48 protein-coding genes (1 of these 48 running past the window's edge) are annotated in these 57671 nt (G+C 62.1%); 19 read left to right on the top strand and 29 right to left on the bottom strand.

Annotation, left to right across the window (positions count from 1 at the left end):
• Positions 1-189: 189 nt before the first annotated feature.
• The 7 genes from LIY45_RS22420 to LIY45_RS22450 are packed head-to-tail and all read right to left on the bottom strand — an operon-like array spanning position 190 to position 9156.
• Positions 190-1590: an LLM class flavin-dependent oxidoreductase gene (locus LIY45_RS22420; protein WP_008431781.1), complete on the bottom strand. Its 1401-nt coding sequence runs from the start codon at positions 1588-1590 to the stop codon at positions 190-192.
• A 37-nt stretch (positions 1591-1627) separates the two neighbouring features.
• Entirely contained in the window at positions 1628-3286 is a 1659-nt protein-coding gene (locus LIY45_RS22425; protein ID WP_226477640.1) for an ABC transporter ATP-binding protein, read from the bottom strand.
• A complete protein-coding gene (locus LIY45_RS22430; RefSeq protein WP_226477641.1) occupies positions 3283-4146 on the bottom strand; it encodes an ABC transporter permease in 864 nt (287 codons plus the stop codon). Before LIY45_RS22430 ends, LIY45_RS22425 begins: the two co-directional genes overlap by 4 nt.
• A gap of 15 nt (positions 4147-4161) precedes the next feature.
• Positions 4162-5214, bottom strand: coding sequence for an NADP(H)-dependent aldo-keto reductase (locus LIY45_RS22435; RefSeq protein WP_226477642.1), 1053 nt, complete (start codon positions 5212-5214; stop codon positions 4162-4164).
• 32 nt (positions 5215-5246) lie between these two features.
• Positions 5247-6500 carry an acyl-CoA dehydrogenase family protein gene (locus tag LIY45_RS22440; RefSeq protein WP_226477643.1) on the bottom strand — a complete coding sequence of 418 codons (1254 nt, stop codon included), beginning with the start codon at positions 6498-6500 and terminating at the stop codon, positions 5247-5249.
• 23 nt (positions 6501-6523) lie between these two features.
• Entirely contained in the window at positions 6524-7456 is a 933-nt protein-coding gene (locus tag LIY45_RS22445; protein ID WP_226477644.1) for an ABC transporter permease, read from the bottom strand.
• Positions 7453-9156, bottom strand: a complete 1704-nt coding sequence (locus LIY45_RS22450) for an ABC transporter substrate-binding protein (RefSeq protein WP_226477645.1) — start codon at positions 9154-9156, stop codon at positions 7453-7455. Before LIY45_RS22450 ends, LIY45_RS22445 begins: the two co-directional genes overlap by 4 nt.
• Positions 9157-9590: 434 nt before the next feature.
• Here LIY45_RS22450 and LIY45_RS22455 point away from each other — a divergent pair, with 434 nt between their 5' ends.
• The gene (locus LIY45_RS22455) at positions 9591-11741 is read left to right on the top strand and encodes a TonB-dependent receptor (RefSeq protein WP_226477646.1); all 2151 of its coding nucleotides are present in this window, start codon (positions 9591-9593) and stop codon (positions 11739-11741) included.
• A 144-nt stretch (positions 11742-11885) separates the two neighbouring features.
• Here LIY45_RS22455 and LIY45_RS22460 read toward each other — a convergent pair whose 3' ends face one another.
• Complete coding sequence (locus tag LIY45_RS22460) at positions 11886-12821, bottom strand: helix-turn-helix domain-containing protein (protein ID WP_226477698.1); 936 nt, start codon at positions 12819-12821, stop codon at positions 11886-11888.
• A 360-nt stretch (positions 12822-13181) separates the two neighbouring features.
• On the opposite strand from LIY45_RS22460, the gene LIY45_RS22465 reads away from it, so the two are divergent.
• The 10 genes from LIY45_RS22465 (at position 13182) to LIY45_RS22515 (ending at position 23381) form a co-directional block, all read left to right on the top strand.
• Complete coding sequence (locus LIY45_RS22465; protein ID WP_177325534.1) at positions 13182-13343, top strand: hypothetical protein; 162 nt, start codon at positions 13182-13184, stop codon at positions 13341-13343.
• 42 nt (positions 13344-13385) lie between these two features.
• Positions 13386-14444 carry a phenylacetaldoxime dehydratase family protein gene (locus LIY45_RS22470; RefSeq protein WP_226477647.1) on the top strand — a complete coding sequence of 353 codons (1059 nt, stop codon included), beginning with the start codon at positions 13386-13388 and terminating at the stop codon, positions 14442-14444.
• A gap of 83 nt (positions 14445-14527) precedes the next feature.
• Entirely contained in the window at positions 14528-15394 is an 867-nt protein-coding gene (locus tag LIY45_RS22475; protein WP_226477648.1) for a transporter, read from the top strand.
• A gap of 189 nt (positions 15395-15583) precedes the next feature.
• Positions 15584-17098, top strand: a complete 1515-nt coding sequence (locus tag LIY45_RS22480; RefSeq protein WP_226477649.1) for an amidase — start codon at positions 15584-15586, stop codon at positions 17096-17098.
• An 85-nt stretch (positions 17099-17183) separates the two neighbouring features.
• Positions 17184-17777, top strand: a complete 594-nt coding sequence (gene nthA / locus LIY45_RS22485) for a nitrile hydratase subunit alpha (RefSeq protein ID WP_017478886.1) — start codon at positions 17184-17186, stop codon at positions 17775-17777.
• Positions 17778-17818: 41 nt separating this feature from the next.
• Entirely contained in the window at positions 17819-18481 is a 663-nt protein-coding gene (gene nthB, locus LIY45_RS22490; RefSeq protein ID WP_226477650.1) for a nitrile hydratase subunit beta, read from the top strand.
• Entirely contained in the window at positions 18478-19728 is a 1251-nt protein-coding gene (locus LIY45_RS22495) for a GTP-binding protein (protein ID WP_226477651.1), read from the top strand. The genes nthB and LIY45_RS22495 overlap by 4 nt, the downstream gene beginning before the upstream one ends.
• A gap of 28 nt (positions 19729-19756) precedes the next feature.
• A complete protein-coding gene (locus LIY45_RS22500) occupies positions 19757-21049 on the top strand; it encodes a PAS domain-containing protein (protein WP_275948716.1) in 1293 nt (430 codons plus the stop codon).
• A 69-nt stretch (positions 21050-21118) separates the two neighbouring features.
• The gene (locus tag LIY45_RS22510; protein WP_226477652.1) at positions 21119-22759 is read left to right on the top strand and encodes an AMP-binding protein; all 1641 of its coding nucleotides are present in this window, start codon (positions 21119-21121) and stop codon (positions 22757-22759) included.
• Between the two features lie 55 nt (positions 22760-22814).
• On the top strand, positions 22815-23381 hold the full coding sequence (locus tag LIY45_RS22515; RefSeq protein WP_226477653.1) for a TetR/AcrR family transcriptional regulator: 567 nt from the start codon (positions 22815-22817) through the stop codon (positions 23379-23381).
• A gap of 31 nt (positions 23382-23412) precedes the next feature.
• Here the strand turns inward: LIY45_RS22515 and LIY45_RS22520 are convergent, their stop codons facing one another.
• On the bottom strand, positions 23413-23895 hold the full coding sequence (locus tag LIY45_RS22520; RefSeq protein ID WP_017478880.1) for an Lrp/AsnC family transcriptional regulator: 483 nt from the start codon (positions 23893-23895) through the stop codon (positions 23413-23415).
• Between the two features lie 183 nt (positions 23896-24078).
• Between LIY45_RS22520 and LIY45_RS22525 the strand changes: the two genes are divergently transcribed.
• Together LIY45_RS22525 and LIY45_RS22530 are read left to right on the top strand one after the other, a co-directional pair.
• The gene (locus tag LIY45_RS22525) at positions 24079-25119 is read left to right on the top strand and encodes a zinc-dependent alcohol dehydrogenase family protein (RefSeq protein ID WP_226477654.1); all 1041 of its coding nucleotides are present in this window, start codon (positions 24079-24081) and stop codon (positions 25117-25119) included.
• A 167-nt stretch (positions 25120-25286) separates the two neighbouring features.
• Entirely contained in the window at positions 25287-26822 is a 1536-nt protein-coding gene (locus LIY45_RS22530; RefSeq protein ID WP_226477655.1) for a diguanylate cyclase, read from the top strand.
• A gap of 45 nt (positions 26823-26867) precedes the next feature.
• On the opposite strand, the gene LIY45_RS22535 is transcribed toward LIY45_RS22530, so the two are convergent.
• The 4 genes from LIY45_RS22535 to LIY45_RS22550 form a co-directional block, all read right to left on the bottom strand.
• A complete protein-coding gene (locus LIY45_RS22535) occupies positions 26868-27569 on the bottom strand; it encodes a VacJ family lipoprotein (RefSeq protein ID WP_026078160.1) in 702 nt (233 codons plus the stop codon).
• 86 nt (positions 27570-27655) lie between these two features.
• The gene (locus LIY45_RS22540; RefSeq protein ID WP_017478876.1) at positions 27656-29050 is read right to left on the bottom strand and encodes an efflux transporter outer membrane subunit; all 1395 of its coding nucleotides are present in this window, start codon (positions 29048-29050) and stop codon (positions 27656-27658) included.
• Complete coding sequence (locus tag LIY45_RS22545) at positions 29047-32181, bottom strand: efflux RND transporter permease subunit (protein ID WP_226477656.1); 3135 nt, start codon at positions 32179-32181, stop codon at positions 29047-29049. Before LIY45_RS22545 ends, LIY45_RS22540 begins: the two co-directional genes overlap by 4 nt.
• Positions 32182-32183: 2 nt before the next feature.
• Positions 32184-33368 carry an efflux RND transporter periplasmic adaptor subunit gene (locus LIY45_RS22550; protein ID WP_226477657.1) on the bottom strand — a complete coding sequence of 395 codons (1185 nt, stop codon included), beginning with the start codon at positions 33366-33368 and terminating at the stop codon, positions 32184-32186.
• Between the two features lie 144 nt (positions 33369-33512).
• Here LIY45_RS22550 and baeS point away from each other — a divergent pair, with 144 nt between their 5' ends.
• Positions 33513-34898, top strand: a complete 1386-nt coding sequence (gene baeS, locus LIY45_RS22555) for a sensor histidine kinase efflux regulator BaeS (protein ID WP_226477658.1) — start codon at positions 33513-33515, stop codon at positions 34896-34898.
• A 4-nt stretch (positions 34899-34902) separates the two neighbouring features.
• Positions 34903-35586 (top strand): response regulator, encoded by a 684-nt coding sequence (locus LIY45_RS22560; protein ID WP_226477659.1) that lies wholly within the window; start codon positions 34903-34905, stop codon positions 35584-35586.
• A gap of 81 nt (positions 35587-35667) precedes the next feature.
• Here the strand turns inward: LIY45_RS22560 and LIY45_RS22565 are convergent, their stop codons facing one another.
• From LIY45_RS22565 to gabT, 3 genes are read right to left on the bottom strand one after another with little or no spacing between them, the layout of a single operon-like run.
• Entirely contained in the window at positions 35668-36156 is a 489-nt protein-coding gene (locus LIY45_RS22565; protein WP_010449292.1) for an Lrp/AsnC family transcriptional regulator, read from the bottom strand.
• 45 nt (positions 36157-36201) lie between these two features.
• Positions 36202-36846 carry a 2-haloalkanoic acid dehalogenase gene (locus LIY45_RS22570; protein ID WP_226477660.1) on the bottom strand — a complete coding sequence of 215 codons (645 nt, stop codon included), beginning with the start codon at positions 36844-36846 and terminating at the stop codon, positions 36202-36204.
• 48 nt (positions 36847-36894) lie between these two features.
• Complete coding sequence (gabT, locus tag LIY45_RS22575; protein WP_226477661.1) at positions 36895-38187, bottom strand: 4-aminobutyrate--2-oxoglutarate transaminase; 1293 nt, start codon at positions 38185-38187, stop codon at positions 36895-36897.
• A 193-nt stretch (positions 38188-38380) separates the two neighbouring features.
• Between gabT and LIY45_RS22580 the strand changes: the two genes are divergently transcribed.
• Positions 38381-39307 carry a glyoxylate/hydroxypyruvate reductase A gene (locus LIY45_RS22580; RefSeq protein ID WP_226477662.1) on the top strand — a complete coding sequence of 309 codons (927 nt, stop codon included), beginning with the start codon at positions 38381-38383 and terminating at the stop codon, positions 39305-39307.
• 654 nt (positions 39308-39961) lie between these two features.
• Here the strand turns inward: LIY45_RS22580 and LIY45_RS22585 are convergent.
• The 12 genes from LIY45_RS22585 to LIY45_RS22640 all read right to left on the bottom strand — a co-directional run bounded on the left by LIY45_RS22585 (position 39962) and on the right by LIY45_RS22640 (position 53999).
• Positions 39962-41047, bottom strand: coding sequence for a tartrate dehydrogenase (locus tag LIY45_RS22585; protein ID WP_017478868.1), 1086 nt, complete (start codon positions 41045-41047; stop codon positions 39962-39964).
• 20 nt (positions 41048-41067) lie between these two features.
• Positions 41068-42528 (bottom strand): NAD-dependent succinate-semialdehyde dehydrogenase, encoded by a 1461-nt coding sequence (locus LIY45_RS22590; RefSeq protein WP_226477663.1) that lies wholly within the window; start codon positions 42526-42528, stop codon positions 41068-41070.
• Between the two features lie 117 nt (positions 42529-42645).
• Positions 42646-43803: an acetylornithine deacetylase gene (argE, locus tag LIY45_RS22595; protein WP_020480191.1), complete on the bottom strand. Its 1158-nt coding sequence runs from the start codon at positions 43801-43803 to the stop codon at positions 42646-42648.
• Positions 43800-44954, bottom strand: coding sequence for an FAD-binding oxidoreductase (locus tag LIY45_RS22600; RefSeq protein WP_226477664.1), 1155 nt, complete (start codon positions 44952-44954; stop codon positions 43800-43802). Before LIY45_RS22600 ends, argE begins: the two co-directional genes overlap by 4 nt.
• Complete coding sequence (locus LIY45_RS22605; RefSeq protein WP_017478863.1) at positions 44951-46330, bottom strand: FAD-dependent oxidoreductase; 1380 nt, start codon at positions 46328-46330, stop codon at positions 44951-44953. The genes LIY45_RS22600 and LIY45_RS22605 overlap by 4 nt, the downstream gene beginning before the upstream one ends.
• The gene (locus LIY45_RS22610; RefSeq protein ID WP_017478862.1) at positions 46312-46620 is read right to left on the bottom strand and encodes a (2Fe-2S)-binding protein; all 309 of its coding nucleotides are present in this window, start codon (positions 46618-46620) and stop codon (positions 46312-46314) included. The genes LIY45_RS22605 and LIY45_RS22610 overlap by 19 nt, the downstream gene beginning before the upstream one ends.
• Positions 46617-48458 carry an ABC transporter ATP-binding protein gene (locus LIY45_RS22615; protein ID WP_226477665.1) on the bottom strand — a complete coding sequence of 614 codons (1842 nt, stop codon included), beginning with the start codon at positions 48456-48458 and terminating at the stop codon, positions 46617-46619. Before LIY45_RS22615 ends, LIY45_RS22610 begins: the two co-directional genes overlap by 4 nt.
• Position 48459: 1 nt before the next feature.
• Positions 48460-49335 (bottom strand): ABC transporter permease, encoded by an 876-nt coding sequence (locus LIY45_RS22620; protein WP_017478860.1) that lies wholly within the window; start codon positions 49333-49335, stop codon positions 48460-48462.
• Positions 49332-50288, bottom strand: a complete 957-nt coding sequence (locus LIY45_RS22625) for an ABC transporter permease (protein WP_017478859.1) — start codon at positions 50286-50288, stop codon at positions 49332-49334. The genes LIY45_RS22620 and LIY45_RS22625 overlap by 4 nt, the downstream gene beginning before the upstream one ends.
• A gap of 13 nt (positions 50289-50301) precedes the next feature.
• On the bottom strand, positions 50302-51939 hold the full coding sequence (locus LIY45_RS22630) for an ABC transporter substrate-binding protein (protein ID WP_017478858.1): 1638 nt from the start codon (positions 51937-51939) through the stop codon (positions 50302-50304).
• 95 nt (positions 51940-52034) lie between these two features.
• Positions 52035-53309, bottom strand: coding sequence for an FAD-binding oxidoreductase (locus LIY45_RS22635; RefSeq protein ID WP_017478857.1), 1275 nt, complete (start codon positions 53307-53309; stop codon positions 52035-52037).
• Positions 53310-53330: 21 nt separating this feature from the next.
• Complete coding sequence (locus tag LIY45_RS22640; RefSeq protein WP_017478856.1) at positions 53331-53999, bottom strand: haloacid dehalogenase type II; 669 nt, start codon at positions 53997-53999, stop codon at positions 53331-53333.
• 499 nt (positions 54000-54498) lie between these two features.
• Here LIY45_RS22640 and LIY45_RS22645 point away from each other — a divergent pair, with 499 nt between their 5' ends.
• On the top strand, positions 54499-55350 hold the full coding sequence (locus LIY45_RS22645) for a GNAT family N-acetyltransferase (protein ID WP_226477666.1): 852 nt from the start codon (positions 54499-54501) through the stop codon (positions 55348-55350).
• Positions 55351-55372: 22 nt separating this feature from the next.
• Positions 55373-56086, top strand: coding sequence for a cupin domain-containing protein (locus LIY45_RS22650; RefSeq protein ID WP_226477667.1), 714 nt, complete (start codon positions 55373-55375; stop codon positions 56084-56086).
• A gap of 8 nt (positions 56087-56094) precedes the next feature.
• Here the strand turns inward: LIY45_RS22650 and LIY45_RS22655 are convergent, their stop codons facing one another.
• Positions 56095-56979, bottom strand: a complete 885-nt coding sequence (locus tag LIY45_RS22655; protein WP_017478853.1) for a LysR family transcriptional regulator — start codon at positions 56977-56979, stop codon at positions 56095-56097.
• A gap of 95 nt (positions 56980-57074) precedes the next feature.
• On the opposite strand from LIY45_RS22655, the gene LIY45_RS22660 reads away from it, so the two are divergent.
• Positions 57075-57671: the 5' portion of a DSD1 family PLP-dependent enzyme gene (locus tag LIY45_RS22660; protein ID WP_226477668.1), read on the top strand. It continues 540 nt past the right edge of the window; 597 of the gene's 1137 nt are visible here — the first part of the coding sequence; it begins with the start codon at positions 57075-57077; its stop codon lies off the right edge, out of view.

The raw sequence follows: 57671 nt of genomic DNA on the forward strand, positions 1-57671 counted from the left end.
GCCGGGCCATGGATGGCCCGTCGCGGCGGCCCGCTTCGCGGTGCCGGAGTGAGGCAACGCCGAGCCACAGCGAGGCGTCGACAGGCGGGCCAGAGCGTTTTGGCTACTTTGCCGCTTTTGCAAAGTGACTCGCTGTAAGAGCGAAACCATAAGTAGCCGTTACCGAAGAAACGGATATGTACTCTCAACTCACGCCGGAAAGCGCAACGGCAACGCCGGCTTCAGCAACGCCGCCGGATCCCGATAACGCGCGCCAAAATGGTCCCCCGGCAACCGCGCCCGCCCAGCCCCAAATAACCGCTCCCGCAGCGTCTCCCCCTCGTTGTACCGCTCACGAAACCGCCCCCGACGACGCAACTCCGGCACCACCAATTCAATAAAATCCCGCGCCGTTTCAAACGACAGATACTGCCTCAGGTTGATCCCATCGATCCCATCCTCATCTAGCCATTTCTCAATCGCATCAGCCACCACCGTAGGTGTACCGGCAACGAAAAAACGCTCACGGTTGAAGCCGCCAAGCTGGGCCAAGACCGCGCCCACAGTGGAGTCCGCCTTGTATCGGCTCAAACTCTCCCACCCCTTGACCTGCCGACTCACCAGATCACTGATCAAGGTATCCCGCGGATACGCCGTCAAATCAATCGCCGACTGCCCATGAGCCAGCGACGCCTCAACACTCACCAGTTTGCGATAACTGTCGAGCTTGGCACTCACCTCCTCATCGGTACGCCCGACGATCACCCCCGCCATCACAATAAACTTCAACCCCGCCGGATCGCGATCATGCTCAACTGCCTTCTGCCGCATCGCCTGGATATTCGCCCGCACCGCCGGCGCATCATTGCCGCCGGTAAACACCACTTCAGCATGCCGCCCGGCAAACTCGATGCCCGCCGGTGACCCGGTGGCCTGGAACAACACCGGCGTACGTTGCCGCGAAGGCTGGCACAAGTGCGGACCGGCAACCTTGAAGTGTTCGCCCACGTGGTTGATGTAGCGCACCTTGTCCGGGTCGGTGTAGATCCGGCGCTCGCGGTCGACGATTACCGCGTCGTCGTCCCAGGAGCCTTCCCAAAGTTTATACAACACGTCCAGATATTCGTCGGCGATCTCGTAACGGTGATCATGGACCACCTCAGTGTCGTGCCCGAAGTTGCGCGCCGCGTTCGGCAGGTACGAGGTGACGATATTCCAGCCCACCCGCCCCTTGGTCAGGTGATCGAGGGTACTCATGCGCCGCGCGAAGGCGAACGGCGGTTCGTAGGTGGTGGAAAAGGTCGCGCCAAAGCCCAGGTTCTTGGTCACCCCGGCCATCGCCGGAATTACCAGCAGCGGGTCGTTGCTGGGGATCTGCATGCCTTCACGCAACGAGGTTTCAGGGCCATCGCGAAAACGGTCGTAGGTGCCAATCACGTCGGCCAGGAATACGCCGTCAAAGGTGCCGTATTCCAGCAATTGCGCCAGCTCGGTCCAGTAGTCGAGGTCGTTGAAGCGGTGCCGGTTGTTGTCCGGGTGCACCCACAAACCATGGACGATGTGACTGACGCAGTTCATCTCAAACAAATTCACGTGCAGTTGCTTGGGCACCTGGAGCACTCCTTTCGTAGATACGTTTTCCAATACGTCAGATCGCGACGTTCAGGTAGAACGGGACCGGCGTGTAGTCGGTTTCGAGGATCGGGATCGCGTCGATCAGCGCGCGGGTATAGGCATGGGCCGGGCGGTCGAACACGGCGCGTACCGAGCCGGACTCCACCACTTCGCCGGCCTTCATCACCAGCACGCGTTCACTGACGTGATTGATCACCCCCAGGTCGTGGGAGATGAACAGGCAGGCCAGGCCGAGGCGGCGCTTGAGGTCGTCGAGCAGCTCCAGAATCTGTGCCTGTACCGACACGTCCAGCGCCGAGACCGGTTCATCGCAGATAAGGATTTGGGGCTCGCAAGCCAACGCCCGGGCAATCGCAATGCGCTGGCGTTGGCCGCCGGAGAGTTCGATGGGTCGGCGGGACAAGGCGCTGGCATCGAGACGTACCAGTTCCAGCAGTTCCAGGGCACGGTCGCGCCGTGCGTGACGCGGTACACCGGCCACCACCAGCGCTTCGAACAACACACGCTGCACGGTGTAGCGCGGGTCGAAGGAACTGAGGGGGTCCTGGAACACCACCTGCACCGCACGCCGGGCTTCGCGTTTTTGCCGGGTATCGAGGTCGGACCAGCGCTGGCCCTTGATCCACACCTCGCCGGCATCGGCGGTTTCCAGGCCAAGTATCAGGCGGGTCAAGGTGGTCTTGCCGCAGCCCGATTCACCCACCACCCCCAGCGTCTCGCCGCGACGCAGCTGCAACGACACCTGGTTCAACACCGTGCGGGTTTTGCCGTCGGGGCCGACAAAGGTTTTGGAGAGATCACGCGCTTCGAGCAGCACCTCGCCTTCGGGAGCAGGCTCCGGTTCAACTGCCGCAAGCAACCGGCGTGTGGGCTGGAAGTGCACGGCCTTGGCCGCCCGCAGCAGCAGTTGCGTATACGGATGACGCGGGTCTTGCAGGACCTGCTCGGTGCTGCCCTCCTCCACGATCACCCCGTGGCGCATCACGGCCACGCGATCGGCCAGGCGCGAGACCACCGACAGGTCATGGCTGACCATCAGCAGCGCATTGTCCTCACCCCGCAGGCTTTCCAGCAGCGCGATAACTTGGGCCTGCACCGTGGCGTCCAGTGCCGTGGTGGGCTCATCGGCAATGATCAGCCGTGGATTGCAGGCAATGGCCGAGGCGATCAGCGCACGCTGGCGCAAACCGCCGGAGAGCTGCCACGGGTATTGGCTCGCGCGCAGTTCCGGTTCCGGCACGCCAACATCCCGCAGCAGTTCCAGCACCCGCAGGCGGCGGGCTTCCAGGCCCAATGCGGTGTGCAGGTGCAACGGTTCTTCAATTTCGGCACCGACGCGGCGCAGCGGGTCCAGCGCGCCGAGGGCGTCCTGCATCACAAAGCCGATGCTCGCGCCGCGCAGTTGCTGCCAGGCCCGTTCGTTGAGCTGGCGCAGGTCGATGCCCTGGAAGGCCAGCTTGGCGGCCTGGACGTGAGCGTCCTTGCCGGTGAGGCCCGCCAGGGTGCGGGCGGTGACGCTTTTGCCGGAGCCCGACTCCCCCACCAGCGCCAGGCATTCACCTCGGTGCAACTGCAGACTGACACCGTGTAACACCGGCTCGGCCCGGCCAAAACGGACCGTCAGGTCGCGGATGTCGACCAGCGGGCCGAGGGTGTGGATGTTCATCGTCATAGGGGCTTTCCTTCGCTGCGGCGCAACAGTTCGCGGCCGATGGCACTGATGGAGACAACGGTCAGGGTGATGATCAAGGCGGGCCAGGCCACCAGCCACGGCGCGTTGGCCAGGAAGCTGCGCCCGATGGACATCATCCCGCCCCACTCTGGCGCCGGTGGCGGTGCGCCGAAGCCGAGGAAGCTCAAGGCGGCGCCGGCGGTGATCGCGCCGCCGACGCCGATGGTGGCGAGGATCAGCACCGGCTTGAACGCATTCGGCAGGATGTGCCGCAGCACCACCGCCAGATGGGATTGGCCGAGGGTGACGGCGGATTCGACGTAGCCCGCGTTGCGCACATTGAGGGTTTGCGCCCGCACCAGCCGCGCATAACGCGGCACGCCGGCGATGCCTATGGCGAGAATCAGGTTGGCCGTGCCCTGGCCGAAAAACGTGATGATCACCAGCGCCAGCAACAGGTCGGGAAAGGACAACAGCACGTCGATCCCGCGCATCAAGGCGCCGTCCAGCCAACGCGGACCGAGCCCGGCGATCAACCCGAGCAAGGTGCCCCAGGCCAGTCCCAGCGCGGTAGCGGCGAGGCCCATGAACAGTGAGGAACCCACGCCATAAATCAACCGACTGAGCACGTCGCGCCCGTTCTCATCGGTGCCCAGCCAATGCACGTTGCTCGGCGCCTGGAACGCCAGGCGCGCCGACGCCTCCAGCGGGTCATAGGGGGCCAGCCATTGCGGAACACCGGCGGCCAACAGCAGCACGGCAACAAACACCCCGGCGAGCAACAGGCCGGGCCGCAGCCGGGTCAGCCCGGCAAGACGCAACGGGCGAATGCCGCTCAACGTTTCAATGGTGTGCGTCATGCCAGGCTCCTCGTTCTAGGGCGCAGGGTTGGGAATGCGCTGGTGGATGGCCTGGACCTGCGCCTTGATCTCGTCGCTGAGGCTCACGTCCAGCGCGCCGAGGTTGTCGCGCAATTGCGCCAGGCTGGTTTGCCCGGTAAGCGCGCTGGTGACGAAGGGTTTGTCGATGATGAAGGCCAGGGCCAACTGGGCCGGGGTCAGGCCATGCTGCCGGGCAATTTCCACGTAGCCGGTGATGGCTTCCTGGGCCGAGGCGCTGTCGTAGCGGTTGAAGGTGCGGTACACCGCCGACAGTCGCGAGCCCTCGGGACGTGCGCCACCCAGGTACTTGCCGGTGAGCGCGCCGAAGGCCAGCGGCGAGTACGCCAGCAGGCCGACACCTTCGCGGTGGGTGAATTCCGAGAGGCCGCCCTCGTACAGGCGATTCAGCAGGCTGTAGGGGTTTTGCACGCTGGCAATGCGCGGCAGGCCGAGGCGTTCGCTTTGCTTGAGAAACTCGGCCACGCCCCACGGGGTTTCGTTGGAAACGCCGATGTGGCGCACCTTGCCGGCCTTGACCTGATCGGCCAGCACCGCCAGGGTTTCCTCGATGGCCACGCTCTGGTTGTCTGCCTGATAGGGGTATTCGCGCTGGCCGAAGATGTTGGTGGTGCGGTCGGGCCAGTGCAGTTGGTAGAGGTCGAGGTAGTCGGTGTTCAGGCGTTTGAGGCTGCCGTCCAGGGCTTCGACGATGTTGCGCCGGTCGTGGTGGCTGAGGCCGTCGCGGATGTGCTGCTGGCTGCTGGGGTCACGGGCCGGGCCGGCGATTTTGCTGGCCAGGATCACCTCGTCACGTCGACCACTGGCCGCCAGCCAACTGCCGATGTAGCGCTCGGTGGTGCGCCAGGTTTCAGCCTTGGTGGGCGTGGGGTACATCTCGGCGGTGTCGATGAAGTTGATGCCTTCGGCCAGCGCCAAATCAATCTGCTGATGGGCATCGGTTTCGGTGTTCTGGTGGCCCCAGGTCATGGTGCCCAGGCCCAGCACGCTGACGTGGATGTCGCTGTTGCCCAGTTGGCGGTAACGCATGGGTGATCCTTTTTTATTCAAGGGTTGAAGGCTCATACCGCACTCGATTCATCGCGGGCGGCCTGCTGCTCGGCATCGGCGGCTTGCAGGCTGCGCCAGGCGGCGTTGGGGGTAACGTCGTTGAGGTAGTAATTGCCCAGGGCGCGTTCGCGAAAGATCGCCGGGTTATGGGAGGCCAGGGTGCGCGCGTTGCGCCAATGCCGGTCGAAGCGACGCGACTCGCTGGTGGCGGAGGCGCCGCCGACTTCGAACAGCAGCGTGGTGGCTTCCAGCACCTGTTCCAGCACGATCTGTTGCGCCTGGTAGGCACGGATTTCGGCCTCGGTGTAATGCTGTTCGGTTGCGTAACCGCCCTGCTCTGCTTCGTGCACCTCCTGAAGGACCTCGGCAACGGCCAGCACCTGAGTGCGGGCGGCATAGGCCAGGCTCGACAGGCGACCGATCACCCGCTGTACCAACGGATCATCCTTGGGGCTCGATTGCCCCGGCACGCCAAACGCGCGGGTGCGGCCTCTGACGAATTCGGTGGCATCGCGCAGCACCGCATTCGCGATGCCGGCCAGGGTCGCCAGGTGGAACAGCTGGTAGAACGCGCTCAGGTAGGACTCGGCGCGCAGCTCGTCTTTCTTGAAGCGTCGCACGATGTGCTGCGCCGGTACGTCGACCGCCTTGAAGCGGGTGGTGCCGCTGCCGGTGAGGCGCTGGCCGAAGCCGTCCCAGTCGTCCTCGACGGTGACGCCTGGCGCATCGGTACGCACCGCCAGGCTGACAAAATCCTCGCCATCCAGGGCGACGGCGGCGATCCAGTTGGCGTACAGCGTGCCGGTGCAGTAGTACTTCTCGCCGTCCAGCTGCCAGCCGGAATCGACGGCGCTGAGGGTCACCGAGTTGCGGGTGGTGTCGGTGCGTTCGGCCATGGCGGCGCCCCACAGCTCGCCGTCGACGACTTTGGCGAACCAGTAATTTTGGGACTCGCTGTCACGGCTGGAAATCCGGCCTTCAACAAACCCGAAATGCGCGCGCACGATCTGCGGCAGGTTTGAATCGGCCTCCCCCAGCTCAATCAACAGGCGAAACAACTGCGGCAGGCTCGCACCCAGGCCGCCCAATGCCTGCGGCACACGCAGGGCACCGAAGCCGGCCTCCCGCAGCCACGCCACCGCATCATGGGCCAGCTCGCGTTGCTGCTCGCGGGCGACGGCGGTGTCGGCTATCCGTGCAAATACGTCGGCGAAACGCTGGTGCAAGTCGGCATAACTCACCGCAGCGGGGATCGAAGCACTCATGGTTTTTCCTTCTTCAAAGACACTCACGCTTGATTGGCCCGGGGGTCAATCCAGCGGTTGATCAAATCGACGGCCAGGTTCACCAGCACGTACACCGTGGCTGCGAGCAGGGTCACCCCCAGCACCATCGGCACGTCTTTGTTACTGGTGGCATCGAGCATCAAGCGCCCGATGCCCTGGCGTGCAAACAGCAATTCCACCACCACCGCGCCCCCCAGCAGGCTCGCGAACACGAACCCGGCCAGGGTCACCAACGGCACCAGCGCGTGGCGCAAGGCATGGCGCAGGCGCACGGCGGTTTCGGACAGGCCGCGTGCGCGGGCCATGGCGATAAAGGGTTGCTCGAGGGTGTCCTCCAGGGACTGACGCAGCAGTTGGGTCAGCACCGCGGCTACCGGCAAGGCCAGCGCGACCGAGGGCAGGATCAACGAGCGCCAGCCCACGGAACCGGACGGCGGCAACCAGTGCCAATGAAACGAAAACACCAGCAACAGCAGCATGCCGATCACAAACGAAGGCGCCGACGACAGCACCAGCTCGCTGCCGGAAACGACTGAGCGCACCCAGCGCGAACGGTTGGCGGTGAGGATCGCGCACACCAGGGCCAACACCACCGCCAGCAGCGCCGCGCTCAGGGACAGTTGGATGGTTGCGCCGATCTGCTCGGCAATCGCCTGCTGCACCGGGATGCGCAGGCGGTAGGACTCGCCCAGGTCGCCATGGGCCAGGCGTACCAGGTAATTGCCGTATTGCACGAGCAGCGGTTGGTCCAGGCCGTATTCGGCACGCACCCGGGCCAGCAGCTCCGGGGTGGGCATCGAGTCCGGGCCGCCGAGGATCGCCAGCGCCGTATCTCCGCCGCTGAAATTGACGGCGAGAAAGGTCAGCGTCGCAGCGCCCCACAGCACGCCGATGCCCGCCAGCAGGCGCCAGGCGATGGATTTGAACAGGCTCATGGTTGCCCCCGGTCCAGCCAGATGCTGGTGAAAAACGGTACGTTGTGGGAGGTGTCAAAAATCACGCCCTGGACTTGCCGGCCATACGCGGTGAGCACCTGGCTTTCCACCGAAGGCACCGCCGGGACGGTTTCGGTCAAGCGCTTTTGCGCTTCGCCGTAGAGCGCCTGCAATTCAACCGGGTCGCGGGATTGGCGAGCGGCGCTGAGCACGCGGTCGAGCTCGGCATCGCGGAAGCGCCCGACGTTCTGGCCGATGATCTTGTCGGTGCTGATGGCCTGGCTGTGATAGAGCACGAACAGGCCATCGGGCGTGTTGGTGTGCCAGTAACCGCCGGCCAGCGCCTGGAATTTCCCGGCGTAGCGTTTCTCGGTCACCCGGGTCAGCGGCAGCATTTCAATGGGCATCTCAAAGCCGACTTTTTTCAGGTCCGCCTGGATGGCCACCGAGACACTGGCGGGAAACGCCGGGTTGTCATAGGACAGCATCGTTGCCTTGAGGCGCTGACCGTCCTTGGTTCGATAGCCCTGGGCATCGCGCCCGGTCCAGCCAGCGTCGTCCAGCAACGCATTGGCAGCTTTGACGTCGTAGGCCAGGGCGTCGTTGTTGGGTTGATAAAACCGGGTGTTGGCCGCCAGGAAATCCGCCTTGGCGATGTATTCGCCGAAGCCGGAAATCCACGCCAACCCTTCGCGGTCGATGGCCTTGGCGACTGCGCGGCGCACGCGTACGTCGTCAAACGGTGGCTGTTCAACGTTGAAGGTCATGCTGCGGCTCGGGTTGCCTTTGCGGATCCGGCTGCGCATCACCAGGTTCGGGTTGGCACGAATGGCGGCGGCGTTCTGGGCCGGTGCGTCGAGGGCGAAATCCGACTGGCCGGACTCCAGCGCCGTGAAGCGGATCATGGCTTCGGGGACGTAACTCAACTCAATGCGGTCCAGGTAGGCCTCCCCCTTGTGCCTTGTCACCGGTGGCGCCCAGTTGTAGCCGGGGCGCTTGATGAACACCGCACCCTGGTCACGGGTGTAACTCTGCAACAGGAACGGGCCGCTGCCGATGGGATGTTCGGCGATGGTCTTGGGCGCTTCGCGGATCTGCCTGGGGGAAATCATGCTCAGCCAGGACTGCGCCAGCACGTCGAGGAAGGGTGTGTAGGGTTCGCGCAAATGGGCTTCGAAGGTGTAGTCGTCGATGACCTTGCCATCCAGGTACGGCGCGATATAGGCCGCGGCCAGTGGGGACTTGGTCGCCGGGTCGCGCATGTGCTCCAGGTTGGTTTGCAGCGCCTGGGCGTTGAATTTCTCGCCATCGCTGAAGGTCACGTCGTCGCGCAGGTGAAAGGTGTAGGTCTTGCCGTCGTCGGAGATGTCCCAGGAGCGGGCCAGCCATGGGCTGATATTGCCCTGCTCGTCCTGGTACACCAGGCAATCGTAGAGAATTCGGCCCATCCATTGGATGTTGCCGTTGGATAAGGCGTGAACATCGAAACTGCCGGCGTCGGAGGCGGCGGACACTCGCAACGTTCCACCGCTGCGACCCGGTGACGGCTCATAAAAGTCCGTCGCCGAATAAGTCACCACACCGTTAGTCACAATGCCATCAGCCACCGAAGTTTCATGTTGTGGTGCAGCAGCCGGTGAACAGGCATTGATCGCCAGGGACAGTGATATAACCGTCGACAGTTTCAGGATGGTTGTCAATGACGCTTCCTTAGAGGAACTCGATGAACACTGAAAGTTTACAACTACAGGCTGTAATGCAGTGAGCATGCCAAACTTTCAGAAACGCCATCCCGACCACCAAACAAGCGCGAAACCCTTACAGAACGGGCATAACCCTGCCAAACACTTATATAGTTATACCCGTTATAGGACCTTGAATTGTTGGCAGCCTTACACACTGCTTATCTGCTGTTGCGTTTGCGACAGTTGAAGCAACTCCGGCCAATAAAGTTGACTGTTGAAAATTAAACACTGATTCAAAACAAAGTGCCCCGCAGAACACTTCCCTCCAACTAAGCATCCGTAATCATTGGAAAATAGCGTTGGCATAGAAACTGCTCAGAGCGAAACAGGCATGACTATTCGAATAGAAAGCTGGGGCTATCTTTATCTATTCATAAGGAACACGCTTAATGGATCCGATCTTTCGGGGAGAGTTGCAAAAGTTGACACTTGCCATACGGCAAGCCACTTGGCTGGCGATGCTGGGACTGGGCTCGGCCCTGGTCTTTTCCGCCAGCGCACAGGCAGATGATGAAGTCACGCCGTCGACCGCCCCACGGCTGAAGACCGTGACGGTGGAGGCACAAAAAATCACGCCCGTTGAGGCGGCAAAGAGTCAGTTGTCCGAGGTACCTGGCGGCACCAGCGTGGTGGACAGCGAACAGGTGGCCAAGGGACGCACCGCCACCTTGCAGGACACCCTCGCCTATCAGCCGGGTGTGTTCGTGCAGTCCACCGGCGGTAACGACGCGGCCAAGATCTCCATTCGTGGCTCGGGGGCCAACACCTCGCCGGGGTATTTCCGTGAGGGCATCAAGTTCCTGTTCGATGGCCTGCCGATCACCGGCCCGGGCGGTACACCCTACGAATTCCTCAACGGCTCGGGGGTGAATTACACCGAAATCCTGCGGGGGGCCAATGCCTTCCAGTACGGCGCGCTGAGCCTTGGCGGCGCCATCAACTTCGTCAACCAGACCGGCTACACCGCACCCGGGCTGCGGGTGCGAGCGGAAACCGGGAGCTACGGCTACAACAAGCAAAGCCTGAGCGTCGGCGGCGTCGAGGGGCCGTTCGATTACTACCTGAATGCCGACAACTACCGCAGCGACGGTTACCGCGACTACAGCCTGTCGAAAAGCCAGGGCGTGGTGGCCAACTTTGGCTACCGCTTCAGCCCGCAACTCGAAACCCGGGTGATGCTGCGCTACCGCGACGAGTTCCACAACGACCCGAGCGCCACTACCCTCGACGCAGTCAAGCACCACTCCGACCGCGCCAGTGCCACCGCCGAAAGCAGCGGCGCCGGCAGCCGTCGTCCCGGCAGCGTATGGCTGGGCAGCAAGACCACCTACACCTTTGAGGACGACGCCACCCTGTCGGTGGGTTTCGTCTACTACCAGTACGCCCACAACAACAGCCCGAACAGCCCGAGCAACCCCAGCTACTGGGACTGGCATGACCTGAGCGCGGTGATCAACTACGACCGCCGCGACACCCTGTTCGGCCACGAAAGCCGCTCCAGCCTGGCCTTCACCTCCACCGAACACCTCAAGGGCCAGGTCGACTCCACCTTCGCCAACAAACAGACCCGCAAGTTCGTCGACTACAGCTCATCGTTCGATCACGTATTCTCCGTGGGCAACGACCTGGAACTGGTGGACGGCCTGTGGCTGACCAGTGGCCTCTCGGCGATCAACGTGCGCCGCCATGCCGACGTCAAGGAAGCCCTGGTGGCCAACACCACCACTTACCCGAGCGATGTGACCTACGACAACTGGAGCCTGGCACCGCGGGTCGGCGTGCGTTACGAGTTCACCCCGCAACTGCAAGTGTTCGCCAACGTCAGCCGCTCCGTCGACCCACCGGCGTCGTGGGAATACTCCGGCTCCGGGCCGACCTCGCCGTACGTCCGGCCGCTGGTGGAGCAGAAAGCCAATACCGTGGAAGTCGGGATCAAGGGTTCATCGGGCATCTTCGACGGCAGCCTGGCGCTCTACCGCTCGTGGGTGAAAAATGAATTGCTCAACGTGCAGATCATTCCGGCCACCTCCACCGCAGCGGCGGTGACCGGTGCATTCAACGCCACACCGACGATCCACCAGGGGATCGAGGCCGGCCTGAATACGCGCCTGTGGGAAAACACCTCGGGTGAAAAAATCACCCTGCGCCAGGTGTACACCTACAACGACTTCTACTACCGGCACGACCCGACCTTCGGCGACAACCAGTTGCCGGGGATTCCGAAGCATATCTATCAGGGCGAGGTGCAATATCAGCACCCAGCGGGCTTCTATACCGGGGTGAATGTGCAATCGGCTTCGCGCACGGCGGTGGACTATGCCAACAGCTTCTACGCGCCCTCCTACACGATCTTCGGGGCGAACGTGGGGTATGAAACGCCGAGCAAGGACTGGAAGGTGTCATTGGATTTGAAGAACCTGACCAATCAGAAGTACGTGACGGCGGTGCAGCCGTTGTATGACGCGAAGGGGCAGGATACGGCGTCGTTGTATCCGGGGGATGGGATTGGGGCTTATGTGGCGGTGGAAATGCGCTACTAAGCCCGCACTGATCAAGCATCGGCGGCTGGGGTTAGTCACAACCTCGGCCGCCATCACGGCAGCCTCGATCTCGCAAAGGAATCAGCGGCCTCAGGTACTGAATCCCTACTGTTTCAGTCGCCAGCCGTTTGCGCATCAAGCGCCTCAACTTCGACGCAAGAGGGTATTCGGCGCAACACCAAAGGCCTTGCGAAATGCGTGGCTGAAATGGGAGAAGTCAGAAAACCCGAAGTCCAGCGCCGCCTGGGACACGCTGCGCACCTGGCCGCGCTCAATCGCTTCACGGCTGGCATTCAGACGCTCCTTCCAAATCTCTGCAACCGGGGTTTTCTGGTACCGCGCGAAGGCGCGCGTAACGGTTCGCGTGGACACATTGTGGGCTTGCGCGATGACTTCAATCGACAGGTCCGGCTCGGTCAGGTGCCGCTGGATGTACTTCATGATGCGACCGTAGAGGTCCAGCTCCTGGTGGGTTGTCTTCAGGTCCTGGAGTTCCAGGCTGATCACCAGCAGGTCAATCAATGCGCCTGAATAACGATTCGAGATGTGCTCATCCTGCAACGACGCCGGTGCGCTCGCGGCCTGTCGCAACATTTCACGCAATGGAATGACGCCGGGGCGCCGGTCGTCGAGGACCATCGCCGTGTAATCGGCGATCCGTGGCAGACGCTCGGTCAGCAAGGCTCGCGGAATACGGACCAGGTGGTTTTCGGTACCACCGAAGCTGAATCGAAACGCTTGAGTTGCGTCATAAAGAAACAAATTTCCGGTTGCCAGGTTGGCTTTTCTTCCGCCTTGCTCAATTTGTCCATGGCCATTTCGGGAGAAGCCCAACCATAAATCTTCAGCCGGCCCGCTGCGCAGGTGCCGCTCGGAGCGTTCCCAGTAATGCAGCGGCGATGACAGCGAACAGATGTCCAGATCGCCGACAGTATTGATGGCAAGCGCGCCATCAAAACTGCTCTGGGACAAGGGTTTGCTATCTGCCGACAGGCAATGGCGGCAGACCACCTCTTTCCAGTAATCAAAGCGACGGGGTGCCGCTACGGCAAGGGTCGAATACTGAGTGTTTGGGTTCATGACACCGACCTCGACAACGATGCAATTGACGCTCGATAGGTTTTGATTTTCGGCCAATTTACAGCCATCAAAAGCAATTAACAGGCCAAGCGCAGTTGCAGGCCTCTTCAGCTGCGGCCGTGTGATTTCCATCGAGACTTTCGCCAGGCTTAGGTGCTATCGCCTTCGCCGCCATCCCCATTTAGAAGCACTGCACGTCACGCGGATGGCTCACGTGCACCAACGCGGACCAAAGGTGCAATTGCGGTTCGGCATTGTCTTTTCCAACCAAACGGTTGTCTCGTCGAACAAAGCGCGCCCTCGCCGCCCAGCCTAATTTCCACCTCACAGCAGCTCACCCCACCGCTGATGAGGCATGCCATGCATCGACCCTATTCACAACGATTGGCTGATTCATCCTGGCTTCTGCAAAGGCGCGACCTCGCACCTGAAGAGTCGGCTTATTGGTTGATTGAATGGGGGGCCATGACGCTGCTGCACCGATGGCAGGTCGCCAAGCGCGACCTGCCGCCGAAGCGCTGACGCCCACCCGTAGGCCTGAACGAAAATAACGAGGAGCTCAACATGGAATCTGCAATCGACACACATCTCAAATGCCCACGCACCCTGTCCCGCCGTGTGCCCGACGAGTATCAACCGCCGTTCCCGATGTGGGTCGCGCGGGCTGACGAGCAGCTGCAACAGGTGGTGATGGCCTATCTCGGCGTGCAATATCGTGGCGAGGCCCAGCGCGAGGCTGCATTGCAGGCAATGCGCCATATCGTCGGCAGCTTCAGCCTGGACGATGGCCCGCAAACCCATGATTTGACCCACCACACCGACAGCAGCGGTTTTGATAATTTGATTGTGGTCGGGTACTGGAAAGACCCTGGCGCCCACTGTCGCTGGTTGCGCTCACCCCAGGTGAATGACTGGTGGAGTTCGCCGGATCGTCTCAGTGACGGCCTGGGCTATTTCCGCGAAATCACCGCCCCGCGCGCCGAGCAGTTCGAGACCTTGTACGCCTTCCAGGAAAACTTGCCCGGTGTCGGCGCAGTCATGGACACCACCAGTGGCGAGATCGAAGAACACGGTTACTGGGGCTCGATGCGCGACCGCTTCCCGATCTCCCAGACCGACTGGATGAAGCCCACCACTGAGCTGAAAGTGGTCGCGGGTGACCCTGCCAAAGGCGGACGGGTCGTGGTGCTGGGGCATGACAACCTCACACTGATTCGTTCCGGCCAGGATTGGGCAGATGCCGAGGCGGACGAACGCTCGCTGTACCTCGACGAAATTTTGCCGACCTTGCAGGACGGCATGGACTTCCTGCGTGACAACGGCCAACCCCTGGGCTGCTACAGCAACAGGTTCGTGCGCAATATCGACATGGACGGCAACTTTCTCGACCTGAGCTACAACATCGGCCATTGGCGCTCGGTGGAAAAACTCGAACGCTGGGCCGAATCCCACCCTACCCACCTGCGTATTTTCGTGACGTTCTTCCGTGTGGCCGCGGGTTTGAAAAAGTTACGGCTGTACCACGAAGTGTCCGTGTCAGACGCCAAGAGCCAGGTATTCGAGTACATCAACTGTCACTCGCAGACCGGCATGTTGCGCGACGCGCTGTCGCCAACCGCCTGAGCGCCATCGGCGCTTACAACCCAATGACTGCTTCCTGGCCACCCTCCCCGGGTGGCCCGGTCTCCCTGTGCGAGGAATAAAAGATGAATAAGATTCGCCTGCTGACACTCTCCACCCTGTTGCCCGCACTTCACGCGAACGCCGGTGAAGTAGCCCCTGGCGACTATGAGCAATACCCGGTCGGCGCGACCATCGGTGCGATTTATTACCAGCACTCCACCACAGACTCGGCTTACGCCAACGGGCACAAGGTCAGCTCTGACTACAAGTTGAGCTCAGACGTCGGCATTCTGCGTCTGCTCCATGTCTACGCGCTCAGCGACACGGTCACCATCGACCCGCAATTCCTTTTGCCGTTCGGGCACGTCTCCAGTGGAGGTGATGCCTCGACGCTGGGCAGTACCCGTGGCGTCGGCGACTTGATCCTGACCGCGCCGGTCAAGTGGCGGCTCAACGAAGCCCGCGACACCCTCAGTATCGCCCCCTATGTGTATGTCCCCACCGGCACCTACGACAAGAATGACGCGCTTAACATCGGTGAGAACCGCTGGAAGTTCGAACTGCAGAGCGCCTACGTCAAGCACTTCACAGAAAAATGGGCAATGGACCTGGTCGGCGGCGCTACCTGGTATGGCGACAACACTGATTATGGTGCGAATGCCGACCGTATGAAGCAAGACGTTTCCTACGCAGCACAGATCATGGGCCGTTACATGCCGGACGCCACCACCGCGTTTGCTATCGGCTTCGGGCGCACCTGGGGAGGCGAGACGAACGTCGAACACGTCAATCAGGATAATGAGTTGGGGACAACCAACTTCCGTCTGACGGCCACCAAATTCGTCACCCCCCAGGACCAGATCCAACTGCAGTTGGGCAAGGACCTCTCGGTGGACTATGGCGCCAAGGAAGACTTCCGCATGAACCTGCGTTACGCCCGCATCTTTTGACGCAAGCCTCCACCGGACAGCCATCGCAGACCTCTGCGGCCTTGGCGCAGGGCTGTCCGGCTCAGCCAAGTCGATGTCTTTTTCAACCAAGCCTCCGACCGGAGGCGCGGACTATCTTGAGCACCAGGCCCACTGATCTTGACGAGTACGCAGTGCTCTTCGGCCACTGACGATAAGGACCGCCCCACCATGGCAATCGTTCGCCCCACCCTTGAGCAGCTATTGGATATCGCCAGCAGCCTGCACATGCAGCTCAGCCCCGAGCAAGCTGATGAATACTTGCTTCTTATGCAGTCAAGCTTCGACGCTTACGACCTGATTGACGAGCTGCCCGACTTTATCCCCCCTGTACGTTACGAACGCAGCTCGGGCTATCGCCCATCGGCCGCACACAACCCACTGAACGCCTGGTACTTCCGGACGGAAGTCAGCGGCGCCCGTGAAGGCAAACTGGCCGGTAAAACGGTCGCGCTCAAGGACAATATTTCACTGGCTGGCGTCCCCATGATGAATGGTGCCAAGCCGCTGGAGGGCCACGTTCCAGCGTTCGACGCCACCGTCGTCACCCGCTTGCTGGATGCGGGCGCAACCATCCTCGGCAAGGCCACGTGCGAGCATTACTGCCTGTCCGGTGGCAGTCACACCTCCGACCCGGCACCGGTGCACAACCCTTATCGCCATGGGTTTGCCTCGGGTGGATCGTCTTCCGGCAGCGCGGCGCTGGTTGCCGCGGGCGAGGTCGACCTGGCAGTCGGCGGCGACCAGGGCGGGTCCATCCGGATTCCTTCCGCCTTCTGCGGCACCTACGGCATGAAGCCGACCCACGGCCTGGTGCCTTACACCGGGATCATGGCCATCGAAGCGACCATCGATCATGCCGGCCCCATCACCGCCAATGTGCGCGACAACGCCTTGATGCTGGAGGTCATGGCCGGAGCGGACGGGCTCGATCCGCGACAAGCCGCCCCGCAGGTCGACACGTACAGCGATTACCTGGAGCGCGGCGTGAGCGGTCTCAGGATCGGCATCCTGCGGGAAGGCTTCGAACTGGCCAACCAGGACCCGCGCGTGGCCTCGTCCGTACGCAATGCCATCGCGCGGTTTTCGCAGTTGGGCGCGCAGGTCGAGGAGGTGTCGGTGCCGGAACACAAGATTGCCGGTTCGCTGTGGCACCCCATCGGCTGTGAGGGCCTGACGATGCAGATGATGCACGGCAATGGGGCCGGCTTTAACTGGAAAGGGCTGTATGACGTCGGGTTGCTGGACAAGCAAGCCGGATGGCGCGACCAGGCGAATGACCTGTCGGCCTCTCTCAAGCTGTGCATGTTCGTCGGTCAATACGGTGTCGAGCGCTACAACGGCCGTTTCTACGCCAAGGCGCAAAACCTCAGGCGCCTGGCACGCTCCGCTTATGACGCGGCATTGGCGCGCTATGACCTGTTGGTGATGCCTACCGTGCCGATCATTGCCCAGCCCCACCCGGAGCCGGGTTGCTCGATCACCGAGTATGTGGTCCGAGCCCTGGAAATGATCGGCAACGCCTCCGCCCAGGACATCACCGGCCATCCGGCCATGTCGATTCCCTGCGGCCTGGTAGACGGTTTACCAGTCGGGCTCATGCTGGTGGGCAAGCACTATGCCGAAGGCACGATTTACCAGGCTGCCGCGGCGTTCGAAGCGTCTGTTGACTGGAAAAACGGTTAGCCGGTCCTGCAACGCCAAAAGAAGCAGCGCAAAAAGAATAAGCCGTCAGGCGCTGCCTGGAAGATCAACGATGAGGAATCAACCCATGACCACACCTGAAAAAAACACATCAACCCCGGGCGAACGAGCACAGGCGTTACTGCAAGTGCTCAAGCAAAAGGACCTGATCCCCGACGGTTACATCGAGCACATGACACAGCTGATGGCGCACGAATGGAGCCCGGAGAATGGTGCTCGGATTGTGGCCAAGGCCTGGGTGGACCCGCAGTTTCGCGAACTGCTGCTCAGGGACGGCACCGCAGCGTGCGCCCAGTTTGGCTACACCGGCCCGCAGGGTGAATACATCGTTGCCCTGGAAGACACGCCGAGTGTGAAAAACGTGATTGTGTGCAGCCTGTGCTCCTGCACCAACTGGCCGGTGCTCGGCTTGCCGCCGGAGTGGTACAAGGGCTTCGAATTCCGTGCGCGGCTGGTTCGCGAAGGGCGCACCGTGCTGCGGGAATTGGGCACGCACCTGCCGGCCTCGGTCACCATCAAGGTGTGGGACACCAGCGCCGAAAGCCGCTACCTGGTGCTGCCGGTGCGGCCGGAAGGGAGCGAATCCATGGATGAAGAAGCGCTTCGAAAATTGATCACCAAGGATGTCCTTATCGGCGTGGCGCTACCGCACGTAGCGTAACCGGGGCGCTTTGTTTCTTTCACTTTTCAGAGGTATTCACGATGGATGGTTTTCACGATCTCGGTGGTTTTCAAGGCTTTGGCAAGGTCCCTCATACCATCAACAGCCTGAGCTACAAACAGGTGTTCAAGCAGGACTGGGAGCACCTGGCCTACAGCCTGATGTTTGTCGGTGCCGATCACTTGAAAAAGTTCAGCGTGGACGAAATACGCCACGCCGTCGAACGCCTGGATGTTCGTCAACATGTCGGCACCCAGTACTACGAACGCTATGTCATCGCGACCGCCACCCTGCTGGTGGAAACAGGCGTCATCACCCAGGCGGAACTCGATCAGGCCCTGGGGGCTCACTTCAAGCTGGCGAATCCCGCGCATGCTGAAGGTCGCCCGGCGATCACCGGTCGAGCGCACTTCGAGGTGGGCGACCGAGTGCTCGTGCGCGACGAGTACGTGGCCGGGCATACCCGCATGCCCGCCTATGTGCGTGGCAAGGAAGGCGTGGTGCTGCACCGCACATCCGCGCAATGGCCATTCCCGGACGCGATTGGCCATGGCGACCTGAGCGCGGCGCACCAGCCCACCTACCACGTCGAGTTTCGCACACAGGACCTGTGGGGGGACGCCGCAGATGAGGGTTTCGTGGTGGTCGACCTGTTCGAAAGCTACCTGGATAAGGCCGCAAGCCAACCTGCGGTGAACACATGATGGACGGCGCCCAGGCGGGCCGACTGCCGGTGACGGTGCTTTCCGGCTTCCTCGGCGCCGGCAAAACCACCCTGCTCAACCATATCCTGCGCAATTGCGAAGGCCTGCGGGTGGCGGTCATCGTCAATGACATGAGCGAAGTCAATATCGATGCCGAAGAGGTGCAGCGCGACGTGTCACTGCACCGTGGTCGCGATGAGTTGATCGAGATGAGCAATGGTTGCATCTGCTGCACGCTGCGCGCCGATCTGCTCGAACAGATCAGTGCCCTGGCACGCCAGCAGCGTTTCGATTACCTGCTGATTGAATCCACCGGGATCTCCGAGCCGATGCCGGTGGCGGAGACGTTCGCTTTCCTGGACGCACAGGGCTTCAGCCTCAGCGAACTGGCACGGCTCGATACGTTGGTGACGGTGGTCGATGGCAGTCGTTTTCAGGCGTTGCTGGAGTCGCCGGACACCGTGGCCCGCGACGACGCACAGGAGGACGCGCCCAAGCGCCATCTGGCGGACCTTCTGATCGAGCAGGTGGAGTACGCCAACGTCATTCTCGTCAACAAGCTGGACCTGCTCGATGAGCCTGGCTACCAGGCCGTACACGGGATTCTCGCCGGCCTTAACCCGACCGCGCGGATCGTGCCGATGGTTCAGGGTAACGTCGAGTTATCCAGCCTCCTCGATACCCATCTGTTTGACCTGCCCAGCCTTGCGGCGTCGCCGGGCTGGATGAAGCACATGGAGGCCAGCGACGCACCGGCCTCCGAGTCGGACACCTATGGCGTGACGTCCTGGGTGTACCGCGAACGCGCGCCTTTTCACCCACAGCGATTGTTGGACTTTCTCCAGCGGCCCTGGTGCAACGGGCGTCTGCTGCGCAGCAAAGGTTACTTCTGGCTCGCCAGCCGACACCGGGAAACCGGCCTGCTGGTGCAGAGCGGCAAGCAGTTCCAGTGGGACTATGTCGGCCACTGGTGGAACTTCATCGAGCCGTCGCAATGGCCGCGGGATGAATATCGGTTGCAGGGCATCATGGCCAAGTGGGACAGCGTTGTCGGGGATTGCCGGCAAGAGTTGGTCTTCATCGGCCAGGATCTCGATACCCACACGTTGCAGCGCGAACTCGACCACTGCCTGCTGAGTGCTCAGGAAATCGCCGCCGGCCCGTCGGCCTGGCAAACCCTGCAGGGGGCAACAGCCTTTGACGCCCGGGCCTTGTCGACAGGCCCGACGCCCTCGCTTGCAGGCTGAACCCATTTGATCGAGGTAGAGGTGTTCCATGCTTTTTTTCAGCCGAACCACCCGCTGGGTACTGGCGCCACTTGCCGACAGGCTGGAGCAGCCTGACCAGGCGAGCACGCCGTTATCGTCGAACCACCCGTTATTGCGCCGCATCCTCGCAGGCGTCGAGCAACTGCTGCAGGAGCGGCACGCCCTGAAGGAGCAAACGCGCGCACTGACCTTGCACGTCAGCCAATTGGACGAGCGCCTGGCCGATCGCGACCAGCATTTGCGCCAATTGGAAGCACGTTGGGCACTGATCACCCGAGGCGCAGATGAACTGTTCTGGTCGCTGGACCTGGAGGGCGCCGCCGCACCCACGGCGGAATCCAGAATGGACTGGGCGGGGTCTGCGTCGATTGAGGCCCAAGGTATTGATCAGCTTGGCCGTTGGAGCGAACAGTTACACCCGGCTGATCGGCAACCGCACCTGGAGTCGCTTGCCAGGCACCTTGCCGACCGCAGCGGGCGGACGCCCTTTGCGCTCGAGGTGCGGATGAAGTCCACATCAGACGGTGACTATCGATGGTGCAGGATCAGCGGCGATTCATGTCGCGATACCCAAGGCGTACCTCTCGCCATCGGTGGGACCCTGCGTGACATTCACGACCAGCACCTGCACACCGAAGCGCTCGAACTGGCGGCCACACGTTTCGATATTTCCCGGGAAATGCTGCATGACGGGCTCTGGGACATCGAGGTGGTGGCTGGCGACCCTGCGAACCCGAAAAATACCATTTGGTGGTCTTCGCAAATGCGCCGGCTGCTGGGGTGCAACACGGTTGAAGAGTTCCCCAACACCCTGGAAAGCTGGACCTCGCGCCTGCATCCCGACGACAGCGCGCGGGCAATCGCAGCGTTTGTCGCCCACGTTGACGACCGCAGCGGCAAGACCCCGTTTGATGTGGATTATCGACTCAAACATAAAAGTGGCGCTTATCGCTGGTTTCGCGGCCGGGGGCAAACGCGCCGCGCGCAGGACGGCTCACCGCAAAGAGTGGTGGGTGCCATCACCGATATCCATGCCCACCATGAAGAAAGCACGATGCGTGAGGCGCAGGCAGAACAACATCGGGTGATGCAGGAAACCCTCAGCAAGTTGACCCAGATTGTCGCCACCATCCAGGGCATTGCCAGCCAAACCAACCTGTTGGCGTTGAACGCCGCCATTGAGGCGGCGCGCGCAGGCGAGGCCGGACGCGGGTTTGCCGTGGTCGCCGATGAAGTGCGCAAGCTGGCCACCCGAACCAGCCAGGCCACACAGCAAGCAGCCGAAATGATGGACAGCTAACCCCCTGAAAGCGCGTGCACTGGGCCAGTGCACACAGGGCATATTCCAACAATAACAATCAGGTACGTTATGCGCGATTACGACTCAGCAGTGAGCTCTTTCGATTATCTACAACTGGCCGCCGAGGATTTGCACGGCGAGCTGGCTGCCTTGAACGCATGCATCGAATGCTGCGACCGGCACGCCGACGGTGATGCCGTGGCGTTGTATTGCGAAACCCGGGATGGCCACGCCACCCACTACACCTTCAGCGAACTGCAGGCACAGGCTGCGCGCTTCGGCAACTTTCTGCGAGAGCAAGGGGTCAAGCCGGGCGACCGTGTGGCAGGCCTGATGCCACGCACGGTTGAACTGTTGATTGCCATTTTGGGTACCTGGCGCATCGGCGCGGTCTACCAACCGCTCTTCACTGCATTCGGTCCCAAGGCGATCGAACAGCGATTGGGCTGCTCCGAGGCGCGCTGGATCGTGACCGATGCCCATAATCGCCCCAAGCTGGACGAGGTCACTGACTGCCCCCCTATCATCGTGACCGGCGCTGATCCACGGCACCCGGGTGATTACGACTTCTGGGCCGCCCTGGGTCGTCAACACACGGATTGCGCGCCTGAGTTGCTGGACGCCAGTGCACCGTTCCTGCTGATGTGCACGTCGGGTACCACAGGGCCGGCCAAGCCGCTGGAGGTACCGTTGAGCGCCATTCTGGCCTTCAAGGGCTATATGCGTGATTCGATTGACCTGCGAGAGGATGACCATTTCTGGAATCTCGCCGACCCCGGCTGGGCCTATGGTTTGTATTACGCAGTGACCGGCCCGCTGGCGTGTGGCCGTGCCACGCTGTTCTATGACGGGCCTTTCGCGGTGGACAGTACCTGCCGGATCATCGCCAAGTATGCGATCAGCAACCTGGCTGGCTCGCCGACGGCTTATCGTCTGCTGATCGCGGCAGGGGCTGAGTTCGCCGACGCCGTGCGTGGCCACCTGCGTGTCATCAGCAGCGCCGGCGAACCGCTCAACCCGCAAGTCATCCGTTGGTTTGCCGAAGAACTCGGCGTGGTCATCCACGACCACTATGGCCAGACTGAAATCGGCATGGTGCTGTGCAATCACCACGGCTTGCGCCACCCGGTACGTGAGGGCTCGGCCGGTTATGCGGTTCCGGGGTACCGGATTGTCGTGCTGGATGACGCACATCGCGAATTGCCGACTGGCCGGCCAGGCGTGCTGGCGGTGGATCGCGAGCGCTCGCCCCTGTGCTGGTTCAACGGCTACTTCGGCATGCACACCAAGGCCTTTGTCGACCGTTATTACTTGAGCGGCGATATCGTGGAGCTGAATGACGACGGCAGCATCAGCTTCGTCGGCCGTAACGACGACGTGATCACCACGTCCGGTTATCGGGTCGGGCCTTTCGATGTGGAAAGTGCGCTGATCGAACACCCGGCGGTGGTTGAAACCGCCGTCATCGGCATACCCGACCCGCAACGCACCGAGCTGATCAAGGCGTTTGTCGTACTGCACAGTCAGTACCTGCCAAGCGCCGAGTTGGCTGAAGTCCTGCGCCTGCATGTGCGACAGCGCCTGGCCGCACATGCGTACCCACGGGAAATCGAGTTCGTCGAACAACTGCCCAAGACACCGAGTGGCAAGCTGCAGCGGTTCATTCTGCGCAACCAGGAAATAGCCAAGCAGCAGGCGCTCGACACATGACCCAAGGCCGGGGCGGTCGGGGGTGGCTGCGTGTGTACAGCACGGCGGGTGTGTTGTGCTAAGCCGCTCGGAATTCCAGCGCAGAGCCCTGGAGTTGTTCCAGGAGCGCAGTTTCAGCCAGGTCAGCATGCGTGAATTGGCGGCTCATGTCGGCATAACGCCGGGCGCGATTTATCACCACATAGAAAGCAAGGAAGCGCTGTTGTTCGAGTGGTTGATGGAGCTGTATCAGACGTTGCTTTCGCACGTTGAGCTGATCAAAAAGCGAAGATTGACGCCCGCGCAACGTCTGACAAAACTGATCGAAGGCCACCTTCGATTGCATGAACACATGGCCGGGCAGTTTAAGCTGGCAGCCATGGACATCCGCTGTCTGAACGCGCCGATGGAAGACAGCGTACGGCGATTGAGGCAGGCTTATGAGGCAGAAATACTGAGCCTGGTCGGGCAGCTATGCCAGCAACCGGGTGGTCCCTTGCGCGAAGGTGCACTGCAGGCAATATTGCCCATGCTCAACAGCCTGCCTGCATGGCTGAACCCCATGATGGAGAAGGCTCAACGCTGGGTCATTGCCCAGGCCATCGTCAACGCTGTCGTCCAGGCGATCAAGGCTCTGCCTTGAGTCAGGTACTTAATGTGCCTGGACAAGGCCCTCAGATACTCAGCAGCTCGGCCACCGGAAACCGATGGGTGGTCTTCATTTCCCGCAGCGACAGGTTCGAGCGGATGCTCAATACACCCGGAAGCTTTCTCAGCACCTTTTCAACGAACCTGCTGTAGCTGTCCAGGTCTCTGGCGACGACCTGAAGTAAAAAATCCGCCTCGCCCGTTGTATTGTGACAACTGAGTACCTGGGGCGCTGACGCGATGATTTTTTCAAACTTTTCCGTGGCTTCTTCACTGTGGTCACTGCAGGAAATCTGAACAAAAGCCATCACCCCCAGGCCCAGCTTTCTACGATTCAGGATGGCTTGATACCCCTCAATCACCCCGCACTCCTCGAGGCGCTTTTGTTTGCGCCAACAGGACGCTTCGCTGAGGGAAAGTTGCTCCGCCAATTTGACATTCGACAGTCGCCCATCTCGCTGCAGTCGCTCTGATATTGCAATGTCCACCTTATCCAAACGCTCGAGCATGGTTGATCCATTCAATGATGGGCCGGCTCATGGAGATTAATTTCATTGGCCGCACACTATCAACCGCAATCTGAAAAGCAATTTCAACGCGTTTGCAGATAATGGATCAGCACTGATTCGAGCCACCCCGCGCACGAGATCAACGAATACAGCGCAGTGTCTATCCAAGTAGAGGTGACTTTCATGAAAGCAGTTGTCTACGAAGCCTTTTCCCAACCGCCGCGCCTGATGAACGTCGAAGACCCGACGCCCGAGCGTCACGGCGTGGTCATACAGGTGCGCGGCACCGGCGTTTGCCGCAGCGACTGGCACGGTTGGAAGGGGCATGATCCGGACATCCAGCTGCCCCATGTTCCCGGGCATGAGCTTGCCGGCATCGTGGCGGAGGTTGGCAGGGACATCACCCGGTGGAAGGTCGGCGACCGCGTGACGGTGCCCTTTGTCGGCGGATGTGGCGCGTGTCCCGAGTGCAACAGCGGTAACCAGCAAGTCTGCACGACTCAGTTTCAACCGGGCTTCACTCATTGGGGTTCGTTTGCGGAGTACGTCGGTATCCACCAGGCCGACCTGAACCTCGTCGCACTCCCGCCAAGCATGGACTTCGCGACTGCTGCGAGCCTGGGCTGCCGCTTCGCCACGTCATTCCGCGCCGTCGTTGACCAAGGCAAAGTCAGCCCCGGACAGTGGGTAGCGGTGCACGGCTGCGGAGGCGTGGGCCTGTCCGCCGTGATGATCGCCCAGGCCCTCGGCGCGAACGTCATCGCCATTGATATCTCGCAGGAAAAGCTCGAGCTGGCGCGCGCGCTCGGCGCCGTTGCAACCGTGAACGCACAAAGCGTTGCGGACGTCACCGAAGCCGTGCTGGAAATCACCCAGGGTGGCGCCCATGTATCGCTGGATGCATTGGGCCATCCCACCACGTGCTTCAACTCCATCAGCAACCTGCGCCGTCGAGGCAAACACGTCCAGGTAGGGCTGATGCTCGCCGACCACGCCACGCCGGCAATCCCCATGAGCAAGGTCATCGCGCACGAGCTTGAGATCTACGGCAGCCACGGCATGCAAGCCCATCGTTATGACGCGATGATCCAGATGATCACCAGCGGAAAACTCGCCCCGGAAAAACTCGTGGGTAAAACCATCAGCCTGGAGCAGTCCGTCGACGCGTTGATGAACATGGATCGCTTCGAGACAGCCGGCGTAACTGTCGTGACCGAGTTCTAGACTGAATCACCTGCCACCGGCAATGTGCAGGTGTGTGGGCTTATCGCTTGCTCTATAAACGCCGTATTGCGGCACCTGATCTATAAAGATATTGGCCGGTGTGCCGATAATCGAGAAAGCCCTTCAGGGGGTTGCAGTTCGTTTTGGCGATGAGTAAGGAACACGAAATGATGCCTTTTCGTAAGAGCGCCCTTAAAGCATCCGACGTGACCCTTTGCATTCTTGTGTGCCTGGCTGGGGTGGCCGTAACGAGCTTGGTACTGATTCTTTACCACGGGTCGGAGCAGCGCACCGTTGCCGTTGCGTTCCAACTGGAGGTTGACGAACGATTCAGCCGCCTGCAGCGGCGGTTTACTGTTCAGGACTTGAAACTGGACACCGTCAGGCGTTTCTTCATCAACGCCGACGATGTCACGGAAAAGGAGTTTATGGGGTTCGTCACGCCTCTCGTCGAAGAGGGCGAAACGTACGGCTGGGTCCCGAGGATTCTCGAGCAGGATCTACAAGCGTTTCGCACCAAGGCGCTGCTCAATGGGACGAGTGACTTTGCGTATCATGAGATCAATCCAGTGACCCGTGCCGAAGCCCCCCTCACCCGCCGCCCGGAACACATGGTCTTGCTCTATTTATCCAAGCGCGATGACGTGAAGGTTACACCTGGCATGGATGTCCTCGCCCGCCCGGATCGCGAAGCCTTGTTGAAGAAGGCACGAGAAACACATCAAATGGTCGTGTCGGAACCGTTGAAAATGAGCAATGGCCAGGCCGGGGTCTTCTTTGTCGCGCCCGTATTCAAGGAGTCCTCCGAGGCGCCAGTGAACGATGAAAGTTTGCAGGGTTTCATCGTCTCGACAATACGCTTGGCCTCGTTGATGGAACAAGGCATTCCGTTACCCAGCCTGCAACGACTGAACGTGACGCTGTCATTGATCGACACACAGCATCAGGAAGACAACATTTATCAGAGCTTATCGCCGGCAGCCCCATCGCCGCTTCACGCTCAGCGCCTGTTGAAAGTAGCCGACCAAAATTACTTGATGCGGTTTCGGCCAACCTCAACATTTTTGAGCTCCAACAGTCACGCATCGTTTATCAGTCTGATTGCCGTGTTCGGAACAGGATTGACGCTGCTGATGACGTTGATGGTGTACTTGCTGATCACGCAGCGCGCGCGGGCCCTTTTTCTTGTTGAAGAGCGCACCCAAGACCTGCGTTTATTGAACATGACCGACCACCTGACGGGCGTGTATAACCGCAGGCACTTCGAAGAGCTGATGGAACGCCTGCTCATTGAGGCTAACGGCCAATACCAGCCTCTATCGCTGATCATGTTCGACGTTGATCACTTCAAACGCATCAACGACAGCTGGGGGCATCAGTGCGGTGACAACGTGCTGAAGGCATTGTGTACACGAATACGTTCGGCAACGCGCAAAACCGATCTACTGTGCAGGACGGGTGGCGAAGAGTTTGCCTTGATCTGCCCGGGTAGCGAACTGCACGACACAAAGCAGCTGGCAGAAAAGCTTCGAGCCCTCGTCAGCGCCCTGCCCTTTGAGGAGGCGGGTCAGGTAACGTGTAGCTTCGGCGTCGCGGCGTGGATGCCATCGGAGTCATTTGACGCTTTCATTCGCCGTGCGGACAGCGCCATGTACAGTGCTAAAGCAAAGGGTCGTGATCAGGTCCAGCTTGCCAATGTGTAACAAGCCGGCTGCAGGGTTGTCACGACGCAGTGGGTCACGTGCCGATCAAAAGTCGTCCTTTACGGCTCCGCCCTTGATCTTGAACGCTCGGGTTTGCAGATAGACACTTCGAATGAAGTTGTACTTATCGCCCGTCATAAGCTTTTCGGAAGTCAGATATTGAGCTCGTCCGTCGATCAGGCTCACGCCGTAAAGGCTATTACGGGTAGGAACGTCGCCGATGTAGCGAACCGGATTGGCGTAGGCATCGGGAAGGATGGCGGGCGCATCGCGCAGTGTGCTTGGCCCCAGGAGCGGCAGTACCAGGTAAGGGCCGCTACTGACCCCCCAGTAACCGAGGGTTTGACCGAAGTCTTCGTCACTGCGTTGCAGCCCCATGGGCGTCGCGACGTCAAACACCCCCGCCAGGCCAATCGTGCTGTTGAGCAAAAAGCGACTCGTATCCACGCCGGCACTATGAAACTTGGCTTGAAGTAAGTGGTTGGACAGATTTTTGACCTCCCCCAGATTATTGAAAAAATGATGAATGCCGTCTTGAGCAACCCGGGGAGTGACGAATTGATAGGCTTGGGCGAGTGGTTTCAGTGCATAGGTATCCAACGTGTCGTTGAATGAGAAAACAGGGCGGTTGATACCTTCCCACGGGTCTGCGTCGGAATCCGCACGGGAAGGCGGTGAAAGCGTGATGAAACAGGCGCAGGCAAGCACCTGGACGCAACGGCTTACACTGGAACGAAAGGCACACATGGTTATTCCCCACTGAAAGAAGTCATCTGATTTGATGCGCGCAAGCCGTTCCTTCGCTGCGGTGATGTGTGCACGTGGCAGGGCCATTAATTCCAACCGCCCCCCAGCACTTTGTACAACGTGATGCGGTTACTCTGCTCGGTCAGGCGCAACGTGATCAGGTCCTGCTGTGCGCTGTAGAGCGAGCGTTGCGCATCCAGGGCTTCGAGGTAGCTTTGCGACCCGCCCCGATACAAGGCATCCGAGAGTTCGAAGCTTTTGCGGCTGGCGTCGGTCAGCGCCTGTTGCGCGGCGATACGGCGATCCAGGGTGCTGCGCACCGCCAACGCATCGGCCACTTCGCGGAATGCGGTCTGCAGGGTTTGCTGATAGGTCTGCACCTGAATCTCGCGTTCTACCTTGGCCGAATCCAGGGTCGCGCGGTTACTCCCGCCGTCAAAAATCGGCACGCTGATGCTCGGGGCAAAGGTCCAGGCACCGCTGCCGGACTTGAACAGGCCGGCCAATGCCGCACTGGACGAACCGGCGTTGGCGGTCAGGCTGATGCTCGGGTAAAACGCCGCACGGGCCGCGCCAATATCGATGTTGGCAGACTTGAGCGTATGTTCGGCCGAGAGCACGTCCGGGCGTTGTTGCAGCAGGCTGGAGGGCAGGCCCGCCGGAATCTCCACCAGCACCGCCGCCGACTCCAGGTGCGTCCCCGGCAAGAGCGCCTCGGGCACATCACTGCCGACCAACAGGCGCAAGGCATTGCGGTCCTGCAGGATCTGGCTCTCGTAGGACGCCACATCGCCCCGTGCCGACTCGACCGTGGTCTGGGCTTGCGCCACGGACAGCGCGGAGGAGCCGCCCAAGGTGTAGCTGCGCTGGGTCAGGTCGTAGGTGGCCAACTGGCTGGTCAAGGTTTCCTGGGCCAGCAGCAGCCGTTCGTTGTCGGCGGCCAGGGTCAGCCAGGCCGTGGCCACTTCGGCCACCAGACTGATTTGCGTGCTGCGCCGGGTTTCCGTCAGCGCCAGGTAGTCTTCCAGCGCCTCATCCCGGAGGTTGCGAACCCGGCCAAACACGTCCAGCTCATAACTGCTCAGCCCCAATTGAGCGCTGTAATCGTGAGTGGTGGCCGCCGCGCCGGAGTTGGACAGCGACCCCGGTGTACGGCTATGGGTGCCGCTGACGCTCGCGTCGATAGTGGGAAACAGGTCTGCACGCTTGATGCGGTACTGCGCCTGGGCCTTCTCAACGTTCAGGCTGGCCAGACGCAAGTCGCGGTTATTGGCCAGCGCCAACGCCTGCAACTGCGCCAGGCGGCTGTCGGTAAAGAACTGCTGCCATTTGATATCAACCCCAGCCTGCCCTTTTGGCAGGCTGGCTGCTGGCAGCCATTGCTCGGACACCGGTGCATCGGGACGCTCATACTGCGGTGCCAGGTTGACGCAGCCGCCCAGGACCAGGGCGGCCAGCAAAGGCCAGTGTGACTTGATCATGCATCACCTGTCGGGGCAGATTGGTTAGCGCTGTGCACGCGGCCAAAACGGCGGCGGATCAGCACGAAAAACAGCGGCACAAAGAAAATCCCCAGCACCGTCGCGCTGAACATGCCGCCCAGCACCCCGGTCCCGATGGCCTGGCGCCCGGCGGAGCCTGCGCCCGTACTCAAGGCCAGCGGCAACACGCCGAACATGAACGCCAGGGACGTCATCAGGATCGGCCGCAGGCGTTGGCGCACGGCGATCAGCGTCGCGTCGATCACGCTGTTGCCCTGCTCTTGCAAGTGCTTGGCAAACTCAACGATCAGGATCGCGTTTTTCGCGGCCAGGCCTACGGTGGTCAACAGCCCGACCTGGAAATACACGTCGTTGCTCAACCCGGCGACACGGGTCGCCAGCACTGCACCGATCACCCCCAGGGGCACCACCAGGATCACCGAAAACGGCACCGACCAACTCTCATAGAGCGCGGCCAGGCACAGGAATACAAACAACACGGAGATGCCGTAGAGCAGCGGCGCCTGGGATCCCGACAGGCGCAGTTGATAGGACTGCCCGGTCCACTCGTAGCCGATACCCTGGGGCAATTGCCGGACGATCGCTTCCACCGCGTTCATCGCATCCCCGGAGCTCACCCCTGGCGCCGGATCACCCACGATTTCCAGGGAGGCGCTGCCGTTGTAGCGCTCCAGCAATGGCGAGCCATAGCTCCAGGAACTGCTGGCAAAGGACGAGAACGGCACCATTTCATTGTTGCTGTTGCGCACAAACCAGTGATCAAGGTCCGCCGCCTGCATGCGCGAGGTTGCCTGGCCCTGTACATAGACTTTTTTCACCCGGCCCTGGTTGAGGAAGTCGTTTACGTAAGTACCGCCAAGCGCCGTCGACAATGTGGTGTTGATGTCACTGGTACTCAAGCTCAAGGCCCCCGCCTTGCGGTCGTCAATGCTGACCTTGAGCTGCGGCGCATCGTCCAGGCCGTTGCTGCGCACTCCGAGCAGGCGTGGATCTTTTCTGGCCAGCTCCAGGAACTGCTCGCGGGCCGCCACTAATGCATCATGGCCCAGGCCACCGAGGTCCTTGAGTTGCAGGTCGAACCCTGAGCTCTGGCCCAGGCCGCGCACGGTCGGAGGCTGCATGACGAAAGCATCCGCGTCACCGATGCTCGACAGCGCCATGGTCGCCCGCTGGGCAATGGCGGCCGCATCCTGGCCGGTGCCACCACGCTCGGTCCAGTCCTTGAGGCGGATAAACGCCCGCGCGGTATTCTGGCTATTGCCACCCATGCCCAGCCCGCTGATGCTGATCATCGCTTCGACTTCGGGCTGTTTCAGGATGTAGTCTTCGAACTGTTTGATCACGGCCTGTGTGCGGCTGTCCGTCGCGCCGACCGGTAACTGGATCTGTGCCAGGAGGATCCCCTGGTCTTCATCCGGCAGAAACGACGTGGCCAGGCTCATGTAGCCCACCGCCATGACCACCAGCACCACGCCGTAGATCAGCAGACTGCGCGCCCAACGCCGCAACACCGCCCCCACCCAGCGCTCATAACCGGCACTGGCACGTTCAAAGGTGCGGTTGAACCAGCCGAAGAACCCGCGCTGAGCCGTATGCGCCTGGCCGTCGCGCGCCTTGAGCAACGACGCGCAGAGCGCGGGTGTCAGGGTCATCGCCACCAACACCGACAGGACCATGGCCGAGACAATGGTCACCGAAAACTGCCGATAGATAATCCCGGTGGAACCACCGAAAAACGCCATGGGAATAAACACTGCGCTCAGCACCAGGGTGATACCGACCAGTGCGCTACTGATTTCACTCATCGATTGCCGCGTGGCAGCCACGGGCGACAGCCCCTCGCCCATCAACCGCTCGACGTTTTCCACCACCACAATGGCGTCGTCCACCAGCAAACCGATCGCCAGGACCATGGCAAACATGGTCAAGGTGTTGATCGAATAGCCGAACAGCGCCAGCACACCGAACGTGCCCAACAGCACCACCGGCACGGTAATCGCCGGTATCAGCGTTGCCCGCAGGCTTTGCAGGAACAGGAACATGATCAACACCACCAGCACGATGGCCTCGCCCAGGGCCTTGACCACTTCCTCGATGGACAGGCTGACAAACGGCGTGGTGTCGTAGGCAATCACGTTTTTAAGCTGCATTTCCGTCGGGTAGAACGGTTCCATCTCTTTAAGCTTGGCCTTGACCGCCTCGCCGACATTCAGCGCATTGGCACCAGCCGCCAGTTGCACCCCCATGGCTGCGGCGGGTTTGCCGTTGAGGGCAGAACTGATGTCGTAGCTTTCACTGCCCAACTCCAGGGTCGCGACGTCGCCCAGCAGAACGACAGCCCCATCACTGCTGGACTTGACGACGACATTGCGAAACTCTTCGACGGTCTGCAGTTTGCTGCGGGCGCTGATCGTGGCGTTCAACTGTTGCCCTTTGATCGCCGGCAACGCGCCGAGCTGCCCCGCGGAAACTTCAGTGTTCTGCGCTTCCAGGGCATTGCTGATGTCCGAAGGCATCAACGCGTACTTTTCCAGCAGGGCAGGATCCAGCCAGATGCGCATGGCGTAGCCCGATCCCAACGTCTGCACATCGCCCACGCCGTCTATTCGGCTGATGGAGTCCAGCAAGGTGGTGGAAATGTAGTCCCCGATCTGGGTGCCGGTGACACTGGGGTCATCCGATGCCAGGGCGACGATCATCAAGAAGTCCGAGCCGCCCTTGGTCACGGTCAGCCCCTGGCTTTGTACCGACTGCGGCAATCTCGATTCGGCTTGTTGCAGCTTGTTCTGTACCTGCATCTGGGCAACATCCGGGTCGGTCCCGGCGGTAAAGGTCAAACTGATGCTGGCGCTGCCGGCCGAACTGCTGGTGGCCGACATATAGGTCAGGTTATCCAGGCCTTTCATCTGCTGTTCGATGACCTGGGTCACCGAGTCTTCCACGGTCTTGGCCGAAGCCCCGGTGTAGGTGGCGGAAATCTTGACCGTGGGCGGTGCGATGTCCGGGTATTGCTCCAGCGGTAACTGGTTGATGGACAGGCTGCCACCGAGCATGATCACGATGGCGATCACCCAGGCGAAAATCGGTCGATCAATAAAAAAATGCGCCACGTTCAACCCTCCTTCGCGGGGGTGGGGGGTGTGGCCGCCTGAGCACTGGCGTCCTGCACTTGAACGGCGGCGCCGGCACGGACTTTTTGCCCGCCTTCGACGATCAACTGGTCACCCGGCTGCAGGCCTGCCGTGACCCACCACTGATTCCCCACCGCGCGATCGATGGTCAGCTCACGTTGTTCGACCTTGCCGTCGACCACCAGCAACGCGGTGGTCACACCACTGGCGCTGCGGTTTACCGCTTTCTGCGGCACCAGAATGGCCTGGTCATCGCGCGCCTGTTCCAGCACCGCACGTACGTACATGCCCGGTAGCAGCAGGTGGTCCGGGTTGGCGAATTCAGCACGCAGGGTGACGGTGCCCGTGCCCTCGCTGACACTCACGCCGCTGACCTTGAGCCGGCCCTCTTGGTTGTAGGTGCTGCCATCGTCCAGTTTCAAGCTGACCCGGGCCTGCCCTTCGCCATTGGACTGCAAGGCGCCGCTGGCCAGGTCACGCTTGAGCCGCAGCAATTGCGTGGTCGACTGGGTGACATCCACGTAGATCGGATCGAGTTGCTGCACCGTGGTCAATGCGCTGTCCTGATTGGCCACCACCAGCGCCCCTGGGGTCACGGTGGAGGTTTCAATCCGTCCGCTGACCGGCGAGGTAATACGCGTGTAGGCCAGGTTGATCCGTGCGGTTTCGACTTCCGCCTCGGCAACTTGCACGTCGGCAGCCGCGGTCAGCAAGGTCGCCTGCGCGTCCTCATTATCCTGTTGACTGATGGCATTGATTTTCACCAGTTCGGCGTCGCGTTTAGCAGTGGCCTGCGCCGACTTAAACGTGGCGCGGTACTTGGCCAGGCTCGCCCTGGACTGCGCCAGGGCTGCGGTATAGGACGCCGCGTCCAGTTGGTACAACGCTTGCCCGACCTTGATATCCGCCCCCTCGACAAACAACCGCTGCTGGACGATGCCACTGACCTGCGGACGAATCTGCGCCACCATAAAGGCCTGGGTGCGGCCCGCAAGCTCGGTGGTCAGCACTTGGCTCTGGGGTTTTATGCTGATCACCGAGACTTGGGGGGTGATCGCAGCAGGTGCTGGCTCGCCGCCGGAGCAGCCGCCCAGCATGACCAGAGTGATCAAGGACAGGAGCACCGCGGCGGTGACCAGGAATTTGGCGATTATTTTCGTCGACATAGCTGCCTCTGCAAGACGGGATGGCTTGAGTCAGCGCCATCCTGCGAGGCAAATGTGCAGGAAAATTGAAGATTGCCCGGCCGGGTTGAATCTTTTGTTCGCCAGGGCCTAAATGGTCCAATCCATTGCTGACGGCCCACCTCCATGAAGTTGAGTATCTCCACCAAGCTGTTTATTGCGGTACTGGCCGGCGTGCTGCTGGTCATCCTGAGCATGGGCTTGGCGACCAGCTGGAGTTTTGGACGGGGCTTTCTCGGCTATCTCAATGAACAGGCACTGGACCGCATGGCGCCGGTGCTGCCGCGCCTGGCCAGTGCCTACGCGCGGGAAGGCAATTGGGAATTCCTGCGCAACCAGCCGGACCGTTGGTTCGACATCATGCGGCCCGAACTCGGTGAAGATCCGGCGAAGAACGACTTGCGCACGCCCCTGGCCTCGGACCTGACGGGCGCCCTGTTTCGCATCGCCTTGCTGGATAAACACAAGAAACGCGTGAACGGTTACCCGGATATCGGTAACGACGCCCTGTTACGCCCGATTGTCGTGGCCGGTGAAACCGTTGGCTGGCTGGCCGTGACCCCGTTCCAGAGCGTGACCGAAGCCGGCGGCGAACGGTTCCAGCAATATCAGTTACGCACCAGCCTGGTCATGGGCGCCTTTTCGCTGTTGCTGGCAATGCTGATTGCCTGGTGGATCGCCCGCACACTGTTGGAACCGGTCAAACGGGTGGCTGCGGCGACCCACCGCCTGGCCAGCGGCGACTACAGCAGCCGGGTGGCGGTGGCCTCCAATGACGAGGTAGGCCAATTGGCCCGTGACTTCAACCAGCTCGCCTACACCCTGGAGCGCAATGAACAGATGCGACGCGAATTCATGGCCGACGTGTCCCACGAGTTGCGCACCCCGCTGTCGGTATTGCGCGGCGAGCTGGAAGCCATCGAAGACGGTGTACGCACCCTGAACCAAGGCTCGATGAAGTCCTTGCAAGGTGAGGTCAGCATGCTCAGCAAACTGGTGGATGACCTCTATGAGCTTTCGCTGGCGGATGTGGGCGCGCTGACCTATCGCAAGCACGCGTGTGCGCTGGATCAACTGCTGAACAGCAGCGTGTCGATGTTCCAGGAACGCTTGAACGCACGCCGCTTGCGCATCGAACTGGACCTGCCGGCTGAGCCTCTGGAAATGTTGGCCGATGCCAATCGCTTGCAGCAATTGTTTTCCAACCTGCTGGAAAACGCGGTGCGCTATACCGATCCGGAGGGCGTCATACGCATCCGCGCCTTCCCGGATCAGGCCGACGTGTGCATCGACTTCCTTGACTCCGGCCCCGGGGTTTCGGCCGAGCAGTTGCCGCGCCTGTTCGAGCGTTTCTATCGCGGCGAGTCGTCGCGCAACCGTGCCAGTGGCGGGGCCGGCCTGGGGCTGGCGATTTGTCAAAGCATCGCCCTCGCCCACGGCGGCAGCCTCAGCGCCGCTCACTCGCCCCTCGGAGGCCTTTGGCTGACCCTCCGCCTGCCAAGGAATATCTGACCCCATGAGCGACGCAAGCCCGATCCTGATCGTTGAAGACGAACCGAAGCTGGCCGCATTGATGCAGGATTATCTGATCGCCGCAGGCTACCCGACCGTGTGCCTCGACAACGGTTTGCAGGTGGTGCCAACCGTGCGCGCCCAGGCACCGCGCCTGATCCTGCTCGACCTGATGCTGCCCGGGCGTGACGGTATGCAAGTGTGCCAGGACCTACGCGAGTTCAGCTCGGTCCCCATCGTCATGATCACCGCCCGCGTCGAAGAAGTGGACCGCCTGCTGGGGCTGGACCTGGGCGCCGACGACTACATCTGCAAGCCTTTCAGCCCCCGCGAGGTGGTGGCCAGGGTCAAGGCCATCCTGCGGCGTGGCCCCCAATTGCTGGTCAGTGCGCGGCAGCGATTGCTGATCGACGAAACGCAGTACCGCGCCTCACTCGACGGTGTCGCACTTGACCTCACGCCCCTGGAGCTGAGGCTGCTCAGCACCTTTGCACGTTCCGCCGGGCGGGTATTTTCCCGTGACCAACTGCTCGACAAGATCTACTCCGACCACCGCGTGGTCACCGACCGCACGGTGGACAGCCATATTCGCAATCTGCGACGCAAGCTGGAGCAGGCGTGCCCTGGGGAAACGCCCATCGAATCATTGTATGGGGTGGGTTATCGGTTTCAGTTGGCTGACGCTTGAAGCATCGAGGCACGGATGTGTCCATTTCAGGTACAACGCCAATCCCCCCACACTGCCTCTTCATCAGCAGTGCAGGCGACTTCAGTGGCGCAGCAGTTTGCGTAGGGGCACGCCGTCCTTGAGCACGGGCGACTTGATGACGATATAGCTGAAGTACTTGGAGATACCAATGTTCTTGTCCAGCAGGCTCTCCACCACTTCCTGGTAATGCTGGATGCTGCGGGTCATGAAGCGCACCAGGTAGTCGTAACCACCACTGATCAGGTGGCATTCGAGCACTTCGTCCACCAGGCGGATATTGGATTCGAACTTGGCGAAGTCTTCGCGCTTATGGTCGCTGAGGGTGATCTCGGTGAACACCGTGACCGAATCGGTAATCTTGGCCAGGTTCAAGTGCGCCTTGTAGCTGGAAATATACCCCGCCGACTCCAACCGCTTGACCCGTTGCAAACACGGGCTGGCAGACAAGCCCACGGCGTCGGCGAGGCTGACATTGGTCATCCGGCCGTCCTTTTGCAGTTCAACCAGAATACTGATATCGATCCGGTCCAGCTTCACTTGCCCTTCCATTGCGTACCTCTTGACTGCCGTTTGTAAGACAATCTTCTAGCAAAATCAGCGCCGTAAAGACAGCTGATGCTGAGCCACCAGATCCGCCATGCTGCTGATGCAGTAATCCGCCGCGCACGGCGAAGGCTGCCGGGGCCGCTGGCGGCCGATCAAACAGCGGTCCAGCACGCCGTGCGCCGCGACCGACGGTCGTGTCACATGCAGCACCGGTTGCACCTCCTCCGCTTGCTCGCTGAGCCATTGCAGGTCATCGGCCAGGGAAATGAAATCTTCCGGTGCAATACCCAGCCGCTCACACAACACACCACGATCCTCTGCGTCACGGTCGCCACGCACCAGTAACCGATAGAACTTGCGCAAATACAGCATAGCCCCCGGTGCATCCTCGAACAGCGCCCAACTGCCGGCGCTGCGGGCAAAGCTCATGCCCTCCTCCCAACTGGCGTGGAGCCCCCAGCGTTCGGCGAGTTGGCGGTGGGCGAAACACAGCAGGCCACTGAAGCCCAACTCGGCGAAGCGCGGGTAGAGATTCGCGACCACCGTGTTGTACTCGGCCAGCACCTGCTCCCTGGGCGGCTGCCCGCCACGGCTGTCGAGCAGCGGTTGCAGGGCGGCCAACACACCCGAGTCGCGGTCCACCAGCACTTCATCGCAATCGATCAGCAACGCTCGATAATCTGTCAGTCCCATGTGGGGTCAAGTCTCCAATGATGCCGTCCACCCTGAACAAGCACAGGCTCAGTTCAAGACCCGTGCCAAGGCGCCGTCGAGTATCGCCAAGGCTTCGTCGATCTGGGCCTCGGACGTCACCAACGGCGCGAGAAAGCGCAGCACGTTGCGATGCACGCCGCATTTGATCACCAGCAACCCGCCGGCGCGGGCTTCATCGATCAGCCGTTGGTTAAGGTCGGCATCCGGCGTGCGCGCCGGGTCATCCTGGATCAGCTCGATCGCCAACATGAAGCCGGTGCCGCGCACATCACCGATACGCGGGTAGCGCGCCTGCAAATCAAGCAGGCCCCGGCGCAGGCGTTCGCCCAGCCGTTGGCCGCGTTCGAGCAGTTGCTCCTGCTCGAATGCGCTGATCACCGCCAGTGCCGCCGCGCACGCCAACGCATTACCGCCGTAGGTGCCGCCCAGGCCGCCAGGCAGCGGTGCATCCATGATGTGCGCCTTGCCGACTACACCGGACAACGGCAAGCCGCCGGCCAGGCTCTTGGCCACGGTGACCAGGTCAGGCTGGATGCCCGCATGCTGGTAGCCGAACCAGGTCCCGGTACGGCCGAAACCGGTCTGGATCTCATCCAGGATCAACACGATGCCGTGCTTGTCCGCCAACGCACGCAGTGCCTGGAGAAACTCCGCAGGCGCGGCAAGGAAGCCGCCGTCGCCCTGCACCGGCTCGATGATGATGGCCGCGATCCTCTCCGGCGCCACCTGGGTCGCCAGCAGTTCATCCAGGGCTTTGAGTGCCAGCTCGCTGGTCACCCCGCGATAAGCATTCGGATACGGTGTGTGGAACACCTCCGGTGCAAACGGCCCGAAGTTCTGTTTGTAGGGTTGGCTCATGCCGGTGAGCGTGGTGCCAAGCAAGGTTCGACCATGGAAACCGCCCCGAAAGGCGATCACCGCCGAGCGATTGGTGTGGGCGCGGGCGATCTTCACCGCATTTTCCACGGCCTCGGCGCCGGAGGTGAAAAACGCGGCCTTATAGGCTTCCTGCCCGCCGACCATTTCGCACAGCCGCTGTGCCAGGTCGAGGTAAGGCTGGTAGGCCACCACCTGGAAGCAGGCGTGGGAGACCTTCTGCAACTGGGCCTGCACCGCCGCCACCACCTTGGGATGGTTATGCCCGATGTTCAGCACGCCGATCCCGCCGACGAAGTCCAGGTAACGCTTGCCATCCACGTCCCACAACTCGGCGCCCTGGGCACGGTCGATCACCAGCGGGTGAGCGGTCACCAGGCCACGGGGCACGAATTGATCGCGCTGACGGAGCAAATGAGGGGTTTCGTCGACCTTGCTATTCATGGCAGTTCCCATCGTGAATGCAGCAACCGGAAAGTGGTTGCGATGTGGTTCAGAGTAAGGCTTGCGGGCAACCAACTACGCCGAACTTGGCCCGTGAGAAATTCGGATCGACTGTTTTGCCCCCACCTTTCAACAGATCCTGCGCCGGGCTTGGGGGATGATGAGGGCTACCCAAACCCTGCAGGAAATGCCCATGGCCTTGCTCTACAAAGCTGACCCGGTGCGCGGCCAACATTGGCAGGCACTGTTCGCCGAACACGCGCCGCAGATCGAATGGCGCGCCTGGCCCGACATCGGTAATGCCGAAGAGGTGGACTACCTGGCCGCCTGGCAGGCGCCCGACAACCTCAAGCAAGTACTGCCCAACCTGAAAGTGCTGTTTGCCTTGTCGGCCGGGGTCGACCAACTGGACCTCTCCCGCTTGCCGCCCGACCTGCCCGTGGTGCGCCTGCTCGACCCCGGCATCACCCGCGGCATGTGCGAGTACGCCAGTTGGGCGGTGCTCAGCCTGCACCGCGATATGTTGCGCTACCGCCAGCAGCAAGCCGCGCGTTGCTGGCAGGCACACCTGTTGCAGCCGGCCGTGAGTCGCAGGGTGGGCGTGATGGGACTGGGCACCCAGGCCCAGCAGATCCTGGCAACGTTGGCGCCGTTGGGGTTTGCGCTGTCGGGCTGGGCGCGCAGTGCTCATCAGTTGCCAGGTGTGGACTGCTACGCCGGTGAACACCAACTGCCGACGTTTCTCGGCCAGTGCGACATTCTGTTGTGTGTGCTGCCGTTGACCGAGCAGACCCAAGGCATTCTCGACCGGCAGCTGTTTGCACAGTTACCGCGTGGGGCGGCGCTGATCAACATGGGCCGTGGCGGGCACCTGGTGGAAGAAGACTTGCTGGAGGCATTGGGCAGTGGGCAACTGAGCGGTGCAGTGCTGGACGTGCTGCAGGAGGAACCTGCGCCAGCGGATCATCCATTCTGGGATCACCCGCAGATTGTACTGACGCCCCATATCGCAGCCATGACCCAACCGGCGAGCGCGTTTGGGGTGTTGCTGGAGAATATCCGGCGGTATGAACGTGGGGAACAGATGGTGGGTGAGGTGGATCGGCGCAAGGGTTATTGATGCGTGGAGATCCAAATGTGAGAGAACGGTCTTGATATGATCGTTCCGACGCGCTGCGTGGGAATGCCGCCCCGGACGCTCTGCGTCCAACGGGCAACGCACGGTTCAAGGCTTGCGCAGTGGTGACGCGGAGCGTCACGGGATGCATTCCCACGTAGAACGTGGGAACGATCGCTCATCGGCGTAAGGGTTATTGATGCATGCAGATCCAAATGTGGGAGCCGTCGAGCCTTAGCGAGGCCGCGATAGCGGTGGGTCAGGCAACATCGATGTCGACTGTGCCGACGTCATCGCAGCCTCGCTGAAGCTCGACAGCTCCCACAGAAAACCTGTGTAACTGATGCAATCAGGCGCCCGCGCGCTGATGGCCAGGCTGGCACCCTGCAATTTGGCGGCTGACAAAGATCAAATGTGGGAGCCGTCGAGCTTCAGCGAGGCCGCGATAGCGGTGGGTCAGGCAACATCGATGTCGACTGTGCCGACCTCATCGCAGCCTCGCTGAAGCTCGACAGCTCCCACAGAAAACCTGTGTAACTCTGCGACACCGTGCCCCGGCGCCGGATCAACCGAATGCGGGGTGTCAGCCTGAGATATTTCAACTGAACCCCTGCATTCGCGAGCCAGCCCGCTCCCACATTTTTGAGCCTGCTCGCTTTAGATCTGAAGCCTCTGGGCAATCGCCAGCCCGACATCCTGAGTAGAGCCCTTCCCGCCCAGATCTGGCGTCACCATGCCCTCGGCAATGACCGCCTCAATCCCCCGCAGGATCCCGTCGTGGGCCGCCCGATACCGCTCATCCCCATTGCCAAGGAAATCCAGCATCAACGCCCCCGACCAGATCATCGCGATGGGATTCGCAATGTTCTGCCCATAAATATCCGGCGCCGAACCGTGCACCGGCTCGAACAATGACGGAAAGCGCCGCTCGGGGTCGAGGTTGGCCGACGGCGCAATACCGATCGTCCCGGCGCACGCCGGCCCGAGGTCGGAGAGGATGTCGCCGAACAGGTTTGACGCCACCACCACATCAAACCGGTCCGGTTGCAGCACAAACCGCGCACACAGGATGTCGATGTGCTGCTTGTCCCAGCTCACTTCGGGGTAGTTGGCGGCCATCAATGCGGTGCGCTCATCCCAGTAGGGCATGCTGATGGAAATGCCGTTGGACTTGGTCGCCGCCGTGAGCTTCTTGCGCGGGCGGGACTGGGCCAGGGCGAAGGCAAACTTGAGGATGCGGTCGACGCCGCGCCGGGTGAATACCGACTCCTGCAGCACGAATTCATGCTCGGTGCCCTCGAACATCTTGCCGCCCACTGACGAATATTCGCCCTCGGTGTTTTCGCGGATCACCACAAAATCGATGTCCCCCGGCTCGCGCCCCGCCAAGGGGCACGGCACCCCAGGGAACAGCCGCACCGGGCGAATGTTCACGTACTGGTCGAAGTCGCGGCGGAACTTGAGCAACGAGCCCCACAGGGAAATATGGTCGGGCACCTTGTCCGGCCAGCCCACGGCGCCGAAGTAAATCGCGTCAAAGCCCTTGAGCTGCTCAAACCAGTCCTCAGGCATCATCTGCCCGTGCTCCAGGTAGTAATCGCAGTGAGCCCAGTCGAGCACCTCGATGCTCAGGTTCAAGTTCCAGAGACTGGCCGCCCGTTCCAGTACCCGCAGCCCTTCGGGCAGCACTTCCTTGCCAATGCCATCGCCGGCAATCGCGGCGATTCTGAATGCCTTGCTCATGGTGCGTGCCTCGCAAAAATTCAGTTCAAGCCGCCGATATGGAAGGCTTTGACTTCAAGGTATTCGTCCAGGCCGTACTTGCTGCCCTCGCGCCCCAGGCCCGATTGTTTGATACCGCCAAACGGCGCCACTTCCATGGAGATGATCCCGGTATTGAGCCCGACCATGCCAAACTCCAACGCCTCGCCAAAACGCCACGAGCGCTGCAGGTCCTGGGTGAAATAGTAGGCGCCCAGGCCATACGGCGTGGCGTTGGCCAGGGCCAGCGCCTCGGCTTCATCCGTAAAGCGCATCAGCGGGGCCACCGGGCCGAAGGTTTCTTCATTGGCCAGCAACATGCCGGCGTGGGTGTCACCCAGCACCGTGGGCTGCACAAACTGGCTGTCACCCGCGGGGATCGCGCCACACAACAGCTTCGCGCCCTGGCTCAGGGCATCGTCGATATGCCGTGCGACCTTGTTCACCGCCGCCGGGTTGATCAGCGGGCCGATGGTCACGCCCTCCTCCAGACCGTTACCGACCTTGAGCTTGCTCACCTCCTCCACCAGGCGCGCGGCGAAACGCGCGTAGATACCGGCCTGTACCAGGATGCGGTTGGCGCACACGCAGGTTTGCCCGGCATTGCGGAACTTGCTGAGCATCACCCCGGCCACGGCCTGCTCCAGGTCGGCGTCGTCAAATACGACAAACGGCGCATTGCCGCCCAGCTCCAGGCTCAGGCGCTTGATGTGCTCGGCGCTCTGGCGCATCAGCAAGCGGCCAACGGCGGTGGAACCGGTAAAGGAGATCTTGCGCACCGCCGGGTTGCCGGTCAGCGCCTCGCCGATGCCGGCAGGCAACCCGGTGATCACGTTGAACACCCCGGCCGGAATGCCGACTCGCTCAGCCAACACCGCCAGGGCCAATGCCGACAACGGGGTAAGGTCCGACGGCTTGACGATGATCGGACAACCAGCGGCAAGCGCCGGCGCGCATTTGCGGGTGATCATCGCGTTGGGGAAGTTCCACGGCGTGATGGCCGCGCACACGCCCACCGGCTGCTTGAGGGTCAGCAGGCGTCGGTCGCCGCTGGGCGCCGGCATGGTTTCGCCATAGACCCGGCGCGCTTCCTCGGCGAACCATTTGACGAAACCGGCACCGTAGCGAATCTCGCCCTTGGCTTCAGCGAGCGGCTTGCCCTGTTCCCAGGTCATGATCAGCGCCAGGTCATCGAGGTTGTCGAGCATGGCCTGGAACCAACGTTCCAGCAGTGCCGCACGCTCTGCTGCCGGGCGTGCGCGCCAGGCGGGCCAGGCTCGTTCGGCGGCGGCGATGGCGCGGTGGGTATCCACGGCGTCCATGGCCGGCACCCGCGCCAGCAGGTGGCCGGTGGCGGGGTCGCGGATGTCCAGGGTGGCGCCGCTGTCGGCAGCGATCCACTGGCCATCCACATAGGCGAGTTCAGCCAGGAGGCTGGGGTCTTGCAAGCGATTATTGAGCATGGTCGAGTCCTGATCCGAGACACGCTCCAGTCTAGGGAGGTGCCGCGAATCAGGATGCCGAAAGCGCAGCTTCAGCAGCGTCCCGTGCTGAAATTGCCCCCAGGACGGCAGGCTCTGCTAGGCCGTAAGCGAACCCAGCAAACCTTGCAAAAAGCGCTCTCCGGCGTCCATTTGGCTGATCTCGATAAACTCGTCGGGCTTGTGCGCCTGCTCGATCGAACCCGGCCCGCACACCACCACCGGCACATCCAGGCGCTGCTTGAACAGGCCGCCCTCGGTACCGAACGAGACCTTGGAAGTGCCGGTGCCTGGCGCGGCGAATTGCTTGAGAAAACGTACGGCTTCGACGCTGGGGTGGGTGTCGAGGCCGGGATACACATTGACGGTTTCGATTTCGATGGCCGCCACGCTGGACAACTTCTGTGCCTCGCGCACGATCACTTCAGCGCGCTCACGCATCTGCTCCAGAAATAGGTCCAGATCGTCGGCCGGCAGGTTGCGCACTTCGAAATCCAGGGTGCACAGGTTAGGTACGATATTCAGCGCCTTGCCGCCGACAATCTGCCCTACATGCACGGTGCTATAGGGCACGTCGTAGTCGCTGTCCTGTGCGCCGTGGCGTTGCAGTTGCTGCTGGCTATCGCGCAGGGCAGCGATAAAGTCGCACGCCACATGAATCGCATTGACCGAGCGTGGCGCCAAGGAAGAATGGGCTTCCTGGCCCCGGCAATACGTGCGGTAAGAGCCCTTGCCCTTGTGGCCCAGCACAAACTGCATGTTGGTGGGTTCTCCGATCACGCACAGAAACGGCCGCACCGGCGCCAGGTGCAGCACGTCGAGCAGGCGCCGTACGCCGACGCAACCGATCTCTTCGTCATGGGACAGGGCCAGTTGCAGCGGGCGGTTCAGGCGGTGGTCGGCGGCATCCAGCATGGCGTCGATGGCCAGGGCGATAAAGCCCTTCATGTCGCAACTGCCGCGCCCATAGATGCGCCCATCCTGCACGGTGGCGGCGAAGGCGGGAAAGGTCCAGGCCTGCCCCGCTGCCGGCACCACGTCGGTGTGCCCGGACAGCAACACCCCGGGCTGCTCCTTGGGCCCGGTGCTGGCGAACAGGTTGGCCTTCTTGCCGCTCTGGTCTTTGACGATCAGCGACTCGATGCCTTTGGTCAGCAGCAGGTCGCGCACGTAGTCGATCAGGGCCAGGTTGGATTCCGACGACACGGTGTCGAAAGCCATCAGCTGTTTGAGAATCTCGAGAACCCGGGGTTTCATGAGGCTTGGCTCCGTTGCTCGGCAGGTGGGGCGAACCGGGTGATGGAGAACGGTTCGATCGGGGTACTGGTGCTCCCGGTGCCAAGCAGTTCGGCCATCACATCGCCGACGCCCGGGCCGAGCTGGAAGCCGTGGCCGCAAAAACCGAAGGCATAAAACAGGCCGTCGACGGTGCCGCTGGCGCCCATCACCGGCAGCGAGTCCGGCAGGTAGCCTTCGATGCCGCTCCACACGCGGATGATATTCAGGTTACCCACGCCCGGCAGCAGGCGGCGCATCTGGCTGACCTGGTTGAGGATGCTGCGCGGTTCCACATAGGCGCGGCGGTTGAGCATGTCGGGCTTGCTGCGGTAACCGCCGCCGATGACGATATTGCCCCGGGGAATCTGACGGAAGTAGATCACTTCTTCCGGGATCTTGGTGTAGACGCCGATCACGGTCGGCAATGCATAGGGCACCGGCTCGGTCACCGCCATTTGCGGGCCGTGGGTGTCCAGCGGTACCGGTTCACCGAACTGCGCCGAGAGTTTCTGACCCCAGGCGCCGGCGGTGATCAACAGTTGCGCGGCGTGGAACTGGCGGCCGTCGGTGGTGGAGACCTGAAAGTCAGCGCCGACCTTCTGCACCTCGGCGACTTCAGTGCGCTCTTCAATTTGCGCCCCCAGGCGTCGTGCAGCCCGGGCAAAGGCCGGTGCGGCCAGGCGCGGGTTGGCGTGGCCATCGTGGGGCGCATAGGAGCCGCCCTTGACGTCCGGGCCGAGGAAGCCGAAGCGTTGATGCAGCTCGGCGCCACGATAAATTTTCAGGTCCAGCTGTTCAGCTTCCGGCGCGGCCGCGTAGGCTTCCAGCTCGGCGATTTCATCTTCGCGATAACACACGCGCATGTGGCCACTGGGAATGAACTCCAGGTCATCATCGATCAGTTCCGGCAGGCGCTTCCACAGCGCCCAGGAGCGGTTGGCCAGGGCCAGTTGACCAAGGAAGCGCCCTTGCCGGCGCACGTTGCCGAAGTTGACGCCACTGGCGTACTGGCCGATCTGGTCGCGCTCCAGCAGGATCACCGACAGCCCGCGACGCCGCAGAAAAAACGCGGTGGCCGAGCCCATCACGCCGCCACCGACAATCACTACATCGGCTTTTTGTACACTCATGAAGGCACCTCCTCGGTGATCAGCATCGACAAGGGTTTGACCGGCGCCTGGCCGCGCTGGCGCCCCACCTCCTGGACCTGCACGCCGGCAGCGGCGGCGATCACTTCAGCCCCGGCCTGGGAGCAATAACGCCCCTGGCAACGGCCCATGCCCACGCGGCTGAACGCCTTGGCGCGATTGACCTCGCAGGCGCCCTTCTCCTTCACGGTGCGGCGCAACTCGCCGGCGCTGATCATCTCGCAGCGGCACACGATGGCGCTGTCTGGCAGGGCCCTGGCCTGTTCACTGGGCCAAGGGAACGCCTGGGCCAGGCCGAGGCGGAACTGGTCCATCACTGCCAAGGCCTGTTGTTGTTCATCACGCAAGCCGGTGTCCACCGGTTGTTGCTGGTCTTCCAGCAGTGCCAACGCCACCAGGCGCCCGGCGTGCTCGGCGGCATCCGCGCCGCGAATCTTCGAACCGTCACCGGCTGCATACACGCCCTTCACCGAGGTGCGTCCGGCGTCATCGGTGGCCAGCCACCATTGGCTGGAGGCTTGATCAAACGCCATGGCGCACCCGGCCAGATCGCCCAATTGCGTCTCGGGGCGCAGGTGATAACCCAGCGCAACGGCGTCCGCCTGCACCGTGACCACCCGCCCACTGCCCGTGGTGAACCGCACGCCCATCACACCCTTGGCGGCGTCGCCCATGACTTGCAGCGGCTTGATCCCCAGGTGCACCGCCACCTTGGCGCGGTACAGTTGCGCCAGCAGCTTGATCCCGGTGAACAGCACGCCAGGCCGCGCCAACAGTTTGGGCATGGCTTTCAGGCGCAGGCTCAGTGGCGAGGTATCGAGCACGGCCGCTACCTCGGCGCCGGCCTTCACGTATTGGCTGGCAACCAGGTACAGCAACGGCCCGCTGCCCATGAACACCACCCGATGACCGATGGACACGGCCTGGTTTTTCAAGGCGATCTGCGCCCCGCCCAAGCTATAGGTGCCCGCCAGTTGCCAACCCTCGACGGGCATCAAGCGGTCGGTGGCGCCGGTGCACAGGATCAGCGCGTCATACTCCACGGTGGTATGGCGGCCCTGGCTCACGCAGCACAGTTGCCCCGGCGTGAGGTTCCACACCAGGGTGTCGGGGCGGTAGTCAATGGCGCCGCGCAGGCGATCGAAACTCTGGTGCAGGTCCTGGGCCTTGGCAGCCTCGCTGCCGTACAGGGTGGTGTAGTCGCGGGTGAACCCGTCGGGCTGGCGGCGGTAGATCTGGCCACCGTCACGGCGATTTTCATCAATCAGGATCGGCTTGATACCCGCCGCCAACAGGGTTTCGGCGCAGCGCACCCCGGCAGGCCCGGCGCCCACAATAACTACCCGTGCAGTGGCCATGTCGCCTCCGGTTGTGTGGTAACGATGTCCAGCCCGTCACGGACTTCATTGGAGCAGGCACGCAGGCGTTCACCGCTGCGGGTCCATACCCAGCAGTCCTGGCACGCGCCCATCAGGCAGAAACCGGCGCGGCGCCCGCTGTCGAATTCCGACTGGCGCAGTGCATGGCCCTGGGTCAGCAGCGCCACCATCAAGGTGTCGCCCTGCAAGGCCTCGATGGCTGCACCATCCACGGTCAGGCTGACCGTCGGCCGGCCCTGTTCGGCCAACCTCACAAAACGCCCCTTCATGCATAGGCTCCCAAGCTGGTGGTGGTGACGCCCCGCTGGGTATTCAGCAACTGGGCGCTGTCGTGGTGGCAAAGGATTTCACCGCCGTCGTCGAGGGCTCGGCGACTCGGCGCAGTGCGGTTGCACAGGCCGTCGACGCGTACCGGGCAGCGATTGAGGAAGGTGCACAGCTCCGGCACATTGGCCCGCTCGCCAATCGCTGGCAGCGTTTCACACGTGGTGCCACAGGTTTCCAGCCAGCCCTGGCGCAACTCGGGCACCGAGTGAATCAGCAGGTCGGTGTAGGGGTGGAACGGTGGCTCGGCAAACGACTGGCGGTTGCCGGCCTGCACCTTGTGGCCGCTGTACATCACCACAATGTCATCGCACAACGCACGCACGGTGGAGATGTCATGACTGATAAACAGGTACGACACCCCCAGTTGCTGGCGCAGGTCCCGCAGCAGTTCGAGGATCGCCGCGCCCACCACCGTGTCGAGGGCCGAGGTCACTTCATCGCACAGGATCAGGTCGGGCTTGGCCGCCAGCGCGCGGGCCAGGTTGACCCGCTGCTTTTGCCCGCCGGACAGCTCGTTGGGACGACGTTCAGCCAGGGTGCGCGGCAGGCGCACCAGGTCCAGCAACTCACCGACGCGCGCCTTCAAGGCAGCGCCCTTGAGGCCGAAATACATCTTCAGCGGGCGGCTGAGGATGGTCGCCACGCTGTGCATCGGGTTAAGCGCGGTGTCGGCGTTCTGGAACACCATCTGGATCCGCCGGAACTGCTCCGGCGTGCGCTCAGACAGGTGGCCGCCCAGCGGCTGGCCATCGAACGTCAGCCCCCCCAGGGCCGGGGTCAGCAGCCCCGCGACCACACGCGCCAAGGTGGACTTGCCGGAGCCCGACTCACCGATCACACCGATGGCCTGGCCACGACGCACGGTCAGGTCGATATCTTCCAGCACCCGAATCGCCGGCATGCCTTGCATGTTCTTGTTGCCGTAGCCGGCGGTGAGGCCGCTGATGTTCAGCAGCGGCACGTCTTCGGCAATCCCGCTGGGCGGGCGGATGGTGGTGTCTGGCCGCGCAGCAGCCAGCAGGCTGCGGGTGTATTCGTGGGCAGGGGTCTTGAGCAGCGGCGCGGTGGCGCTCTGTTCGAGGATTTGCCCAGCGTTGAGCACCACGATCTGGTCGGCCATTTGCGCGACCACCGCCAGGTCGTGGGACACATACACCGCCGTGGCGCCACGCTCACGCACCACGCGCTTGAACGCGCGCAGCACGTCGATCTGGGTAGTCACGTCCAGGGCCGTGGTCGGCTCGTCGAGTACGACCAGCACCGGGTCGCTGATCAGCGCCATCGCCGCCATCACCCGCTGCAGTTGCCCGCCGGAGACTTGGTGCGGGTAGCGCCGGCCAATGCGCTCGGGATTGGGCAGGGCCAGGTCGCGAAACAAGCCGATGGCCTTGGCTTCCAGCTCGACCCGGGTGCCCAGGCCATGGATCAACGCGCCTTCCACCACTTGGTCGATGAGTTTCTTGGCCGGGTTGAAAGCCGCTGCGGCGCTTTGGGCGATATAGGACACGCGATTGCCGCGCAGGCCCTGCAGCTGTTTTTCGCTCAAGGCGAGCATGTCGTGTTCACCGACCTGCACCACCCCGCCGGACAGGCGACAGCCACGCCGTGCATAGCCGAGCAACGCCAGGGCGATGGTGGTCTTGCCCGAGCCGGACTCGCCAATCAGCGCCAGCACTTCACCTTTTTCAAGGGAAAAGCTCACGCCTTTGACGATTTCCACCTCACCACGCTCGTCTCCAGCAACGACACGCAGGTCTTCGACGCGAATCAATTGGGTCATTTCAATGGCCTCCCGTGCGTCGACTGCGTCGTGATGACAAGTAATCAATCAGCAGATTCACACCGATGGTCAGCGTGCCAATGGCCAACGCCGGAATGATGATGGCCAGCGCACCCTGATTGAGGCCGCCGATGTTTTCGCGCACCAGCGAGCCGAGGTCGGCGTCTGGCGGTTGTACGCCGAGGCCGAGAAAACTCATGCCGCTGAGCAACAGCACGATGTAGCCGAACCGCAGGCCCAGGTCGGTCAATACCGGGTTGAGCATATTCGGCAGGATTTCCATGCACGCCACGTACAACCGGCCTTCGCCGCGAGTGCGCGCAACCTGCACGTACTCCAGGGCCTCGATATTGACCGCCATGCTGCGGGCGACACGGAACGAGCCTGGGATATAACTGATAACCGCCGTGCAGATCAGCAGCGTCACTGACGAGCCAAACGCCGAGACCATGATCAGCGCAAGCATTTTGCTTGGGATCGAGATAAAGGCATCCATGATGCGGCTGATGATCTCGTCCAGCCACTTGGGCGAGACCACTGACAGCAGCGCACACCCGGTGCCGAAGGTGCTGGCCAACAGCGCCGCCACCAGCGCCAGCCCGACGGTGAATCGCGCGCCTACCAATACCCGGCTGAGCATGTCACGCCCCAGGTAGTCGGTGCCGAACGGATGAGTGAGGCTGAAGCCTTCGAAGATGTTATCGGACACCACTTCACCCACCGGGTGTGGCGCCAGCCAGGGGCCGAACAGCGCGACCAGCAACCAGACGACGCACACCACGGCGCCCACCAGCCCCAACCAGGACGGGCCGCTGGAAACCTTGGCAAGGGCCAGCGCGGAAGACACAGGCTTGGATTTCGCAATGAGCGGGTTCATTGGTTTCTCAGCCTCGGATTGGACAGGATTGCGCACAGGTCGGCGATCAGCACCAACCCCAGGTAGGCCGCGCAGAACAACATGGTGCACGCTTGTACCAGCGCCATGTCACGGTTGGTCACGGCATCGACCATCAAGCTGGCAATGCCGGGATAATTGAAGATGGTTTCGACGATCACCACCCCGCCCAGCAGGTACGACAGGCTGAGGGCGATGGCATTGGCGATCGGCCCGATCGCATTGGGCAGGGCATGGCGCAGCACAATGCGAATGGGGCTGACGCCTTTGAGTCGGGCCATTTCCACGTAGGGGCTGTCGAGCTGGTCGATCACCGCGGCGCGGGTCATGCGGGCCATTTGCGCGACGATCACGCAGCACAGCGTCATCACCGGCAAGGCATAGGTACGCATGAATTGCAGCGGTGAGGTGATGTCGCTGGCGTAAGACAGTGCCGACAACCAGCCGAGGTTGACCGCGAAAATCAGCACCGCCAGGGTGGCCACCAGAAACTCCGGCACCGCGACCATCGCCAGGGTAATGAAGCTCAGGCAACTGTCGATGCGCCCGCCACGGCCCATCGCCGAGCCGATACCCAGTACCAGTGCCACCGGCACCGAGACCAGCGCCGTGGCGCCCGCCAGCATCAGGGTGTTGGGCACCCGGCCTGCCATCAGTTCACCCACCGGCATGGCGTTGGACACTGACACGCCCAGGTCGCCGGTGAGCAGGCTCATCAACCAGTGCAGGTAACGCAACACACCGGGCTGGTCCAGCCCCAGCTTCAGGCGCAGTGCCGCCACCTGCTCAGGGGTCGCGAACTGGCCGAGGGATTGCTGCGCCGCGTCCCCCGGCAGCACCGCCGTGATCGCAAACACGACCATGGACACGATCAACAAGGTCACGGCCCCGGCGCCGAAACGCCGGGCGATCAACCACAGTGTATTGCCATTCATCGCACTGCCCTCCTCACGCGTCCAACCACACCTGCTCGGCAAACATGTAGCCCATGAAACCGCCCAGCGGGTTGGTGCCGTATCCCTTGACGCGCTGGTCCACGCCGTCAATGTTGCTGATGAACACCGGCACGCCGATACCGCAGTGGTCGTGCACCAGGGTCTGCATGTCGCCATACATTTTGGCGCGCTTGGCGTCATCGGTTTCGCCACGGGCCAGCATCAACAGCTGGTCGAACTGATCGTTCTGCCAGCCGGATTCGTTCCACGGCGCCTTGGACTGGAAGAACTGCGAGAACATCACGTCGGCATTCGGCCGAGGGTTGATGTTGCCGAAGCTCAACGGGTGCTTCATCCAGTGGTTGGACCAGTAGCCGTCGCTCGGCAGGCGGTTCACGTCCAGCTTGAGCCCGGCCTGTTTCGCCGATTGCTGCAACAGCACGGCGATGTCCACCGAACCGGTGGCGGCAGGCGATGCCATGACCGGCATGGTGATGCTTTCCATGCCGGCTTTCTTCAGCAGGAACCTGGCTTTTTCCGGGTCGTAGACCGTCTGCGGCAAGTCGGCGTTGAAGTAACGTGAACCTGGCGCGATCGGGTGGTCGTTGCCCACCACGGCAAACCCACGGAACACCGCAGACTTGACCTGCTCACGGTCGAGCAGCAGCTTCATGGCCTGGGTGAATTCCGGGCTTTTGCCGGGTAACTGGTCCTGGCGAATGATCAAGTCAGTGTAGTTGCCCGACGGCGCATCCACGACCCGGTGCTTGGTACTTGCGGCGATGCGCGTGGTGGAACGCGGGTTGACCTCGTTGATCATGTGCACGTCGCCCGACAGCAACGCGTTGACCCGCGATGGCTCGTCGGCGATGGCAATGAACTCGATCTCGTCGAGGTACGGCAAGCCCGGTTTCCAGTAGTTCTTGTTGCGCACGGCAATCGAGCGCACACCCGGCTTGAACTCACCGACAGTGAACGGGCCGGTGCCGATGCCTTTGTTGAAGTCGGTGGTGCCCTCGGGAACGATCAACAAGTGCGACACGGCGAGGATCGACGGCAACTCGGCGTTGGGCGCGCTAAGGCGAATTTGCACCTCGTTCGGCCCGCTGGCCTTGATCTCGGCGAACTGCTCCATCAGCGGCATGACTTTGGAGCCGGTCAGCGGGTCTTTGTGGCGGTTCAGGGAGAACACCACGTCGGCGGCGGTCAGGGCCTTACCGTTGTGAAAGGTCACGTCTTTGCGCAGGGTGATGGTCCACACCGTGGCGTCGGTATTGTCGATGCGCTCAGCCAGTTCCAGTTGCGGCACCAGGTGCTTATCGAAACGGGTCAGGCCGTTGTAGAACATGTAGTGGCGTGCATAGTCGGTGGACAGCGCGCCCTTGGCCGGGTCGAGGGTGTCGGCGGTGGAGCTGGACATGCCGGCCACGCGGATCTTGCCGCCCGGCTTGCCTTTGCCCTCGGTGGCCGCTTCATCGGCGAACAATTTGCCGGCGGCGCCGAACAGGCTGCCCGCGCCAGCGGCGGCGACACCTGCAACGCCGAGCATTTGCAGGGCATTGCGGCGCGACATGCCACGGTTGAGACTTTCGAACACCCGCAGGCTTTCCTGGCCGGAGATGAGCTCGGGTGTGTTTTTGTTGTCAGTCATAGCAAGGCTACCTGTCGATAATCGGAAGAATCGAGTGCTCACGGATGTCCGGAGCGTCCTGGAAACGCAAACGACGGTCACGCAACAACGGCAACTCAGTGCAAATAGTCCTGGAAACGGTAATAGGCGCCCACGAACGGCAGGAACCAGGGTTTGCCGAAATGCCCGGGAATCGCCGGCCATTCCAGTTCACCCCACGGATTGGCCGCCGCGTTGCCCGCCATGACGTCAGCCATGACCTGGCCCATGTGCACCGACATCTGCACGCCATGGCCGCTGTAGCCCATGGAATGGAACACGCCGCCATGCTGGCCGGCGCGGGGCAGGCGGTCGGACGTCATGTCCACCAGGCCGCCCCAGCAGTAGTCGATCTTCACGTGCGCCAACTGCGGGAACATGTTCAGCATCGCCGCCTGCAGCACCTTGCCGCTCTTGGCGTCGGAGACGCTGTCAGACATGGCAAACCGGGCACGCCCGCCAAACAGCAGGCGGTTGTCCGGGGTCAGGCGAAAATAGTTGCCGATCATGCGGCTGGTCACATAGGCGCGGCGCAGCGGCAGCAATTGATCGATCAACGCTTGGGGCAAGACTTCGGTGACGATGACAAAACTGCCCACCGGCACAATGCGCCGACGGTACCAACCGAGGTCACCATGCTGGCAGGCGCCGGTGGCCAGCAGCACTTGCCCGGCGTGCAGCGAGCCTTTGGCGGTGTTGACCTGATAGCCACCGGCCTGGGCCTTCCAGTCCTTGACGGCAGTGTGCTCGTAGATCATCGCGCCGCGCCGCGCGGCCGCCTCGGCCAGGCCCACCCCGAAGCGACCGACATGCATCTGCACGCCGTTGCGCTGCAGCAAGCCGCCGTGGAACTGGGTCGAGTGGACTTCGGCACGGGTCTGTTCGGCGCTGAGCAACGCGACATCGGCATCCACCTCCTGGCGGATCAGCTCACAGGTGCGGGCCAGGCCTTCGTAATGCAGGGGCTTGGCCGCCAGCTTGAGCTTGCCGTTGCGCACCAGGTCGCAGGCAATCCCTTCCTGCTCAACCAACGAAACGACGGTCTGCACCGCGCTTTCATAGGCCTGGTAATAGGCGCGCGCCTTGGCGGCACCGAGGCTGGCGTGCAGCCCGGCATAATCCTGGGCCACGCCGGTGTTGCATTGGCCACCGTTGCGCCCCGAGGCCTCGCCGATCACACGGCCGGCGTCGAGCACCACCACACTCGCCCCTTTGCTCGCCAACGCACGCGCCGCCGCCAGGCCAGTGAAGCCACCACCGACCACAGCCACATCGACCTGCCCGGGCAAGCTGCCCAGTTGGGCACCGGTGAACGCCGGTGCGGTGTCGAGCCAATAGGATTCACTGCCCATGCTTTACCCCTTGGTGTGCTGTTACAGACCGACCAACGCTGGCAGCCCACCGATATCGGTGATCTGCTGGTAACCGTAAAACGCATTGCCTGGCACTTCGTGGCCACGGGCAACGAACGCCTTGTTTTTGATCTTCATGTCATGGGCCGGCATCAGGTCATAACGGAAGCTGGAAGACACATGCAAGATGTCGTCCGGGCCGCAACCCAGGTTATCGAGCATGAATTCGAAGGCGGCCAGGCGCGGCTTGTAGGCCTGGGCCTGTTCGGCAGTGAATACTTTGTGGAATGGCGCGCCGAGCTTGTCGACGTTGGACATGATCTGGCTGTCGCTGGCATTGGAGAAGATCACCAGGGGAATCTTGTCGGCAATCTTCGACAGGCCGGCCGGCACGTCCGCGTGGGGGCCCCAAGTCGGCACAGCGTCGTAATACAGCTGGCCTTCCTCGCGATACTCGATACCCCAGCGCTTGCAGGTACGGGCCAGGGCGGTCTTGAGAATTTCGTCGTAGGGGCGCCAGTCGCCCATGACCTGGTCGAGGCGGTAGGCCGAGAAGTCCTTGACGAATTGGTCCATCTGCTCAGGGGTGATGCGATCGGCGAAGAGCTCGCGGGTCATGGTGCCCATATGAAAGTTGGTCAGCGTACCGTAGCAGTCGAACGTAATGAATTTGGGACGAAGAAAGCTCATGGAGTGCGGTCCTGAAGTTCGTTGAGTGTGACAAGCGTTCACTGCCCTGGCGGCGGCTCCGCCTCGTTGCAGCACAGGTTCATTACACCACTGTGAAATCAGCATATGCCGTCTAAAAAGACCTTCGCTCAATACAAACCACCGTTTTGGTGGCCGGGCTCAGCAGACTTTGCGGTGCGCGCCAGGCTTGGGCAGGGCCTGTGTTTGTGCGCTTTTAGGGGGCTTCTGGGGGCAGAAAGGCTTAAGGACGGGGGTGGGGGCGGCAGAAAGTGTGGCTGGCCGGGATTGCTTGCATGGCCGTGACCGCGCGATGGAGATGTACCCGGAAAACACCCTTGGCATTTGCTGCTGCTCCCCTACCCCAATTAAGTAGTAACTGTGGCCGCGCAAGACACAGCCCAAGGAATCTGCCGAATATTCCCGACCCACTTGCCAGCCTCTAAAACAGGTGGGATACAAGCATCCTCGTGCTGAACAATACGCTCTATGGAGGCTCGCCATGTCCGCCCTGCCACACCCTGCTTATGTATACCGCCCGATGACCGCGGCCGACCTGCCGGCCGCCCATGCCTTGTCGGTGCAACTCAAATGGCCCCACCGCCTGGAAGACTGGGCCATGTTGCAACGTGTCAGCGACGGTTTCGTGGTGATGGATGGCGAGCGTCTGATCGGCAGCGCCTTCACCTGCCCCCAGGGCGACTACGCCACCATCGGTCTGGTGATCGTGAGCAATGACTACCAGGGCCAGGGCATCGGCCGTCGCTTGATGGAAAAAGCCCTCGCCGCCTGCGATGCGCGCACGCCGGTCCTCAACGCCACCCTCGCCGGGGCCCCGCTGTATACCAGCCAGGGGTTCGTCGAATTTGGGCGAGTGCAACAGCATCAGGGCCAAGCGTTGGTGCCCGCCCTGCCGGGACTGGCCGATGGCGAAACCTGCCGCACCCTGCACGCCGACGACCACCCCAGCCTGCTCGCGCTGGCCAAAGCCGCAAGTGGCCTGGACCGCCGTGAGGTACTGCGCGACCTGCAGGTAGAGCACGCCGTGGGCATCGAGCGCGACGGCCAGCTACGCGGCTTCGCCCTGCTGCGGCCGTTTGGTCGTGGGCGCTGCATTGGACCAGTGGTTGCCGAAAACATCGATCAGGCCAAGCACTTGATCGCGGTGCTGCTGGCCCAGGTGCCGGATGCCTTTGTCCGCATCGACATTCCCGTCACCTGCGGCCTCAGCGACTGGCTCGAAAGCGCCGGCCTGAAGAACATCGACACCGTCGCGCAGATGGCACTGGGCACACCGCCCCGGGCCAGCCACGGCGTACTCCCTTTTGCCCTGATCACCCAGGCGATCGGCTGACTTTCCTCCCGGAGCATTCCCCATGTCATCTCCCTGTATCCTGCTGTTGGCTCGCGCCGACGGCAGCCGCGTTGCCACGTCTTTTAATGCCGGCGCCTTGAGCACGCTGGACCCCTTCGGCGACACCCGCCAACTCGCCTGGCTGGGCGACGATGGCGTGTCCGCAGGGCTGGTGACCTTTAGCGGCGAAGCCGTGATCGAAGACTTCCCCCACAGCGAAACACTGGTGGTGCACGCCGGCCATGTGGTGCTCGGCAGTGCAGAACAGACATTGGAACTGGGGGTCGGCAGCAGCGCCGTGATCGGCCGTGGCACACGCCTTACGGTGCAGGCAAGCGCAGGCAGCCAATGGGCGTTCTGCGCCGTCGACCAAGCCGATGCTCCGGCGCGCCCGGGCCTGACCTTGCTTGCCCCGCATACCTTGCTCAATCCCTCCGCCGCGCCCGAGCCACAGATCCTGATCGGCCCAACCCCACAGTGCCGCGCGTGCAACCTGTTCGATGATGAGGTCACCGAGTTGCGCATTGGCATCTGGGACTCAACGCCCTACGCCCGCCACGGCCGCGCGCACAAACTGCATGAATTGATGCACCTGCTCGAAGGCAGCGTCACGCTGCAAGACGACGAGGGAGTTGCGGTGACGGTCAACCGTGGCGACACGGTATTTGTGGCCAAAGGCGCACCGTGCGCATGGACCAGCACGGTGTACGTACGCAAGGTTTACGCCGTGAAATAAGGCGCAAATCAGGCCTTCAGCGCCTCCTCCATAAACGCCACCAATGCCTGGACGCGCGGGCTGCGAAGCTTGCGCGACGGCACCAGCAGGATGATCGGAGCGCTGTCAAAACTCCAATCCGCCAGCACGCGCACCAGGCTGCCGCTGGCAACGGCGTCGCTGACATCCCACTGCGAACGCAACACCAACCCTAAGCCTTGCTCGGCCCAGCGCCGGGCAACGCTGCCATCATTGCTCAGCAACGCCGGCTCCACGCGCAGCGTCTTGCGGCCCTGCCCTTTGCGCAGGTGCCACAGCGTAACGTCCTCATCATTTTCACGAATGCAAATGCAGCGATGGGACGCCAGTTCGTCCGGTGATGACGGTACACCGTGGGCTTGCAGGTAGGCTGGGCTCGCGCATAACCAGCGCTCGTTTGGCGTGAGCGACCGCGCTGTCCACAGGCTGTCGTTGAGATGGCCGATGTGAATCACCGCATCGCTGTCATGACGATCAGGCCACGGGGTCTCGCGTAAATCCAGGTGCAGGCACAACTGGGGGTGCATCCTGGCAAAACGCGCCAACAGCGGTGCGATTCGCTGCCGACCATAGCCAAATGGCGCCGCCAACCTCAAGGTGCCCACCAGCGTTTCATCCTTTTGCCTGAAGGACTCCGGCAGCGCTTCGAGCTGCTCCAGCAGCAGCGCACTTTCTCGCGAGAACCGCTCGCCATCTGCCGTAAGGCTGAGGCGTCGGGCATCGCGATTGGCCAGGGTCAGCCCCAGGAAGGTCTCCAGTTTACGCAGGCGCATGGAGAGCGCCGGCGGAGTGACGTTCAGGGCTCGGGCCGCAGCGCTCAGTGATTCAGAGCGCGCAAGGGTGACGGCCAGACGCAGGTCTTCGATGGAAATCATTCAATTTTACTTAATGATTGATTAGCCATGATTGAACCACAACTTAAGGACAGCTGAGTAGAGTGCCGCCCATACCCAGTCACTCGAGTTCCGCCATGTCCATGCAGATTGCCTCCCTAGACACACCTGTCGCACTTATCGACCTTACGCGAATGCAGCACAACATCCAGCGTATGCAAGCGCGCATGGGCACCCTTGGCGTACGTTTGCGCCCGCACATCAAAACCAGCAAGTGCTTGCCGGTGATCCAGGCACAGATTGACGCAGGCGCCTGCGGCGTCACGGTTTCCACCCTCAAAGAAGCCGAGCATTGTTTCGCCGCAGGCATCCGCGATGTGTTCTACGCCGTCGCCATAGCCCCGGGCAAACTGCCTCAGGCCCTGGCCCTGCGGCGCAAAGGCTGCAACTTGAGCCTGCTCACCGACAGCGTCTCAGGCGCCCGCGCCATCGTCGCGTTCGCACAGCAACATGACGAACGCTTCGACGTCTGGATCGAGATCGATTGCGACGGCCATCGCTCAGGCCTGGCCGCGCAAGACCCTGTGCTGATTGAGGTGGCGCACCTCCTCAACGACGGCGGTATGCGCCTGCGGGGGGTGATGACCCACGCGGGCTCCAGTTACGAGCTGGACACCCTCGAAGCCCTGCAGGCGCTGGCCGAACAGGAACGTGCGCTTTGCGTCAGCGCCGCC

This window comes from Pseudomonas sp. MWU16-30323 (assembly GCF_020515595.1).
GTDB classification, from domain to species: domain Bacteria; phylum Pseudomonadota; class Gammaproteobacteria; order Pseudomonadales; family Pseudomonadaceae; genus Aquipseudomonas; species Aquipseudomonas yamanorum.

Bases quoted from the DNA above. Each gene is read 5' to 3' on its own strand.
- LIY45_RS22425 (WP_226477640.1), bottom strand. From the start codon at position 3,286: ATGACGATGAACATCCACACCCTCGGCCCGCTGGTCGACATCCGCGAC.
- LIY45_RS22430 (WP_226477641.1), bottom strand. From the start codon at position 4,146: ATGACGCACACCATTGAAACGTTGAGCGGCATTCGCCCGTTGCGTCTT.
- LIY45_RS22435 (WP_226477642.1), bottom strand. From the start codon at position 5,214: ATGCGTTACCGCCAACTGGGCAACAGCGACATCCACGTCAGCGTGCTG.
- LIY45_RS22440 (WP_226477643.1), bottom strand. From the start codon at position 6,500: ATGAGTGCTTCGATCCCCGCTGCGGTGAGTTATGCCGACTTGCACCAG.
- LIY45_RS22445 (WP_226477644.1), bottom strand. From the start codon at position 7,456: ATGAGCCTGTTCAAATCCATCGCCTGGCGCCTGCTGGCGGGCATCGGC.
- LIY45_RS22455 (WP_226477646.1), top strand. From the start codon at position 9,591: ATGGATCCGATCTTTCGGGGAGAGTTGCAAAAGTTGACACTTGCCATA.
- LIY45_RS22460 (WP_226477698.1), bottom strand. From the start codon at position 12,821: ATGAACCCAAACACTCAGTATTCGACCCTTGCCGTAGCGGCACCCCGT.
- LIY45_RS22465 (WP_177325534.1), top strand. From the start codon at position 13,182: ATGCATCGACCCTATTCACAACGATTGGCTGATTCATCCTGGCTTCTG.
- LIY45_RS22470 (WP_226477647.1), top strand. From the start codon at position 13,386: ATGGAATCTGCAATCGACACACATCTCAAATGCCCACGCACCCTGTCC.
- LIY45_RS22475 (WP_226477648.1), top strand. From the start codon at position 14,528: ATGAATAAGATTCGCCTGCTGACACTCTCCACCCTGTTGCCCGCACTT.
- LIY45_RS22480 (WP_226477649.1), top strand. From the start codon at position 15,584: ATGGCAATCGTTCGCCCCACCCTTGAGCAGCTATTGGATATCGCCAGC.
- nthA (WP_017478886.1), top strand. From the start codon at position 17,184: ATGACCACACCTGAAAAAAACACATCAACCCCGGGCGAACGAGCACAG.
- nthB (WP_226477650.1), top strand. From the start codon at position 17,819: ATGGATGGTTTTCACGATCTCGGTGGTTTTCAAGGCTTTGGCAAGGTC.
- LIY45_RS22495 (WP_226477651.1), top strand. From the start codon at position 18,478: ATGATGGACGGCGCCCAGGCGGGCCGACTGCCGGTGACGGTGCTTTCC.
- LIY45_RS22500 (WP_275948716.1), top strand. From the start codon at position 19,757: ATGCTTTTTTTCAGCCGAACCACCCGCTGGGTACTGGCGCCACTTGCC.
- LIY45_RS22510 (WP_226477652.1), top strand. From the start codon at position 21,119: ATGCGCGATTACGACTCAGCAGTGAGCTCTTTCGATTATCTACAACTG.
- LIY45_RS22520 (WP_017478880.1), bottom strand. From the start codon at position 23,895: ATGCTCGAGCGTTTGGATAAGGTGGACATTGCAATATCAGAGCGACTG.
- LIY45_RS22525 (WP_226477654.1), top strand. From the start codon at position 24,079: ATGAAAGCAGTTGTCTACGAAGCCTTTTCCCAACCGCCGCGCCTGATG.
- LIY45_RS22530 (WP_226477655.1), top strand. From the start codon at position 25,287: ATGATGCCTTTTCGTAAGAGCGCCCTTAAAGCATCCGACGTGACCCTT.
- LIY45_RS22535 (WP_026078160.1), bottom strand. From the start codon at position 27,569: ATGTGTGCCTTTCGTTCCAGTGTAAGCCGTTGCGTCCAGGTGCTTGCC.
- LIY45_RS22540 (WP_017478876.1), bottom strand. From the start codon at position 29,050: ATGATCAAGTCACACTGGCCTTTGCTGGCCGCCCTGGTCCTGGGCGGC.
- LIY45_RS22550 (WP_226477657.1), bottom strand. From the start codon at position 33,368: ATGTCGACGAAAATAATCGCCAAATTCCTGGTCACCGCCGCGGTGCTC.
- baeS (WP_226477658.1), top strand. From the start codon at position 33,513: ATGAAGTTGAGTATCTCCACCAAGCTGTTTATTGCGGTACTGGCCGGC.
- LIY45_RS22560 (WP_226477659.1), top strand. From the start codon at position 34,903: ATGAGCGACGCAAGCCCGATCCTGATCGTTGAAGACGAACCGAAGCTG.
- LIY45_RS22565 (WP_010449292.1), bottom strand. From the start codon at position 36,156: ATGGAAGGGCAAGTGAAGCTGGACCGGATCGATATCAGTATTCTGGTT.
- LIY45_RS22570 (WP_226477660.1), bottom strand. From the start codon at position 36,846: ATGGGACTGACAGATTATCGAGCGTTGCTGATCGATTGCGATGAAGTG.
- gabT (WP_226477661.1), bottom strand. From the start codon at position 38,187: ATGAATAGCAAGGTCGACGAAACCCCTCATTTGCTCCGTCAGCGCGAT.
- LIY45_RS22580 (WP_226477662.1), top strand. From the start codon at position 38,381: ATGGCCTTGCTCTACAAAGCTGACCCGGTGCGCGGCCAACATTGGCAG.
- LIY45_RS22585 (WP_017478868.1), bottom strand. From the start codon at position 41,047: ATGAGCAAGGCATTCAGAATCGCCGCGATTGCCGGCGATGGCATTGGC.
- LIY45_RS22590 (WP_226477663.1), bottom strand. From the start codon at position 42,528: ATGCTCAATAATCGCTTGCAAGACCCCAGCCTCCTGGCTGAACTCGCC.
- argE (WP_020480191.1), bottom strand. From the start codon at position 43,803: ATGAAACCCCGGGTTCTCGAGATTCTCAAACAGCTGATGGCTTTCGAC.
- LIY45_RS22600 (WP_226477664.1), bottom strand. From the start codon at position 44,954: ATGAGTGTACAAAAAGCCGATGTAGTGATTGTCGGTGGCGGCGTGATG.
- LIY45_RS22605 (WP_017478863.1), bottom strand. From the start codon at position 46,330: ATGGCCACTGCACGGGTAGTTATTGTGGGCGCCGGGCCTGCCGGGGTG.
- LIY45_RS22610 (WP_017478862.1), bottom strand. From the start codon at position 46,620: ATGAAGGGGCGTTTTGTGAGGTTGGCCGAACAGGGCCGGCCGACGGTC.
- LIY45_RS22615 (WP_226477665.1), bottom strand. From the start codon at position 48,458: ATGACCCAATTGATTCGCGTCGAAGACCTGCGTGTCGTTGCTGGAGAC.
- LIY45_RS22620 (WP_017478860.1), bottom strand. From the start codon at position 49,335: ATGAACCCGCTCATTGCGAAATCCAAGCCTGTGTCTTCCGCGCTGGCC.
- LIY45_RS22625 (WP_017478859.1), bottom strand. From the start codon at position 50,288: ATGAATGGCAATACACTGTGGTTGATCGCCCGGCGTTTCGGCGCCGGG.
- LIY45_RS22630 (WP_017478858.1), bottom strand. From the start codon at position 51,939: ATGACTGACAACAAAAACACACCCGAGCTCATCTCCGGCCAGGAAAGC.
- LIY45_RS22635 (WP_017478857.1), bottom strand. From the start codon at position 53,309: ATGGGCAGTGAATCCTATTGGCTCGACACCGCACCGGCGTTCACCGGT.
- LIY45_RS22640 (WP_017478856.1), bottom strand. From the start codon at position 53,999: ATGAGCTTTCTTCGTCCCAAATTCATTACGTTCGACTGCTACGGTACG.
- LIY45_RS22645 (WP_226477666.1), top strand. From the start codon at position 54,499: ATGTCCGCCCTGCCACACCCTGCTTATGTATACCGCCCGATGACCGCG.
- LIY45_RS22650 (WP_226477667.1), top strand. From the start codon at position 55,373: ATGTCATCTCCCTGTATCCTGCTGTTGGCTCGCGCCGACGGCAGCCGC.
- LIY45_RS22655 (WP_017478853.1), bottom strand. From the start codon at position 56,979: ATGATTTCCATCGAAGACCTGCGTCTGGCCGTCACCCTTGCGCGCTCT.